The 45593-nt window shown below is 66.1% G+C and carries 44 protein-coding genes and 1 tRNA gene; 37 read left to right on the top strand and 8 right to left on the bottom strand.

The annotated features are described in order from the left end of the window. Positions 1–308: 308 nt before the first annotated feature. The 5 genes from WDA27_10965 (at position 309) to WDA27_10945 (ending at position 2730) form a co-directional block, all read left to right on the top strand. Positions 309–1115, top strand: coding sequence for a polyphenol oxidase family protein (locus WDA27_10965; GenBank protein ID MFA5891448.1), 807 nt, complete (start codon positions 309–311; stop codon positions 1113–1115). A gap of 108 nt (positions 1116–1223) precedes the next feature. Then, entirely contained in the window at positions 1224–1499 is a 276-nt protein-coding gene (locus WDA27_10960) for a nucleoside triphosphate pyrophosphohydrolase (protein ID MFA5891447.1), read from the top strand. A 24-nt stretch (positions 1500–1523) separates the two neighbouring features. Next, entirely contained in the window at positions 1524–1805 is a 282-nt protein-coding gene (locus WDA27_10955; protein ID MFA5891446.1) for a type II toxin-antitoxin system RelE/ParE family toxin, read from the top strand. An 8-nt stretch (positions 1806–1813) separates the two neighbouring features. Continuing rightward, a complete protein-coding gene (locus WDA27_10950) occupies positions 1814–2119 on the top strand; it encodes a HigA family addiction module antitoxin (GenBank protein MFA5891445.1) in 306 nt (101 codons plus the stop codon). A 62-nt stretch (positions 2120–2181) separates the two neighbouring features. Then, complete coding sequence (locus WDA27_10945; protein ID MFA5891444.1) at positions 2182–2730, top strand: GrpB family protein; 549 nt, start codon at positions 2182–2184, stop codon at positions 2728–2730. Between the two features lie 339 nt (positions 2731–3069). Here the strand turns inward: WDA27_10945 and WDA27_10940 are convergent, their stop codons facing one another. Beyond that, positions 3070–5346, bottom strand: coding sequence for a DEAD/DEAH box helicase (locus WDA27_10940; protein MFA5891443.1), 2277 nt, complete (start codon positions 5344–5346; stop codon positions 3070–3072). On the opposite strand from WDA27_10940, the gene WDA27_10935 reads away from it, so the two are divergent. Continuing rightward, positions 5345–6676, top strand: coding sequence for a sodium:calcium antiporter (locus WDA27_10935; protein MFA5891442.1), 1332 nt, complete (start codon positions 5345–5347; stop codon positions 6674–6676). The two genes, WDA27_10940 and WDA27_10935, sit on opposite strands and share 2 nt — an antisense overlap. Here WDA27_10935 and WDA27_10930 read toward each other — a convergent pair. Together WDA27_10930 and WDA27_10925 are read right to left on the bottom strand one after the other, a co-directional pair. Then, positions 6673–7557, bottom strand: a complete 885-nt coding sequence (locus WDA27_10930) for an LCP family protein (protein MFA5891441.1) — start codon at positions 7555–7557, stop codon at positions 6673–6675. The genes WDA27_10935 and WDA27_10930 overlap by 4 nt on opposite strands. Before the next feature lie 17 nt (positions 7558–7574). Beyond that, complete coding sequence (locus WDA27_10925; protein MFA5891440.1) at positions 7575–8234, bottom strand: hypothetical protein; 660 nt, start codon at positions 8232–8234, stop codon at positions 7575–7577. A gap of 247 nt (positions 8235–8481) precedes the next feature. Between WDA27_10925 and WDA27_10920 the strand changes: the two genes are divergently transcribed. Next, complete coding sequence (locus WDA27_10920) at positions 8482–10761, top strand: sodium-translocating pyrophosphatase (protein MFA5891439.1); 2280 nt, start codon at positions 8482–8484, stop codon at positions 10759–10761. Positions 10762–10808: 47 nt separating this feature from the next. Then, positions 10809–11174: an OB-fold nucleic acid binding domain-containing protein gene (locus WDA27_10915; GenBank protein MFA5891438.1), complete on the top strand. Its 366-nt coding sequence runs from the start codon at positions 10809–10811 to the stop codon at positions 11172–11174. A gap of 16 nt (positions 11175–11190) precedes the next feature. Here the strand turns inward: WDA27_10915 and WDA27_10910 are convergent, their stop codons facing one another. From WDA27_10910 to WDA27_10900, 3 genes are read right to left on the bottom strand one after another with little or no spacing between them, the layout of a single operon-like run. Further along, positions 11191–11862: a TrkA family potassium uptake protein gene (locus tag WDA27_10910; GenBank protein MFA5891437.1), complete on the bottom strand. Its 672-nt coding sequence runs from the start codon at positions 11860–11862 to the stop codon at positions 11191–11193. Next, the gene (locus WDA27_10905) at positions 11862–12515 is read right to left on the bottom strand and encodes a TrkA family potassium uptake protein (protein ID MFA5891436.1); all 654 of its coding nucleotides are present in this window, start codon (positions 12513–12515) and stop codon (positions 11862–11864) included. Before WDA27_10905 ends, WDA27_10910 begins: the two co-directional genes overlap by 1 nt. 45 nt (positions 12516–12560) lie before the next feature. Then, positions 12561–14822: an APC family permease gene (locus tag WDA27_10900; GenBank protein ID MFA5891435.1), complete on the bottom strand. Its 2262-nt coding sequence runs from the start codon at positions 14820–14822 to the stop codon at positions 12561–12563. A gap of 119 nt (positions 14823–14941) precedes the next feature. Here WDA27_10900 and WDA27_10895 point away from each other — a divergent pair, with 119 nt between their 5' ends. Together WDA27_10895 and WDA27_10890 are read left to right on the top strand one after the other, a co-directional pair. Then, on the top strand, positions 14942–15487 hold the full coding sequence (locus tag WDA27_10895) for an HD domain-containing protein (GenBank protein MFA5891434.1): 546 nt from the start codon (positions 14942–14944) through the stop codon (positions 15485–15487). A 51-nt stretch (positions 15488–15538) separates the two neighbouring features. Beyond that, entirely contained in the window at positions 15539–17296 is a 1758-nt protein-coding gene (locus WDA27_10890; protein MFA5891433.1) for a hypothetical protein, read from the top strand. Here the strand turns inward: WDA27_10890 and WDA27_10885 are convergent. After that, positions 17256–17849: a DedA family protein gene (locus WDA27_10885; GenBank protein ID MFA5891432.1), complete on the bottom strand. Its 594-nt coding sequence runs from the start codon at positions 17847–17849 to the stop codon at positions 17256–17258. The genes WDA27_10890 and WDA27_10885 overlap by 41 nt on opposite strands. Before the next feature lie 78 nt (positions 17850–17927). Between WDA27_10885 and tmk the strand changes: the two genes are divergently transcribed. From tmk to WDA27_10835, 10 genes are all read left to right on the top strand, one after another. Beyond that, the gene (tmk, locus tag WDA27_10880; GenBank protein ID MFA5891431.1) at positions 17928–19991 is read left to right on the top strand and encodes a dTMP kinase; all 2064 of its coding nucleotides are present in this window, start codon (positions 17928–17930) and stop codon (positions 19989–19991) included. A gap of 2 nt (positions 19992–19993) precedes the next feature. Further along, complete coding sequence (locus WDA27_10875; protein ID MFA5891430.1) at positions 19994–21142, top strand: DNA polymerase III subunit delta'; 1149 nt, start codon at positions 19994–19996, stop codon at positions 21140–21142. Between the two features lie 70 nt (positions 21143–21212). Then, complete coding sequence (gene bioB / locus WDA27_10870; protein ID MFA5891429.1) at positions 21213–22268, top strand: biotin synthase BioB; 1056 nt, start codon at positions 21213–21215, stop codon at positions 22266–22268. Further along, entirely contained in the window at positions 22265–23623 is a 1359-nt protein-coding gene (bioA, locus tag WDA27_10865; GenBank protein ID MFA5891428.1) for an adenosylmethionine--8-amino-7-oxononanoate transaminase, read from the top strand. The genes bioB and bioA overlap by 4 nt, the downstream gene beginning before the upstream one ends. After that, positions 23620–24789 (top strand): 8-amino-7-oxononanoate synthase, encoded by a 1170-nt coding sequence (gene bioF / locus WDA27_10860; GenBank protein MFA5891427.1) that lies wholly within the window; start codon positions 23620–23622, stop codon positions 24787–24789. The genes bioA and bioF overlap by 4 nt, the downstream gene beginning before the upstream one ends. Next, a complete protein-coding gene (gene bioD, locus WDA27_10855) occupies positions 24789–25382 on the top strand; it encodes a dethiobiotin synthase (protein ID MFA5891426.1) in 594 nt (197 codons plus the stop codon). The genes bioF and bioD overlap by 1 nt, the downstream gene beginning before the upstream one ends. 152 nt (positions 25383–25534) lie before the next feature. Continuing rightward, entirely contained in the window at positions 25535–27406 is a 1872-nt protein-coding gene (locus WDA27_10850) for an ABC transporter ATP-binding protein (protein ID MFA5891425.1), read from the top strand. After that, complete coding sequence (locus WDA27_10845) at positions 27403–29208, top strand: ABC transporter ATP-binding protein (protein MFA5891424.1); 1806 nt, start codon at positions 27403–27405, stop codon at positions 29206–29208. Before WDA27_10850 ends, WDA27_10845 begins: the two co-directional genes overlap by 4 nt. 344 nt (positions 29209–29552) lie before the next feature. Continuing rightward, positions 29553–30479, top strand: a complete 927-nt coding sequence (locus WDA27_10840) for a hypothetical protein (protein MFA5891423.1) — start codon at positions 29553–29555, stop codon at positions 30477–30479. Between the two features lie 91 nt (positions 30480–30570). Next, positions 30571–30642, top strand: a tRNA-Thr gene (locus tag WDA27_10835). Here the strand turns inward: WDA27_10835 and WDA27_10830 are convergent. Beyond that, the gene (locus tag WDA27_10830; GenBank protein MFA5891422.1) at positions 30643–30912 is read right to left on the bottom strand and encodes a WhiB family transcriptional regulator; all 270 of its coding nucleotides are present in this window, start codon (positions 30910–30912) and stop codon (positions 30643–30645) included. Positions 30913–31110: 198 nt separating this feature from the next. On the opposite strand from WDA27_10830, the gene WDA27_10825 reads away from it, so the two are divergent. The 17 genes from WDA27_10825 to WDA27_10745 all read left to right on the top strand — a co-directional run bounded on the left by WDA27_10825 (position 31111) and on the right by WDA27_10745 (position 45589). Further along, complete coding sequence (locus WDA27_10825) at positions 31111–31395, top strand: hypothetical protein (GenBank protein ID MFA5891421.1); 285 nt, start codon at positions 31111–31113, stop codon at positions 31393–31395. 21 nt (positions 31396–31416) lie between these two features. Then, positions 31417–32475: a zinc-dependent metalloprotease gene (locus tag WDA27_10820; GenBank protein MFA5891420.1), complete on the top strand. Its 1059-nt coding sequence runs from the start codon at positions 31417–31419 to the stop codon at positions 32473–32475. Beyond that, positions 32451–33869 carry a tRNA lysidine(34) synthetase TilS gene (gene tilS, locus WDA27_10815; GenBank protein ID MFA5891419.1) on the top strand — a complete coding sequence of 473 codons (1419 nt, stop codon included), beginning with the start codon at positions 32451–32453 and terminating at the stop codon, positions 33867–33869. Before WDA27_10820 ends, tilS begins: the two co-directional genes overlap by 25 nt. Positions 33870–33879: 10 nt before the next feature. After that, positions 33880–34419, top strand: a complete 540-nt coding sequence (gene hpt, locus WDA27_10810; GenBank protein ID MFA5891418.1) for a hypoxanthine phosphoribosyltransferase — start codon at positions 33880–33882, stop codon at positions 34417–34419. A 3-nt stretch (positions 34420–34422) separates the two neighbouring features. Then, entirely contained in the window at positions 34423–34689 is a 267-nt protein-coding gene (locus WDA27_10805; protein ID MFA5891417.1) for a hypothetical protein, read from the top strand. Positions 34690–34789: 100 nt separating this feature from the next. Beyond that, positions 34790–36754, top strand: a complete 1965-nt coding sequence (gene ftsH, locus WDA27_10800) for an ATP-dependent zinc metalloprotease FtsH (protein ID MFA5891416.1) — start codon at positions 34790–34792, stop codon at positions 36752–36754. A 26-nt stretch (positions 36755–36780) separates the two neighbouring features. After that, a complete protein-coding gene (gene folE, locus WDA27_10795; GenBank protein ID MFA5891415.1) occupies positions 36781–37416 on the top strand; it encodes a GTP cyclohydrolase I FolE in 636 nt (211 codons plus the stop codon). Positions 37417–37425: 9 nt separating this feature from the next. Continuing rightward, a complete protein-coding gene (gene folP / locus WDA27_10790) occupies positions 37426–38607 on the top strand; it encodes a dihydropteroate synthase (protein MFA5891414.1) in 1182 nt (393 codons plus the stop codon). Further along, on the top strand, positions 38607–38993 hold the full coding sequence (folB, locus tag WDA27_10785; protein MFA5891413.1) for a dihydroneopterin aldolase: 387 nt from the start codon (positions 38607–38609) through the stop codon (positions 38991–38993). Before folP ends, folB begins: the two co-directional genes overlap by 1 nt. After that, on the top strand, positions 38990–39478 hold the full coding sequence (folK, locus tag WDA27_10780; protein ID MFA5891412.1) for a 2-amino-4-hydroxy-6-hydroxymethyldihydropteridine diphosphokinase: 489 nt from the start codon (positions 38990–38992) through the stop codon (positions 39476–39478). Before folB ends, folK begins: the two co-directional genes overlap by 4 nt. Before the next feature lie 137 nt (positions 39479–39615). Then, positions 39616–39882, top strand: a complete 267-nt coding sequence (locus tag WDA27_10775; protein ID MFA5891411.1) for a hypothetical protein — start codon at positions 39616–39618, stop codon at positions 39880–39882. Next, positions 39873–41138, top strand: coding sequence for a PQQ-binding-like beta-propeller repeat protein (locus tag WDA27_10770; GenBank protein ID MFA5891410.1), 1266 nt, complete (start codon positions 39873–39875; stop codon positions 41136–41138). Before WDA27_10775 ends, WDA27_10770 begins: the two co-directional genes overlap by 10 nt. Before the next feature lie 104 nt (positions 41139–41242). Next, positions 41243–41509 carry a hypothetical protein gene (locus WDA27_10765; protein ID MFA5891409.1) on the top strand — a complete coding sequence of 89 codons (267 nt, stop codon included), beginning with the start codon at positions 41243–41245 and terminating at the stop codon, positions 41507–41509. Beyond that, complete coding sequence (locus WDA27_10760; protein MFA5891408.1) at positions 41500–42792, top strand: hypothetical protein; 1293 nt, start codon at positions 41500–41502, stop codon at positions 42790–42792. The genes WDA27_10765 and WDA27_10760 overlap by 10 nt, the downstream gene beginning before the upstream one ends. Positions 42793–42988: 196 nt before the next feature. After that, the gene (locus WDA27_10755; GenBank protein ID MFA5891407.1) at positions 42989–43315 is read left to right on the top strand and encodes a hypothetical protein; all 327 of its coding nucleotides are present in this window, start codon (positions 42989–42991) and stop codon (positions 43313–43315) included. Positions 43316–43517: 202 nt separating this feature from the next. Beyond that, on the top strand, positions 43518–44336 hold the full coding sequence (locus WDA27_10750) for a hypothetical protein (GenBank protein MFA5891406.1): 819 nt from the start codon (positions 43518–43520) through the stop codon (positions 44334–44336). Next, a complete protein-coding gene (locus tag WDA27_10745) occupies positions 44327–45589 on the top strand; it encodes a PQQ-binding-like beta-propeller repeat protein (GenBank protein MFA5891405.1) in 1263 nt (420 codons plus the stop codon). Before WDA27_10750 ends, WDA27_10745 begins: the two co-directional genes overlap by 10 nt. The last annotated feature ends 4 nt before the right edge of the window (positions 45590–45593 follow it).

The raw sequence follows: 45593 nt of genomic DNA, 5'->3' as shown, positions 1-45593 counted from the left end.
GGCGAGCCACGGCGATGACGTCGCGACGGAACTCCTCGGGGAACGCTTTGGGCATGGTGACCTTTCCTTCCGGTGAGGACCTAATCCTCACACATCAGGAGTCAACCGAACCTGGGGCAGTCCCGAGGGCTTCAAGCTTTGCCTGGCTTGTACGCTGAATGGGCACTGAGTCAGCTTGTTCGGGGCAAGTCGTGACGAGGAGAGTCAACGGGCCGCCGCTCAACGCGCGCGTGCAACGGACGCCGGACGCGCCTTCGGCGCACCACGGCGCTGCTGACGCGCCAGATCGTTGGCCGGATGGGCGATAGATGAACACTCCGACGCCGGTGCCGGTGGATCTCCCGTCTCCGGCGGAGGGCTTTGCATGGGAGCGACGCGGCTCTGCAGTTGCTCTTGTGCCCCAGACGACGCACGCCCGGGCGGTCTTTTCGACGCGGGCAGGCGGCTTCTGCACCGCGCCGTGGGACACGCTCAACGTGTCGTACGCTCAAGGGTACGGGGAAACGCCGGATTGGCCCGACCGGGTTACTGAGAACCGTCGCATCTGTTCCGCGTTCATCGATGGGAGCCCGCACTGGACGCGCGTCCTCCAGGTCCATGGCGTTGAGGTGCGGGAGGCTGCTCATCCGGCCGAGCGCAAGCCGCCCGACGGCGTGAATCGAGACAACCCTGAGGCCGACGGGCTGTGGACGAAGGATCCATCGCGCACGATCGCAGTCTCCAATGGTGATTGCGCTTCGATCCTGTGCGTGAGGGCGGGACGAGTTGCTGTGGCTCATGCCGGTTGGCGCGGGACTCTGGCGGGCGTCGTGCAGGCCGCAGCGTTGGCCATCTCTGCGGAGCAGGTGTTCATTGGACCCGGCATCGGGCCATGCTGCTTCAGTCACACGCCCGAGGTTGTCGCCTCATTCCGGAGGCGCTTCGGCGATGGGGTGGTCCGCGGCGGGGACCATATCGACCTGTGGGAGGCGAGCAGGCTGGCAGCAATCGAGGCGGGAGCCCTTGACGTGTACGTGGCTGGCCTATGCACCGCCTGCAACTCGAACCTCTTCTTTTCAGGTCGCCGTGACGATCGGCGGACGGGCAGGCAGGCGTTGATCGCGCGGGTTCCATGATGTGGACACCGGACGACTCACGGCTGAACCGACGCTCGCCTTCGGCTCGCGCGGTTCAGCCGCAGGACGTCGTTATCCCGGCCACAGAGTCGCTTGAAAGGTCCTGACTTGAGATTCGAGAAGTTGGTGCGCGACCTGATTCCTGACTTGATCTCGCGAGATGGTGAACGTCCGGTGACCCGAACCCTTGACGAGGAGGAGTTCGGACTCGAGCTGGCCCGGAAGTTGCGTGAGGAGGTTGACGAGTTCTGCGAAACCGGGGCGGTAGAGGAACCGGCCGACGCCCTTGAGGACATCCGCGCGCGCAAGTGCCTTGAGCGCGGCGGGTTCGAGCAGCGGATCTTCCTGGTCGAGACACATGCCTGTACCGGTCTTGACGGATAACGTTATGCGTTATAGTCTGCCCGCGTGGTTCGGAGTTTCGGAAACCGCGACACCGAGCGGCTCTTCAACCGTGAGCGCGTGCGGTCGGTGCCGCCCAATCTGCAACGGGTCGCATTGCGGAAGTTGAGGATGCTCCACCGTGCCAGGTCGTTGCCGGATCTCCGGGTCCCACCGGGGAATCGGCTGGAGGCCCTGCGCGGTGACCGCAAGGGACAGCACAGCATCCGCGTGAACGATCAGTCTCGGATCTGCTTCACGTGGCGGGCCGGAGATGCGTACGACGTGGAGATCGTCGACTACCACTAGGGGGAGCGATGGCCGCGAAGAAGATGGTCCCGGTTCATCCCGGCGAGGTACTCCAAGAGGAGTTCCTTACGGCGATGGGCCTGAGTCAGAATGCCCTCGCTCGCGCCCTTGGAGTGCCGCCGCGCCGGATCAACGAGATCGTCCACGGCACACGGCGTGTCACCGCGGACACTGCGCTGCGACTCGCACGGTTCTTCGGCGTCTCGCCCGACTTCTGGCTGGGACTCCAGATGGACTACGACCTCGATATCGAATCCGACCGGCTCGCGGATAGGCTGATCCGAGAGGTGCAGCCTTATGAGAAGGCCGGATAACGCGCGTTTTGAGCCGACGCTCGCTGTCGCCCGCGCGGCTGAAACGCAGAATCGTTAGATCGATGCTTGAGGTAATCGACTACGACGGCGCTTGGGCGGAGACGTTCCAGCATCTACGGGATCGACTCTGGCCGGCGGTTAAAGACCTCGCGGTTTCCATCGAGCACGTCGGGAGCACGTCAGTGCCAGGTCTCGCCGCCAAGCCCATAATCGACATAATCATCGTACTGTCGCCCGAAAGCACGCTCATCCAGATCGACGAGCGAATCGTCAAGCTTGGGTACATCTACGAGGGCCTCAGCGGTCAAGGCCGCTCCGCATATAGGCACCCGGCCGGCTTGGCCTCTCATCACCTCTTCGCTTGCGAGCCCGACAGCCCGGCACTGATCCATCCCATCGCCTTCCGGGACTACTTGAGGGAACACCCAAGCCAAGCCCTGAAGTACGGCGAACTCAAGAAGCGACTCGTTCGAGAGATACCCGGCGACGTTCGCGCCTATACGGAAGCCAAGACGGCGTTCATCCTCGACACCCTCCGCATGGCTGGGCTTGGTGACGATGATTTGGACTCCGTTCGTGAGACCAACAAGCACATCCATGAGAGGCTTTGACAGGCCGCCTGCCCGTCTTCTGGCGCGTGGATCTTGTCGTCACCTCCTCGCAGACCGCGAGCCAGAAGTCGTGCATGTTGCTGGGTAACCCGGGCGCGCGACGGACACTCGCCGGCGCGCGAGGGGGCGAGATACTGGTCGCTGGACCCGTCGCCGCTGCGCATCGCGGGTCGGCGCCCAAGTCATGCCGACTCGTCGGGGGTCGCACAGAAGGATGTCAATCGCCTGATGCCCCCGGGCGCGGACGCACCGGGGGTGGGTGTCTGGGTACTCGCGCCTGGCGCAAACCATTTGCGCTACGCGCGAGTACTCGGAAGCACACACCCCGGCAAGGGTTGGTTAGTTGCCGTCGAGGATGGCGGCGAGCAGGCGCGCGGCCGCTGCTTTGTCCAAAGGTTCATTGCCGTTGCCGCACTTGGGGGACTGCACGCACGATGGGCATCCCGTCTCGCAGCGGCAGCCGGTGATGGTCTCCAGCGTCGCGCGCATGTGCTCGGTTCCGGCTTCGAAGCTGCGCGCGGCGAAGCCGGCACCGCCCGGATAGCCGTCGTAGATGAACACCGTGCATGCGCCGGTGTCTTGATGGCCGGCGGTCGAGACGCCGCCGATGTCCCAGCGGTCGCACATGGCGAACAGCGGCATGATTCCGATCGCTGCATGTTCGGCGGCGTGCACTGCTCCCGATACCGCCGACGGCACGACCGACGCGCGCCGCAGCACGGACTCCGCAACGGTGTACCAAACGGCCTTGGTTTCCAGCGACTGCACCGGCATGTCCAGCGGCGTCTCGTCGATCACTTCGTTGGTGTACAAGCGTTTGCGCACGTAGCCGACAACTTGGTTTGAAACTTCGACGGTGCCGAAGAAGAGTTCGGCGGCCCCGGCCGGCTTGGAGTCTTCGACCGAGAGAACTCGGATGTCGGTGATGTCGCGAGCCTGGGTGTAGTGAGTCGCGTTGGTCGGCGCGACGAGTGCGACCAGGTTGTCGAGATCGAGCGCGTGCACTTCGAACTGCTCGCCCTGATGCAGATAGATTGCGCCGGCGTGCAACGCGTGTGGTGCGCGCGCCTCGTCGGCGGTTCCGAGCAAGCGGCCGGTTCCATCCTCGACGATGGACACGGTGCGTCCGGCGGAGCGAATGTCCACGTCCTGCGCCGGTGATCGCCGGCCTGCCCAGAAGAACTTGTCGCCGCGCTTACGCAGTGCGCCCGACTGCTCTAGACGCAAGAGCGCATCGGCGGTTCCCGGACCGAAGAATGCTTCGTCTGCGGCGGTCAGCGGAACTTCGAAGGCCGCACAACCCAGGTGCGCATCGAGGATGTTGGGGTTGGCGTGGTCGATTACGGCAGCTTCGTGCGCGCGCCCGAAGATCTCGTCGGGATGACTGATGACGTATTGGTCCAGCGGATCGTCGTTGGCGATCAACACGGCGAGCGAGCGCCCTTGGCGGCGCCCCGCGCGCCCGGCTTGTTGCCAAGTGGTCGCAACCGTTCCGGGGTAGCCGGCGAGGACGCAGGCGTCCAGCCCTCCGATGTCGATGCCGAGTTCGAGCGCGCTGGTCGCCGCGACCCCAAGCAACTGCCCGCTCACCAGATCGCGTTCCAGCGCGCGCCGCTCCTCGGGAAGGTATCCCGCGCGGTACGCGGCGATTCGTCCGGCGGCGTCGCCTCGGTCGTCGGCGAGTAAGTCGCGCGCATTGGTGGCGATCAACTCGGCGCCCTTGCGTGAGCGCGCGAAAGCGATCGTTCGTACGTCGGCGCGCGCCAGGCCGGCGAGCAATCCGGCCGCCTGCGAGTTGGCGCTGTAGCGCGCGCCTGCAGGGACTCCCGGGAGTTCGGGCATCGCCGGCGGGTTCCACAGCGCGAAGAGCTTCTCGCCCTGCGGCGATCCGTCCTCGGTGACTGCTTCGAACGGCAGGCCGGTAAGCCGTTCGCCGAGTTCCGCAGGATTGCCGATGGTCGCGCTGGCGCAGACGAAGACAGGATCGGCGCCGCAGTAGGTCGCGACGCGGCGCAGGCGGCGCACGACGTCGGCCACGTGCGATCCGAACACGCCGCGCAGCACATGCATCTCGTCCAACACGATCACCGCGAGGTTCTTCATGAACACTCGCCACTTCTCGTGCGAGGGCAGGATTCCCGCGTGGAGCATGTCGGGGTTGGTGATGAGCAGGTTGGCGTTGCGCCGGACCCAGGCCCGCTCGGCCGTCGGCGTGTCTCCGTCGTAGACGGCCGCGCGCACTTGCGGGAGCGCGAACTCGCGGATCTGGCGCAACTGGTCCTGCGCGAGTGCCTTGGTCGGGAACACGTAGATCGCCGTCGCGCGCGGGTCGGCAAGGAACCTCTCGAAGGTGGCGAGTTGGTAGACGAGCGACTTTCCGCTGGCGGTGCCGGTGGCTACGGCGACGTGGCGGCGCGCACGCGCCACTTGCAGTGCGCGCGCCTGGTGCGACCACAACCCCTCGATCCCCGCGCGCCGCAGACGCGCCGTGAGGTCGGGCACGAGGTCGACGTCGGCGACGACCGACGCCGCGCGCACCGGGAGGTGCTCGACGTGGACCACGCAGTCCTTGTGGTCTCCGACAGCCAAGGAGGCCAGCATCCGCTCGGGGTCCATGAAGCGGAGCGTAGCGCGCACCCCCGACTACGCGGTGCCCGCGGCCGCGATATTGTTGCACCTCGTGCGCGACGAATTGGTTCACGTAAAGAAGCAGTGGGGGTATATCGCCGCCGCCGTCGGGATCACTCTCCCGGCCCTGGCGGTGCGCGCGGGGCTTTTGGGCTCCGCCCACCCCCCCGGTCCGTGGGAGACGATTCTGTTCGGCGTGGCCATCCTCGGTGCCGCGTTCCTTCTTTCGTGGGGCGCCGAGGTGTTGCAGTTGGACGTGTCTCAAGGTCTGGCGATCGCTCTGCTGGCCTTCATCGCAGTGCTGCCCGAGTACGCCGTCGACCTGATCTTTGCTTGGAAGGCCGGACGCCAGGACATCGGTCAGGCCGTAAGTTGCGGCATTGAGCACTGTCGTTCTTTGTCGATCGCGAACATGACCGGCGCAAACCGCTTGTTGATCGGCCTCGGGTGGGCGGCCGTCGTGCTGATTTGGTGGAAGCGTAGCGGCCGGAGGGAAGTCGTTCTGCCGGGGTCGCGCCGCACCGACCTCGGGTTTCTGTTCGTGGCGACCGCGTGGGCGGGCACCATCGTGCTGCGCCGCCAAGTGAGCTTGATCGACCTGGTCGTCCTCGGAACGCTGTTCATTCTCTACCTGTGGCACACGATCAAGGAAGACGTCGAAGAGCCGGACTTGATCGGACCTCCTCTTGCGATCGCCGCACTGTCTCCCGGGCTGAGGCGCTTGGTTACCGTGGGGATGTTCTTGTTCGCGGCTGCCGTGATCCTGTCGAGCGCCGAACCGTTCGCTGAAGGCCTGGTGCACACCGGGGAGCAGTTCGGTCTGGACACGTTCTTGTTGGTCCAGTGGTTGGCGCCGCTTGCGTCCGAGGCCCCGGAGATGATCATCGCGATCTTGTTCGTCCTGCGGGCAAAACCCGAACTGGGTTTGGGGGCGCTGGTGTCATCGAAGGTCAACCAGTGGACGCTGTTGGTCGGCACGCTGCCGCTGGTCTACGCGATCGCCGCGAAGTCCGCTACGGCTCCGTTGCGCCTGGACACACGCCAGGTGGAAGAGGTCTTGCTGACCATGGCGCAGTCGCTGTTCGCTGTGGCGGTTCTGGCGAATCTGCGGATCTCAAAGGCAGAGGCGCTGGGGCTGTTGCTCCCCTTCCTTGCCCAGTTCGCCTTCCAGAACACCACGATCCGTTACGGATTCGCCGGCGCGTACATGCTGGGTTTCGTGGTGCTCTTGGCCAAGAACCCGGAGGCACGCCGAGGCTTGACCCAGGCGGTTAAGCACAGCATGAGCCGGCCGGGTGCCGGCGCGCGCGCCGACTAGTTGCCGAGCTGTCCGTCTGCGCAGACATCGCGCAACTGGTTCATGCCCGTCGGTGAAATGCGCACGATGCTCGCGCCGTTCTCGGTTGCGCTCGCCCCGTCCACGACGATGTGAGAAACGTCGGACGGCTTTACTTGCATCGCTATCAGGCCGAGGTGCAGCGCTTCGTCAAGGGGGATGTTCAAGGTCAGGTTGCGTCGAAGCACGCCCAGGTTGCGCAGTGCGGTTCCCGCGTCCTTGGCGTAGTCGGCGCGCGCTTCCTCAAGGGCGGCGATCATCAACTCGCCCTGGGCGAAGGAACGGTCGAAGTCCCCGCGGGGGCGGTTGTGGCGGTTGCGCGACCAGGCCAGCGCCTGTTTGCCGTCGAGGGTCTGGCGCCCGGCCTGAAGGTCGATGTTTGAGCCACCCTTTTCGTAGATCCGCTCCTTCACCGTGAACCCGATTCCACCGAACTGGTCCACCAGGATGCGGAAGTTCTCGAAAGACGTCAGCGTGTAGTAGTCGAACTTGCAGCCCGACAGCTTTTCAACCGTGCGGACCATGACTTCGGGTCCGGCGACTCCAACCGAGGTGATCTTGCTGAATCCGCGCCCGGGGGCTTCCACCCAGGCGTCACGTGGGATCCCGACGATGCTGGCCTTCTTGGCGATGGGGTCGAGCGCCACGATCTGGATCGCGTCCATCCGCGTCTTGGTGGGGTTTCCTTTCCGTGCGTCTCCGCCAAGCGCCAGCAGGTAGATGGTCTTGGTGGCCGAAGGCGCCAGGGCGCCGGAGTGGGCGCGCGCGATGATCACTGCGCGCTCCTTGCCCGAAGCGACGTTGATCGCTCCGAAGGATGTCCACACCAGGGCGGAAGCCGCGGCGATCGCGGGCAGGAGCATTAAGCGTCGTCGTGGGTTCATGAGGATGCGCTCGGGCTCGGGGGTGGCTGGATTGAATCCTGGGTTTCCCGGGCGTCGAACCAGGTCACGACCCAGCTCCCGGAGACCTTCTCGAGGTGGTAGGTGGCGCGCTGCACGATTCGCAGCGGGAGTGCATCGTCGTCCTTCATGCGGGCGCGCGCCTGGAAGGTCACCGTGGCCACCGCGAAACGCGCCTCTTTCCCCTTGGCGAAGAAGATGGTTAGGTTCGCGGTGGATTTCTCAGGGCGGACGAACTCGACCTCTTCGCGTGCATCCCCGATCGTCAGCGAGTCGATTTCTTTGGTGAACGACGCCTGAGACGCCTCGGCAAAGCGCGCCCGCACCTCAGGGAACGTTCCGTCGCCGTAGAGCGACGGGTCGACAAAGGCGCGCTGATACCAGTCGTTGAGCACTGCGTTGATCTCGGTGGCTTCCGCTCGCGTGGCCGCTGTGGCAGGCGCCGTCCCGTCCGACTGGCCTCGGGCAGATCCCGTGAACGCGACGTTGGGGGTCGGCTCCGGCGGCGGTTCGTCACCGCCCAACAGGTTGCCGACCAGGGAGGCCACCGCAATTAGAAGAACGATGGCGATGCCTGTTCGCAGAAGCCGCTGCTGCCGGCGGTGGCGACGGCCGCGAGAGAACGTGGGTTGGCGCATGGCGACGGCGAGCGTACCGAGGTCCCGGTGGCCATGCAACGAGGTTGCGCCCGTTGATAGGCGACTCGGCCCGTGGAGAGAGAACTCTCGGAGGGTCTTTTGCAGCGCACGAGGGCGCAAGATAGCATCGCGGGGCGCGACGAGACCCCTCACGCTGCTGTCGGGCTTTGCCTCGACTCCCGGCCCCCGGTGGTCTCGTTGTGACGTTCTGTTGATCTGACACATATCCGTGACCACAGGAGGTCCGATGATCGGCTTTCTCGCGGCCGAAGGCGGGCGCATTGATGCGGTATTCCGCCCGCTGGAGAACAACGCGCTCTGGGTGATCTCGGCGATCGCGCTTTTGGCGCTCGTTGTCGCCTACTTCCTCGTACGCCAGGTTCTCGCGGCGCCCGAGGGTACGCCCAAGATGATCGAGATCGCCAAGGCGATCCAGGAGGGAAGCGCCGCGTACCTGCGCCGTCAGTTCAAGACGGTCGGGGTCTTCGTGGCGTTGATCGGCGTCGTGCTGTTCTTCGCCCTTCCGGTGCACGCCAACGCCTCGCACAGCGACTTCGTGATTCGGTTCGGCCGGTCGCTGGCCTTCGTGCTCGGCGCCGGATTTAGCGCCATCACCGGGTTCGTCGGGATGTCGCTGGCGGTGCGCGGAAACGTGCGCGTGGCCAACGCGGCGCGCGAGTCGGGCCTGAAGCGCGCGCTCACCATCGCGTTCCGCACCGGCGGTGTAGCCGGGATGTTCACGGTCGGCCTCGGTCTGTTGGGCGCGGTAACGATTCTTCAGATCTTCAAGCAGGACGCCCCGGGCGTGCTGGTCGGCTTTGGGTTCGGTGGCGCGCTGCTCGCGATGTTCATGCGAGTCGGCGGCGGAATCTTCACCAAGGCCGCCGACGTCGGTGCCGACCTGGTGGGCAAGGTTGAGCAGAACATCCCCGAAGACGACCCGCGCAACGCTGCGACGATCGCCGACAACGTCGGTGACAACGTCGGCGACTGCGCAGGTATGGCCGCCGACCTGTTCGAGTCCTACGAGATCACCCTTGTCGCCGCGATCATCCTGGGTGCGGCGGCGTTCGCCGACAACAGTGCGGTGCCGGCCATCGTGGGCGTTATGTTCCCGCTGTTCGTCCGCGCGGTTGGGGTCATCACTTCGATCGTCGGCATCTTCTCGGTGTCTCCTCGAAGCGAGACCGAGCACGGAATGAAGGCCATCAACAGAGGGTTCTTCGTGTCGTCGGCCTTGTCGGCGATCATGGTTTTCGTTGTTGCCAAGGTGTACGTCGGGGATCTGCGGGTGTTCTGGGCCGTTGTGATCGGCCTCGTGCTGTCCGCAGTGATTCAGATTCTGACCCAGCACTACACCGACACGACTCGTCGTCCGGTGCAAGAAATCGCTCGTTCTTCCACGACCGGTCCGGCTACCACGATCCTTTCCGGCTTCTCGGTCGGGCTGGAGTCCACGGTGTGGGCCATGCTTGCCGTCGCAGGCTCGATCATCGGAGCGTTCCTGCTCGGCAACACGATCGACGAGCAGCTTTACTTCATCTCCTTGGCGGGAATGGGGATGCTCACCACCGTCGGCGTCATCGTTTCGATGGACACCTACGGACCGGTTTCCGACAACGCTCACGGCATTGCCGAGATGGCGGGCGGTTTGGGCGAGCGCGCCGACGAGATCATGGCCGGGTTGGACGCGGTTGGAAACACGACGAAGGCGATCACGAAGGGTATGGCCATCGCCACGGCGGTTATCGCCGCGACGTCGCTGTTCGGGTCTTTCCGTGAGGCGGTTATCGGCGAGCTTCAGAAGCTCGGAGGTGCGGCCCAGGGATTCAGCATCCGCATCGACAAGCCCGACGTTCTGGTCGGCTTGCTGATCGGCGGGGGTGTTGCCTTCCTGTTCTCCGCGCTCGCGATCCGCGCAGTTGGGCGTGCTGCCGGCCTGGTCGTGACCGAGGTCCGCAAGCAGTTCCGGATCCCCGGCATCATGGAAGGCACGGTCAAGCCCGACTACGCGGCCGTTGTGGACATCTGCACCAAGCGCTCGCTGCGCGAACTGACGACGCCGGGCCTGCTCGCCGTCATTACTCCCATCGTGGTCGGCTTCGGTCTCAAGGCCGAGGCGCTCGGCGCTTACCTCGCCGGCTCGATCCTGACCGGCCAGTTGCTCGCGGTCATGTTGTCGAACGCCGGTGGGGCATGGGACAACGCCAAGAAGTTGGTCGAGGAAGGCCACTACGGCGGCAAAGGATCGGAGTCCCACAAAGCAACGGTCATCGGTGACACGGTCGGCGACCCCTTCAAGGACACTGCCGGTCCGGCGCTGAACCCGCTGATCAAGGTCATGAACCTGGTGTCGCTGCTCATGGTGCCGCTCGTGGTGCGCTACGCGGACAACGTCGGCCTACGCGTGACAGTGGTTGTGGTCGGCGTGACGATTCTCGGGGTGGCGATCGGCCTGTCCAAGAAGGAACGCGAAGAGGACCTCATCGTGACCGACGTGGCGAAGGAGCCGGCGGGGACGCACTGAGGCCCGCTGCGGTCTCCGGCGCGCGACGGGTGAGGTGAGTCGGGACGATGTTCAAGAAGCTTTTCAAGCGCCTCGGGCGGGATGAGGCCGACCGACGCGCCGAAGCGATACGGGAGTGGGCCGAGCAGGTGCCCGGCACTACTCTTGTGGCCGGCGTCTCGTCGCGGTCGGTCGCGCGCATCGCCGGTGTTGTCGAGGGGATTCGGATGCGATCCCGTGAAGGCATGCCAGCCATCGAGGCGGTTATCACGGACGGCAGTGGTTCGGTGACGGCCGTCTGGCTCGGTCGCCGAACCATCCCGGGGTTGGCCCTGGGATGCAGGCTGATCCTGGAAGGGCGTTTCGGCGGAGAGCCGGGACGCCTGCAGGTAATGAACCCGACGTTCGAGTTCACTCAAGACCTGCGGCGCTAACTTCCGGCGGCCGGGGCTACCCCGGCAGGCAGGACATCCCCGTGCGGAAGGCGTCTTCCGCACCGGTGGTTGTGATCGCAAGCACTTCATCGCCCGCCGTGAGGACCACCTCGGGCTCGGGAATCACAACGTGTCCGTCGCGGATGATCGCGACGAGTGCGCAGTCGTGCGGCAGGCGCAGGTCGAACACGTGGGCGCCGACGATCGGCGAGTCGGCCGGCAGCGTCATCTCAACGAGTGAGACTCGACCGTGCTCCAGGCGGAACAGCTTGACGAGGTCGCCGGCAGCGACCGCTTCCTCTATGAGCGAAGCCAGAATGTGTGGCGGACTCATGGATACGTCGACACCCCAGGACTCGTCGAACATCCACTGGTTCTTGGGGTGATTGACGCGCGCGATCACGCGCGGGACCGCGAACTCCTGCTTCGCCAGCAGCGAGATGACCAGGTTGTCCTCGTCGTCGCCCGTGGCTGCGACCATGACGTCCGCGCGCGCCAACTCGGCACGCTCTAGAACCCAAAGTTCACAGGCGTCACCGTGGATGAAGGATGCACCCGGGATCGCGGCCTTGGCCTTTGCCGCCACCTCACCCTGCTGTTCGATGATGACAACTTGGTGGCGGCGGCTACTGAGGTCGGCCGCGAGGTAGGTCCCCACGTTCCCCGCCCCGGCGACGATGACTCTCATCAGTGGTGTCCCTCCAACTGCGCGCGCAGCGTCTCGATGTAGTCGCGAACGACCATGATGTGTGCAGTGTCGCCTTCCTGGAAGGTGGCGCCGCCCATGGGGATTGTCGGAGTCCCCATCCGGTCGATCGCAACGACCATGGACTTGCCGGGTTCGGTCATGGTCTCGACGCGTTGTCCCGCGAGCGGGGCACCGATCTCGATGCGCAGCAGCACGATCTCACCGTTGCCGATCGCCAACTCCGCGTGCTCGATCCCGTGGAACAGCAAGTCGTAGATTTCCGACGAAGCCCAGCGCACCGTGGCGACCGTCTTGATCCCGAGCCGCCGGTAGATCTCGGCGCGACGAGGGTCGTAGATGCGCGCGACCACTCGTTCGATGTTGTAGGCCTCCTTCGCGACCCGCGCGGAGACGATGTTGGAGTTATCGCCGTTGGTCACGGCAATAAAGGCGCCCGCGTCCTTGATGCCCGCTTCTTCCAGGGTCTCTCGGTCGAACGCCATCCCAACCAGGGTTTGGCCCTCGAATCCGGGAGGCAGCCGCTCGAAGGCGCGCGCCCGTTTGTCGATGATGGAGATCGTATGCCCGTGGCGGACCAGGTTGACCGTCAACTGACTGCCGACGCGTCCGCATCCTGCGATGACAACATGCATTTTCGTACCCTAGCGCGGTCGGCGGCGCGCGCAAGTCGGCGGCGGCTACTCGAGGTGGAACGGGACGCTGCTCACCGAGACTCCCGGCTCGAATAGCAGCGCGGCCTTGATCGCCAGGGCGCTCTGGTTGTGCAGGAATTGGTGCCACCACTTCGACACCACGAACTCGGGGATGATGATCGAGACCACGGCGTCCGGGTTAAAGGCGTGGATTTGGCGGATGTAGCGCAGGAGCGGCCGGACCACTTCTCGGTAGGGGGAATCCACGGCTTCAATGGGAACGTCGTCAACAAGCCGGGACCAGTCGGTGAGGATGCGTTGGGTTTCGGTCGGCTCGACGTTGAAGCTCACCACGCGCAGGTCGCTCGGTCGCAGCGCGCGCGCGTACTCGAGCGCGCGCAGTGAGGCGTTGTGCACAGCCGACACCAGCACGATAGCCACGGTACGCGTCGGCTGAATCGCGCCGCGTCCGCTCTCGCTGCCGGCCTGTGTGTGAACGGGGAAGTCGGTGACGACCACGCCGCGCTCCCACTGCAGGGCGGCGCGCAGCAGCAGGGTGTGGCGACGCTGGAGGTAGTGACCGAATCGCTTACCGGTGTACCGCTCCGGCAGCACGATGGTGACGTACTCGTTCTCGGCTGCGTGCAGCCCTCGGATATAGGCCCGGAGGGGTCCCGCCACGTCGCGCGAGCCGTTCGGGATGACGTCGAGCGGCACGGTGAGTCCCTGCTCGATCCACTCGCGGCGGATCCGGTCACCCGTCTCCTCGTTGCCCACGTGTACCGCGCGGACTTCCATCGGACGCAGTGCGCGCGCGTAGCCGACCGCGCGCCGCGTCGCTTCGTCAACGTGCGAGACCAGGACGACTACCCGCGTGCCTGCGGCGCGCGTGGGACGATCCTGCGGAAGGCGTAGTTGGCGGCTGACCGAGATGTAGTGCCGGTTAACCATCTTGAACGCCATCACGATGACCGGCACCGCCATGATGACCAAGTACGCGCCGTGGGTGAACTTGCTGACGGCTACGACGACGAGCACTACTCCGGTGACCGCCGACCCGATGCCGCTCATGACCGCTCGGCGCTGCCAGTGCTCGCCCCGCACGCGTCGCCATCTACGCAGCATCCCGTACTGGGACAGCGTGAAACTCGTGAAGACCCCGACGACGTACAACTGAATCAGCCTCGTTACCTGGGCCTCGTAGATGATGATGAGCACCGCTGCCGCCCCGGCCAATACCAAGATGCCGTTGGAGAAGACCAAGCGGTCGCCTCGGTTGATGAACTGCCTGGGCATGAAGCGGTCACGCGCCAAGATCGACGACAGTCTGGGGAAGTCCTGAAACGCGGTGTTTGCTGCCAGGATCAGGATCAGAGCGGTTGCGATCTGCACGAATGCAAAGCCGAACCCGCCGTTGAACGCCGCGTCGGCGATCTGCGCCACGATTGACTTCGCCTCTGACGGGCGCGCGTGCATCCGGTTGGCCAAGATCGTGATCCCGAGGAACATCGTGATCGCGATTACTCCGAGCACGCCGAGGGTGGTGGCGGCGTTGCGGGCCTGCTCGGAAGGCCGCCTGCCGCGGAACGCCGGAACGCCGTCGGCAATTGCCTCGACTCCGGTGAGGGCCGTCGCCCCCGATGAGAACGCTCGGAGCACAAGGAGGATCGTGAGCGGGGCCATCCCTTCGGGTATTGCTGAAGGGGTGGTGGCGGTTGGGCACGTCCCGAATGTGCAACGGCCGAGTCCCACGGCGATCATCGTGAGTATGGCGACGACGAAGGCGTACGTCGGGATCGCGAAAAGCGAGCCGGACTCCTTCGTTCCTCGCAGATTCAACATGGTGATGAAGGCGACAAACACCAACGCCACCGGAACCAGGTGTCCGAGCAGCGACGGAACGAGCGACGCGACGGCGAACGCGCCGGCCGCGATGCTCACGGCGACCGTTAGCACGTAGTCGGTCAGCAACGCGCCGGCCGCGATCAGTCCCGGGATTTCCCCCACGTTTTCGTGCGTGACGATGTAGGCGCCGCCTCCGCCGGGGTAGGCGTGGACGGTCTGGCGGTAGGAGGCGATAACGATCATCATCAGGATCGCAACCGCGGCGGCAAGCGGAAGTGACAGGTGAATAGCCGTCACGCTCGCCGTGACCAGGACGATGATGATCTCCTCCGTCGCGTAGGCGACTGAGGACAATGCGTCGGAGGCGAAAACCGGCAGCGCCAGGATCTTGGGCAGCAGTTGGTGTTCGGCGTCTTCGCTGGCGAGGGGGCGGCCGAGCAAGACCCGCTTGAAAGCCCCCATCAGTGGGTGTGTTCCTTGGTCACGGTGGCGTCCATCTTCCTCTGTGCGGTGGCTCTCCGCGAATCGGCAAGCCGCTATCATCGCTCCAATCCCGGCGGGAGGGAGGAATCATGGGGTCGATGTCGCGGGACGAGGCCGTCGCGCTGGTTCGTCGTTTGGTGGACAAGGACATTACCCTGCGCCACCTGGTGTCGGTCGAGGGGGTGATGCGCCGCTTGGCGGTGCGTTTCGACGGCGATGAGCACACATGGGCTCTGGTGGGGCTTTTCCACGATCTGGACCAGGACCACACCGCCGGTGACCCCGAGCGCCACGCTCGCCTTGCCGCGGAGTGGTTGCGCGAGGAACAGGTTGACGAGACCGTCGTGAACGCGGTGCTTGCCCACGCTCATCCTGAATTCCGGACCGATCTGGTCGCGCGCGCGATCGTGGCTGCCGACGCTTTGGCGGGACTTCTGGTTGCCGCCGCGCTGCCCCGGCCCGAGAAGGCCGTCGGGATGAAGGTCTCCAGCGTCAAGAAGAAGCTCAAGGAGAAGTCGTTTGCGCCGGGTGTCGACCGGGCCGAGATCCACGAATGCGCCGCCCTGGGACTCGAGTTGGATGAGTTCATCGCCCTGGGGATCGAGGGGCTGCAACTGGTCGCGCCGGAGATCGGCCTGGCGTAGCGAAGTCCGGGGCGCCGTGCCGGCGCGCGCCTGAACCCGTACAGTGCCCGCGTGCGTTGGAAAGTGGTCATCGTCGCCGCGACCGCGTTCGTCGTGTTGCCGTTGGGGTCCGTCCCGGCGCGCGCTGCCGCAGAACCGGACGTGCTTTTGGTCGCGATGCCGGCTGCGCAAGCCCGCGCGTTTCTTGAGGGTGCGGCGCTGGGACTGGGGGTATTCCCCGCTTCTCGCTCGGGAGAGGACTTCCTGGCCGAGATTGCCGCAGGCGCGCCGTGGCGCACCAGCGGCAGGGCCCTCGGCGGATACCCGGGCCGTGTGGGCGACGTTCTACGGGACCGGTGCGTGCGGGTCGAGACCCTTAGTGAGCCGGGCTCGCCGGGGGCCGCGTTGGTCGCAACCTTTGTGCGCCCGGGCACACCGTGTCCGTCGGAGATAGGACGACTGACGGTCGCCTCGGTAGCTTCGGCGGCGTCTGCGCGCGGCCTAGCGGCCGCGCGCACCTCGGTATTCGTCGTCGGCGTCGCACCCCGGACGCCGTTAACGGTGGGTGTGATCGGAATCCCCGGGGTGCTGTCGGGCGGGATCGCCGCGCGCGCGGGGGTGGCCACTCCTTACGATCTCGCCGCGAGTGTTCTTGCGTCGCTGGGAATCCGCGGCGCGCGCGGAGTGATCGGCGTGCCGCTGAAGGTCGCCGCCACCGCAGATGCTGCAGCGCGCATCGACGCTTTGTCCTTCCGGATGCTCCGGGACGCGTCGTACGGTCCGGGTCTGGCGTGGGCGACTGCCGTTGCCGGGGTGCTGGGGTGCGTTATCGCCTTCTTCGCCCTTCGCCGTCGCCGCAACAGGGTTGCGGCTGCGCTGGCGCGCGCAGCGTCGATCGTGCCGGCCGGGTACGTCGCAGCGCTGTTCGTTCCGAGCGCGCGGTGGGAGGTGCGCGCGGTCGTCGTGCTGGCGACGTTTGCGGCCGGGGGCGTGTGGCCTGCGCGCAATACGCGGCGGTTCTGCGGACGCGCGCTTGTCGGAACCGCCGCAGTGGTCGCGGTTCTTGCGGCGGTGGCGGCGATGCGCCCCGACGCCGAGCCTGCCCTGTCGTTGTGGGGCGATCCGTTGAACTCCTGGCGGTTCTTCGGCCTGCGCAATCATCTGGCTGCTTTCGTCGCCGGCGGCGCCGTCGCCGGCGCAGCCTTGTTGGGCGTGTCGGCCCGAGTTCTTGTCGTCGCGGGTCTGGCGGGGGCCGTCGTCGTTGGGGCGCCGCAATTGGGGGCCAACTTCGTGGCGGTGTTCACACTTGTGCTGGGCGCCGGAGTCGCCGTTGGGATCCGCTCATCCGGAAAGGTTCGCGTACCGCACCTTGCCGTCGCGGGAGTCGCTGCGGTCGCCGGGTTCGGCCTGGCACTGGTCGCCGACGCGCGCACGCCCGTCAGCCACGGGGGCCGCGCGCTCAACACGGTGCGGTCCGGTGGCGCGCGCGCGGCCTGGAGGTTCATCGCCGATCGCGCGGCGCTGGACTATCGGGAGGTTGCCTCCGGCGGCGTGGCGGGGTTCGCCGGGTTCGCGGGGGTGGCAGTGGTGTTGGTCGCGTTGTTCGTTTGGGCTGCGCGCACGCACGCGGCGCCGTCGCAGGTGCGCGCGGCGGTCGCCGGCGGAGCCGTGGCTGCTTTTGCGGCGTTGTTCGTGGAGGACTCCGGGTTCTTCACCGGAGCGATCCTTGCGCTGTACCCGGCGGTTGCGTGGCTTTCTTGGTCGGCCGGCGAGGATGCCGGCGTTGGTGTCAGCTCGGCACGCGCCCCGACGCGGACTTCCGCCGTCTGAGGTACCAGACCGCGGTCGCGACCAGCATCGTGAGTCCGACTGCGGCGGATGCGAGCGTGAAGTGACCGAGAACGCGTTCCCAATTCGCACCGAGCGCCCAGCCGAGCCCCATCAAACCGAAGGCCCACGGTAGCGAGCCCGTGAACGTGTAAACGGCGAATCGGGGAACGTTCATCTCGGCGATTCCCGCGGGGATCGAGATCAAGGTGCGCGCGAGCGGGATCATGCGGCACACAAAGACGGCCGCCGGTCCACGCTGCTCGAACCAGCGCTCGGAATGGTGCAAGTGCTCCTCGGTGATCAGGAACTTGCGTCCCCAACGCAAGATCGCCGCGCGCCCGTAGCGACGACTCACGCCGTAGGCGAGCAGCGAGCCGCCCAGGGCTCCGGCCGCCGAGACCAGCGCCGCCGGCGCGATATCGAGCCGCTGCTCCGAGATCAGGAACCCAGCGAATAGCAACGGAATCTCGCTCGGCAGGGGTAGCCCCATCGTGTCGATCCACATCAGCACGAATAGTGCAATGTAGCCGTGCTCGACGAGGCGTGTGACCATCTCTTCCACGAGGCGCACATCGTACCTGCCGGGCGTCGGAGGGCCACTCGGGTCGCGTGCTACGCTTGCCGCGCTCCGATGGGAAACCAATCAGCGCACGGTCGCGGCCCTTTCGGCGACCGGCCATCGACGATTCTCGGCCTGCTGCAGCGCCGGTATTTCCGACGTCTATGGGCGGTCACCACGGTCTCGAGCCTGGGGGACTGGCTCGGGGTCTTCGCGCTGACCATTTACGTCAAGAACATGTCCGGCCGGCCGGAGTTCGCCGTCGGAGGTGTGCTGCTGTTCCGCGTGGTTCCGGGGCTTTTCTTCGGGCCGTTTGCCGGGGTGCTGGCCGACCGGTTCGACCGCCGGCGATTGATGGTCACCGCGGACCTGTGTCGCGCGGCGCTCATCGCGACCATCCCGTTCACGCACAACTTGTGGCAGGTCTACGCAGTGTCGGCGGCCATGGAGATCCTCAGTCTGCTGTGGGCTCCCTCGAAGGACGCGACCGTGCCCAACCTGGTCGAGCGGAGTCAGTTGATGACGGCCAACCAGTTGTCGCTCATCACCACGTACGCCACTTTCCCCCTCGGCGGGGCGCTTGTGGCGGTGTTGGCGATCCCGGCGTCGCTGCTTGCTCGCTTCGACGCTTTCAGCGTGCTGCGAACCCAACCGGTGTCGCTGGCCTTCTTTGTGGATGCCGCCTCGTTCCTGTTCTCCTCGGCGATGATCGCGACGTTCCCTGCGCACCTGATGCGAACCAAGCGTGCCTACCAGTCCGTCGGCAGCTGGAACCCCTTCCGCGACTTGTTTGAAGGATTCCGGTTCATTCGCAAGGACCTTTTTGTGCGCACGCTGGTGGTGAGCGCCTGGGTTGCGTTCTCCGGTGGGAGTGCGATCATCTCGCTCGGTCCGATCTTCGCGGGCAAACTCGCCGGCGGGAGCGAGGCCGGCGCGCAGGCGGCCTGGGGGGCTCTGATCGTCGCCGTCGGGTTCGGGCTCGTCGGTGGGATGATCAGCGCCAGCGCGATCGCTCGACGGCGTCGTCGCGAGAGCATCTTTCCTGCGGGGCTGGTCTTGGGGGGTCTGGCGGCAATCGGAGTCGCAAGCATGACTTCGATTCGTCCGGCGCTCCCCATCACTTTTCTTGCGGGCTTCGGGGCCGGGATCGCCTGGGTGACTATCTTCACGTTGCTTCAGGAGCGAACCGACGATCGTCTGCGCGGGCGCACGTTCGCGACCTTGTATACAGGCATCCAGCTTTCGCTGTTCGTTGGTCTCGCGGGTTGGCCGCTGGCGGCCGGAGCGATCGGAGACCATGTGGTGCGAACGGAAAACTACATCTTTGATCTCGCCGGATCGCGGATTGTCCTGTGGGCCGGCGGGCTGTTCCTTGTTGCCTCGGGCATACAGGCGGTTCGTCTGCTGCGTAAGGCCGCCGGCCGTCCGGGGACCGCGCGATTGACGGGGCTGCGATTCACCGGGCTGCGATTCACCGGGCTGCGATTCACCGGGCGCGCGCTCGTTGCCGGCGGCGCGCGCGCCGGATTGTTCGTGGTGTTCGAGGGCGTCGAGGGGGCGGGGAAGTCAACACAGATGTCGCTGCTCTCCGAGTGGCTCCGCGAACGCGGACGCCATGTCGTGGTCACACGCGAGCCGGGCGGCACTGCGATCTCGGAGCAGGTGCGGCACATCTTGCTGGACCCTGGGTCCGAGGGCATGGACGCCAAGACCGAGGCGCTGCTGTTTGCGGCGGCGCGCGCCCAGCACGTTGCCGCCGTCATCCGACCGGCGCTCGATGCGAACTCGGTTGTCGTGAGCGACCGCTACATCGATTCGTCAATTGCATACCAGGGTGTGGTGCGCGGCCTCGGCGAGGAGGACGTGTTGCGCCTGAACGCCTGGGCGACCGATGAGCTGTTGCCCGATCTGGTCATCTTGTTGCACCTGGATTCCGACGTCGGTCTGAACCGATCGGCCGGAGGAGATCGGATGGAGAACGAAGGCGCGGCATTCCACCGAAAGGTCGGGGAGGCGTATCTGCACCTGGCCCGTGAATACCCGAGCCGGTTCTCGGTCGTGGATGCGTCGGGAACCGTCGAGCAGGTCCAAGGGCAGATTCGTGCCGCATTGCTGCCGTTCCTAGGTGCGGAGTGAGCATGGCGCAGCTCGGCGGATTGGATATGTGGGAGCGGCTGGTGGGCCAGGAGGCGGCGGTTCGCCAACTCCGCGAGTCGATCGCTTCGGACAGCGTCGGTCATGCCTACCTATTTGCCGGTCCCCAAGGGGTCGGGCGCGAACTAGCGGCGATCGCACTCGCCGCTTCGCTCAACTGTGCCGCCGGCGGATGCGGATCGTGCGACGCGTGCGCGCGCATTCTGCGCCGTACGCATCCGGATCTACACATGATCGTTCCGCACGGTGCGCAGATTCTGGTCGAACAAGTGCGAGAAGTTCGTCAGGACGCCTTTCGCTCGCCGTACGAAGGTCGAGTCAAGGTGTTCTTGATCGAAGACGCGCACCGGCTGAATCCCGCGGCAGCGAACGCGCTGTTGAAGGTTCTGGAGGAGCCGCCGGGCGACGTGGTGTTCGTGCTTGTCACCGCGTCGCCTGAGGATCTGCCCGAGACCATCGTCTCGCGCTGTCGTCGTGTGGACTTCTTCCCGCTGGGCCCCCGCGAGATTCGTCGGGTGCTGGTCGAGCATCACGGCGCCGACCCGTCCGACGCGGAGTGGGCGGCGCGCACCGGCGGTGACTTGTCCACCGCGTTGCGATTCGTGAAGGACCCCGAAGCACCGGAGCGTCGCCGAGGGCACCTGGAGTTCCCCGGACGCTTGGTGCGCGGCGGTCCGGCCGAGGCGGTGCGCGCGGCGGCCGAGTTGAAGTCCGAAGCCGACGCCGCGGCAGCCGCGCTGTCCAAGGCGCACAAAGAGGAACTCGCGCGCACGCTGGATGCGTTCGGAGAAGGCCGGGGGAGCGGCGCAGCGCGCAAGCGCATCGAGGACCGCCACAAGCGTGAGGCGCGCCGCCGCCGTACCGAGGCCTACGACTCCGCATTGCGCGACATGCACTCGTTCTATCGGGACGTTCTGCTTTCGGGCACCGGCGCTTCGACCGACGTGCTCGTTAACGCCGAGATGGGCGAGCGACTGGCGCGCGCCTCGAAGGTCACCGATCCGGCGTGGTTGGTCTGGGCGCTCGGCCGCGTCGATGCCACGCGGCGCGCGCTCGCCCGCAACGTGGATGCAACCCTGGCCGTCGAGGCGCTGTTCATGGACCTTTCAACTCCGCGCGCGCGCCCGGCCTGAACCGGCCGATGTCGTTGTTTCCTGCGATGTTCGGTACCCTGCCCGGGATCCCCGGACCCGGAGGAACTGAATGCCGCTTGCACGCGCCGACCATGCCCTTCTCACCGAACGCCGTCGCCTCACCCGGCGCGAAGTCCTCGACGTTGCGCTTTTGCCGTCCGAGGCGCTGCCCGAACTGATCGACCTGGCACATCGGGTGCGCTTGGCCTACAAGGGGCCGCAGGTCGAACTGGAGTCGCTGGTCAACGCCAAGTCCGGTAACTGCACCGAGGAGTGCGGGTTCTGCTCGCAGTCGGTGTTCTCTAAGACGCAAGTGGAGCGTTACCCGATGCTCGACCCGGACAAGGTGCTCGAGGTCGCGCGCGAGACCAAGAAAGTCGGCGCGACTCAGTTCTGCATCGTCGTGGCGGTCAAGGGGCCCGACGATGGGATGCTCGAGCGCGTGATGGAGATCATCGAGGCTGTGCGCATCGACACCGGCTTGGATGTCGCTGCGTCTCTTGGAATCCTGAAGCCCGGGCAGGCCGAGCGCCTCAAGGCTGCCGGACTCAAGCGCTACAACCACAACCTCGAAACCTGCCGCGCGATGTTCCCCACGATCTGCACTACCCATTCGTGGCAAGATCGATTCGATACCAATCTCATGGCGCGCGCGGCAGGCCTGGAGATCTGCTGCGGCGGAATCATCGGTCTCGGCGAAACAATCGAGCAGCGCGTGGACTTCATGTTCGAGATCGCAGAACTCGAACCCGAAGAAGTTCCGGTTAACTTGCTCGATCCGCAGCCCGGCACCGCTTTCGAGGGGTACCCGCTGATGGCTGCGCGCGAGGCACTACACGCCATCGCGCTGTTCCGCTTGGTGTTCCCATCGACGTGGCTGCGACTGGCCGGCGGGCGCGAACGCGTCCTCGGCGAGTTGCAGGGTATGGGAATGCTCGCGGGAGCGAACGCGCTCATCGTCGGAAACTACCTGACCACGATCGGGCGCGCGCCCGAGGACGACCTCGCGATGCTCGATGCGCTCGGCATGCCGATCGCCGACGGTCCCGGGGAAGGGCGGCTCATCGTTGACGGCGAGGGGTCGCAGACGCTTCCGCCGACGCCGGTTCCCACGCTCGCGCCGTGAACGGATCGCTCGATCGGACGCGCGCGCTGCGTGCCGTCGATCGCGCGCACGTCTGGCACCCGTTCACGCCGATGTCGGCATGGCTGGACGACGACGCTCCGATCATTGAGCGGGGCGAGGGATGTTGGCTGATCGACACCGACGGCAATCGATACATTGACGGAGTGTCATCGCTGTGGGTGAACGTGCACGGTCATCGTCATCCGGTGCTCGACGCCGCTTTGGTTGAGCAAGCCGGCAAACTTGCGCACTCGACGTTCCTCGGGCTTTCTCATCCGGCGGCGATCGAACTCGCCGGGCGTCTGGTCGCGATCGCCCCCGGCGCGCTCACGCGGGTGTTCTTCTCCGAGAACGGCGCCGCTGCCGTCGAAGTCGCGCTGAAGATGGCGTACTCGTACTGGCGAAACCGAGGTGAGGCGCGCGACCGTTTCGTGCGCCTGGAGAACGCCTACCACGGCGACACCGTCGGCGCGGTCTCGGTCGGCGGCATCGATCGCTTCCACGAGACCTATCGCGCGCTGCTGTTCTCGACCGCGTCCATTCCCTCTCCGTATTGCTACCGGTGCTCGCTCGGCAAGACGTATCCGTCGTGCGGGGTTGCGTGCGCCGAGGCATTGGAGCGCGTGCTGGATTCAGAGGGTGATCGTGTCGCCGCGTTGATCATCGAGCCGCTGGTACAAGGCGCTGCCGGCATCGTCACCGCGCCCGACGGACACTTGCGCCGCGTCACCGAGATCGCGCGCGCGCGCGGAATCCTGGTGATCGTCGATGAAGTCGCCACCGGGTTCGGCCGCACCGGAACCATGTTTGCCTGCGAGCAGGAAAGCGTCGAGCCCGATTTGATGTGCGTCGGCAAGGGAATCACCGGTGGGTACCTTCCGCTTTCGGCGACGCTTGCGACCGAGGAGATCTTCTCCGCGTTTCTGGGCGCGCCCGAGGAACACAAGACGCTGTATCACGGACATTCGTACTCGGGGAACCCACTCGCCGCCGCGGTCGCGCTCGCCAACCTCGATGTGTTCGAACGCGAGCGAACTCTGGAGCACGTTGCCGAGATCGAGGTCTTGCTCGGCGAATTGCTCGCGCCGCTTGCGGAGCATCCTCATGTCGGAGAGATCCGTCGCCGCGGCATGATGGTCGGGATCGAACTCGTCGCCGATCGTGCGACCAAAGAGCCGTTCGACGAAGCGCTGCAGATGGGCGCCGCGGTGGCGCGCGCGGCGCGCGCGCGCGGCGCAATCATCCGGCCCCTTGGCGACGTCGTTGTGTTGATGCCGCCGCTCGCGATCTCAAGAGAAGAACTCACTCGGTTGGTTTCAATCACTGCAGAGTCGATCGACGCGGTGACCGCGTGAGCGGTTCGCTCGATTTCGTCTCCGGCGAACTCGCCGGGTTGGAGTCCGCTTCTTTGTTGCGTTCGGTGCGCGCGGTGGACGGCCCACCCGACACCGAGGTGATCCAGAACGGGCGCAGCCTGCTGCTGCTCGCGTCCAACAACTATCTGGGTCTCGCGACCCATCCGCGGGTTGTGGACGCCGCGGCGGAAGCGGCGAGCCGCTGGGGGGCAGGGTCCGGCGCAGCGCGCCTGGTGACCGGCGGAACTCGGCTACACGACGATCTGGAGGCGATGCTCGCGGACTTCAAGCAGACCGAGGCGGCGCTGCTGTTCAGCTCCGGGTACATGGCGAACCTCGGGGTGCTTGCTGCGCTCGCGGGACGCGAAGACATGATCTTCTCGGACGAGTTGAATCACGCCTCGATCATCGACGGCGTTCGATTGTCGCGCGCGGCGGTGCGGGTCTACCGGCACTGCGATGTTGAGCACCTCGCGGAGTTGCTGGCCGAAAACCGAGGCGCGCGCCGACGCATCGTGGTCACCGACACCGTGTTCTCGATGGACGGCGACCTTGCTCCCCTGGCTCGGATGGCCGAGGTGTGCGAGGCGGAAGGTGCGATCCTGATCGCCGACGAGGCTCACGCGACCGGAGTCGTCGGCCCCTGCGGACGCGGCGCAGTCGCGCACTTCGGGTGCGAAGCCGGCGTGCACGCGATCGTCGGAACCTTGTCGAAAGCGCTCGGCGCCGCAGGCGGGTTCGTCGCCGGAAGCGCCGACTTGATCTCGTTCTTGCGCAACCGCGCGCGCCCTTTCGTGTTCGATACGGCCCTGCCTGCTTCGCCGGTCGCCGCTGCCCAAGCGGCCTTGGAAGTGCTGGTGGCCGAGCCCGGCCTGGCAGACCGCGCGCGCGCCAACGCTTCGACGTTCGCGGCCGGATTGCGCGCGCGCGGCTTCGACGTCCTCGACCCGGCCGCCGCGATCGTGCCGGTGTTGGTCGGCGAAGCCTCGGCCGCGATAGCGATGGCCGAACGTTTGCGCGCCGCAGGAGTGCTGGTTCCGGCGATCCGGCCGCCGAGCGTTCCGGAGGGAACCGCGCGGCTGCGAGCCACCACCATGGCGACGCACACCGACTCCCAGATCGAGTTCGCGCTGGATGCGTTCGCGCGCGCGGCAAAGGACGCGTGATGATCCGTTTTGTCACCGGGACCGACACCGGGGTCGGCAAGACCATCGCATGCACGCGGATGGCGCGCGCCGAGCAGGCGCGCGGGCGCAAGGTCCGCTACGTCAAGCCCATCCAGACCGGCCTGATGCCGGGCGAGGCCGGTTCCGACGCCGATGTGGTGCGCGCCGCAGGGATCGAGGTGCACGAGTTGCTGCGCTTCGCCGAACCCCTCGCTCCCGAGGTCGCCGCCGCGCTGGAGGGCGCGACGATCGACACCGACCGCCTGGTTGCCGATGTGCGCGCGTTGGAGGAGGGCTGCGATCTGCTGATCGTCGAAGGCGCGGGTGGCTTGCTGGTTCCTATTGCGCCGAAATACGACACAGCCGACTTCGCCGCTGCACTCGGCGGCGAAGTTGTGATCGTTGCGCGCCCGGCACTTGGAACCCTGAACCACACGGCGCTCACGCTGGAGGTTGCGCGCGCGCGCGGCCTGACGGTCGCCGGGATCGTCGTGTCGGACTGGCCGGTCGTCGCCGGAATCACCGAAACCACCAACCTCGAGCGCTTGCGCGCGATGGCCGCGGTGCTCGAAGTGATCCCGCACGACCAATAGGAAGGGCGAGTTGGGGCTCGGCCATCCACGCAACGTCCGCTCATTGCCCACGGCCGCGGTTCGAGACACCAGTCGCGCGGCATGATCCGGCTCGATCGTCGCGACACAGCCGTGCTTTGACCGGGCCGAGTGATGCGAGTTGAATGCCTTTGATGCGGGGAATTCGGGCGTTCCTGCGGCAACCGCCGGCGAGTTGGGCGACTCTGCGGCTCCTGCCAGGCGTGAGCCGTCCCTTGACCGCCGCCTGGGCGGTGCGCGCGCTTCTTGGCGGTCTTCTCACACCCGCGTTCTTCATCGTGACCGGCCGTCTCGTGGAGACAGTTCCCCAAGTCGCGCGCGACGGATTCGCGTCGGCTCCCGGCCGGCGCATGATCATGCTGCTCGTGCTCGCCGCCGCGCTCTTTGTCGCAAGTCAGGTGATCGAGCAGGCCGGAACTCTCCTCGGACTTGTCCTCGGTCGCCGGCTCGACATCCATTTGCGAGAGCGCGTGATGCGCGCGCTCCTGCGCCCCACCGGCATCTCGCATCTTGAGGATCCGGCGCTCTTGGACGAGGTGTCGCTCGCGCGCGGCGTCGGCCCCGGCGACTTCACTCCGGGCGGAGCAGTCTCCGGATTCGGCGAGATCATTGCGCGTTACGTGACGGGCGGGGCCAGCGCGATCCTGGTCGCGCGTTCTTGGTGGTGGCTCGCGGTCTTGCTCGTCGCCGGTCACGTGATCACACGGCGTCGCCTCCGCGCCGACATCTCGAAGATCGTGGACGTCGCCATCGGGCGCACCGACTCGCTTCGGCGCGCATCCTATTTCCGGGATCTCGCGCTCGGACCCGGCGCCGCAAAGGAACTGCGCATCTTCGGGCTGCGCGCGTGGGTCGGCGACCGATTCCGGCAGCACTGGCTGAGCGCGATGGGCGAAGTTTGGAGGGAGCGATCCGGGGGTTACGCCGCGTACGCGTGGTGCATGGCGTTGATGGGGCTGCTTCACACGATCGCCTTCGGCGTGATCGCGCACGCGGCGATCCAAGGCGACATCGGCATCGGGACGATCGCGGTGCTTTCGCAGGCGATCATGGGGATGTTCGTCCTCGGAAACCCCTCCAATGCCGACCTCGACGTCGCGATCGGGGTCGCCGCGGTGCCGCATGCGCTTGCACTCGAATCGCGCCTCGCCGGCGAGGCGACCACGTGCCGCGACGCGGAAGCCGCGTGCGCGACGGGTGAAATGCCGCTCCGCGACATCACGTTCGCCGGCATCGGGTTCCGCTACCCCGGGCAGAATGCCGACGTGTACCGGGAACTGGATCTTGTTGTTCCTGCCGGGAAGTCCCTCGCGATCGTCGGACCGAACGGTGCCGGAAAGACGACGCTCGTAAAGCTCCTCGCGCGCCTGTACGAGCCGTCGGCCGGGCGCATCTCGATAGACGGCGTCGACCTGCGCGATCTCGACGCGCGCGAGTGGCGCCGGCGGATCGCCGTGATCTTCCAGGACTTCGTCCAGTACGCGCTGAGCGCGCGCGACAACGTCGGGTGGGGCGCGATCGAGCGCGCCGACGATCTCGAACTGGTGCGCGCGGCCGCGAGACGCGTGGGGATCGCCGAGGCGATCGAGGCTCTGCCGAAGGGTTGGGACACGGTCTTGTCGCGACAGTTCACCGACGGGGCGGACCTGTCGGGCGGTCAGTGGCAACGCGTGGCGCTCGCTCGCGCGCTCTTCGCCGTCTCCGGCGGTGCGAGTGTGCTCGTTCTCGACGAACCCACAGCGAACCTCGACGTGCGCGCCGAGGCCGAGCTGTTCGACCAGTTCCTCGACCTCACGCGCGGCCTGACGACGATCCTGGTCTCGCACCGCTTCTCCACCGTGCGGCGCGCCGATCGGATCGCCGTGCTCGAGCACGGTCGCGTAACCGAACAAGGGACGCACGACGAGTTGATAGCGCGCGACGGCGCCTACGCGCGCATGTTTCGCCTACAGGCCGGGCGATTCAGCGACACGCCGGCCGCGGAGCCGTCGGAGGCCGGGGCATGAGCGCGTTCACACCGAAGGTGCGATGGACGCGCAGCGCGCGCGTCGTTCTCTCCGCCGCGTTTCGCGCGGCGCCGGGGCGCACGATCGCCGTGCTGGTCTTGTCGATCCCCGGTCCGATCGGGAACGCGGTCTTCGCTTGGTGGACCAAGGTTCTCATCGACGCCGCGCTCGGAAAGGACCTCGGCCGCGCGCTCTGGGTCGCCGTCGCGATCGGCGTCACGCTTGCGATCACCTACACGTGTTCGTTGTCGAGTTTCCTCCTGAGCACGGGTCTCCAGGAACGAACCGATCTGTGGATCGACGCCCACCTGATCGAGCTGTCGGCTGCGGTTCCCGGCATCGAACACCACGAGCGCCCCGAGTACCTCGACCAGATCTCCATGCTGCGCGGCGCGCGCGCGGTGCTCACCCAGGCGATCAACTCCATCGTGCAGAGCATCGGGGCGGTCATGCAAGTCATTGCGACCGTCGGGCTGCTTGCCTCACTGCATCCGGCCCTTGCGCTCGTTCCGCTGTTCGCTCTCCCTTCGGTGTGGACGACCGCGCGTGCCCAGCGCATCCTCATGGCCGAAGAGGAGCGGTTCGCCGAGCCCCGGCGCGGGATCGCGCATATGTTCTCCCTGGCGACGACCGCGCCGCCCGCCAAGGAGATGCGCATCTTCGGCATCGGTGACGAGGTCGTGCGTCGTTACTCCACGCTTGCCGCGGACAGCAACCGGGTCGAAACGCGCGCACGCGTGCGCGCCTCCGGGCTGGAGGCGCTCGGATGGTCGATCTTCGGGCTCGGGTACGCGGGGGCGATTGCCTTCGTCGTCTCGCTCGCCGTCCACCACGACCCGCGCATCACCATCGGAGGCATCGTGCTCGCGATCCAGCTCGCCGGACAGGTCAACGGCGAGGTTACCGGAGTGGTCCACATGACGGGATTCCTCATGTACACAATGCGAGCGGCGGCGCGCTACGTGTGGCTCATCGATTACGCGAAGGAGCACCGTCCCAGCGCGCACGCGCCGGTTCCCATTCGCATCGCCCGCGGCATCGACCTCGAAAACCTCTCGTTCCGATACCCCGGGACCGATATCGACATCCTGCGCGACGTCGATCTGCACATCCCGTTGGGAGCAACACTGGCGATCGTCGGAGAGAACGGCGCCGGGAAGACGACGCTGGTGAAGCTCCTCTGCCGCTTCTACGAGCCCACGTCGGGCCGGATCACGCTCGACGGAACCGACATCGGTGAGTTCGACGTCGAACAGTGGCGCGCGCGCATGTCGAGCGCCTTCCAGGACTTTGCGCGCTTCGAGCTGGTCGCGCGCGAAGTCGTCGGCGTTGGAGATCTTGCGCGCGTCGAGGACACCGGTGCCGTCGAGACTGCTCTCACGCGCGCCTCGGCGTGCGACGTCGTCGCATCTCTCCCCAAGGGTCTGGAGTCACAACTCGGCAAGTCGTTCGACGATGGAGTTGATCTTTCCGGCGGCCAGTGGCAGAAGCTCGCACTCGGCCGCGCGATGATGCGCGAGGACCCTTTGGTGCTCGTGCTTGACGAGCCGACCGCCGCACTTGACGCCGACACCGAGCACGCGTTGTTCGAGCGCTACGCCGCGGCGGCCCGCCGCGCCGCGAGTGACACCGGCGCGATCACGGTTCTCGTCTCGCACCGGTTCTCGACCGTGCGCATGGCCGACCTCATCGTTGTCGTCGAGAACGGCCGCATCAGCCAAGCAGGATCGCACGAGGATCTGGTCGCGCGCGGCGGGACCTACGCCGAGTTGTACGAGATCCAGGCGCGCGCGTACCGCTGAACTACTTCCCCGCCGGACCAGCCAGCTCGCGCGCGCCCACCGCAAAGTACGCGAACCTAGCGTGGTCGCCCCACTTGAGGGCTCGGAGGAATGGCCTGCCGCGCGCGCACTCGCGAAGACGAGTGCGCTCACGGCGAGGCATTGGAGGGGTCGAGGCGCGCGCGCGGTGGGAGCGCACCGCGTTCGGCACCGGCGCACAATAGCTCGCCGGCCTCGTGCGCAAGAACATCGCATAAACCCTCGGCGACTCGATCGTTACCGAGTGTTCACCGCCCGTAAACAAGTCGTTACTGCGACGACACATGAGATCGCTAGCGTGAGCGTCATCCAACGAAGGAGTCCGGATGGCGAGCATCGACGCAACGACCCAACCGCTGTGGCGGCAGAAGACCGACCTCGAGCGCGTAAAGCGCGAAGGTCTCGACGCGGACCTGGAGAGGCTCGAACGTGAGGGCTATGAGTCGCTGACGGCCGAGGAGTTCTACCGTCTCAAGCTGTCCGGCGTGTGCAGCCAGCGCACCGCGGGCCTCCACATGATCCGCATCCGCGTCCCCGGAGGCAGGCTGACGGCGCCGCAACTTCGCGGAATGCGCCGGATTTCCCACGAGTTCGCCGACGGCGAGGCGCACATCACCACGCGCCAGAGCCTCGAGCTGCACTCGGTGCCGAGCCGCCTCGTGCGCGGCGCGCTCGGCGAGATCTCCGGTCTCGGATTATCCACGCGCTCCACTTGCGGGCACACGGTCCGCAACATCGTGGCATGCACGCACTCCGGCGTCGCCGCAGACGCGGTCTTCGACACGTGGCCGACGGTGCTCGCCCTCGACGACTTCTTCCTCGCGCGCGCCGGGCGCAACAACGCGCGTCTGCCGCGCCGTGTGAACATCTCGGTCGCCGGCTGCCACACGTGTATGCCGCACGCGCAGACGAGCGACATCGGGTTCACGGCGGTACGGCTGGGCTCCGAGGACGGATTCCAGCTCTGGTGCGCCGGCTCTCATCGGCCTGCTGCGGTCCTTCGTCGAGGGACGCGAACCCCACGAGGACTTCGCCGACTTCCTCGCGCGCCGGGAGGACGTTGCGCGCGCGGCGGCCCTCGAACCCGCGGCCCCGTAGCGGTCGCGCGCCATGTTGCCGCTCAACCACGGCGGAGTTCGTCGTGTCTGGATTGCTCGCGCGGCAAGCGTGCAGGGCACATCCTGGGATGCTCCGACCGCCTGTCCCGGACGGCCGGTCAAGGACGTCTTTGCCCGCGCGGTCGAAGAAAATGAAAGACCCCCGGGGATTCCCGGGGATCGTGGTGCGTTGTGTGCTGCGTTGCGAATTCCTGGCTTCCGCTTGCTTGCTAGAATCGGCGCCGCTGCCGGAGTAGCTCAGGGGTAGAGCATTCGATTCGTAATCGAATGGCCGGGGGTTCGAATCCCCCCTCCGGCTCTAACCTGCTTCGGTCAGTGCTTCCGCGACGACCCGCTGCGCAGCCCCGCGACGGAACATGTCGAGCCGCTCCTTCTCCGTGATGCCGCCCCAAACGCCGTAGCGCTCGCGGTTCGACAGGGAGTAGACGAGGCAAGACTCCTGGACGCCGCAGATGGTGCAAATCTCTTTGGCTCTCCACGCGTCCTCTTCCGAAACCGGGAAGAAGACTTCCGGTTCAACCCCACGGCATAAACCGTCCTTTTGCCACTCAAAGCGAACATCATCCACTTGTGAACTCCTTCTCGAATGCTCGCAGAAGTTTAACAGGTCACTTGCTGGAGTTAAACGACCGGGCGAGGATTCTTTTCGCTATGGACCTTTGTGATTGGGGCATTTCGGAAGTCGGTTCTGCGGTGCGCGCCCCCGTTTCGATATCCGACCTTTGTCGGCGGAACCTCGGGGGGCCTGTGTTACGATTCCGCGGCCATGATCCGTCTCGGCCGCTTGGTTCGCGCAATGATCGTTGCCGGTGGACTGACGCTGCTGGTCGCGGTGCCGTCGTATGCGGCCAATCCGATCGCACCCAAACCCGCTCCTAAAGGCGGGCTCTGTGCTCCGTGGCATGTTTGTGTGGCGGAAGCCTCGATTGCGGTTCTGGGGCTGTACTTGCTGTTCACGGCAGGGATGTACTTGTTCCAGCGGCGAGGATTCGACACGGTGGAGCACAGACAAGGTCATCCGGAAGGTGTTCCGGTTAAGCGTGAGGGCTGAGCCCCGGCAGGGCGGTTTCTATTGACTCGTTCATCGGATCTAATCGACTGGGACTTGGCCGCGCGCGTCGGCGGCAGGGTAGGCGGCAGCGGGCCGTCGACGACGGCAGGGTTCAGGCGGCAGGCCCGGGAGGACTTCATCGAGTTCACTCGTCTATCGGATCGACTCGTTCGCGACTTCACCGGTCTGAGTCCTGCAGTTGAGTCGATCGACCCGATCGTGCTGAGCCGCGGCGCGTGGATCCGCGCAAACCTGGACGGATTCAGCGAGTTGCTTGCTCCGGTCACCGAACGCCTTGCCGCCGCTGCAGGGCCATCGGCCGTCACCCGCCGCCTGACGCGCGCCGCGGTCGGCCTGCAGATCGGACTCCTTCTGGGGTATCTGTCGCAAAAGGTCCTCGGGCAGTACGACCTTGTCCTGACGACCGAGGGCGCCGGGAAGGTCTACTACGTCGGTCCCAACATCGTCGAGGCCGAACAGCGCCTTGCGCTGGCGCCGCGGGACTTTCGACTGTGGATCGCGCTTCACGAAGTGACCCATCGCACGCAGTTCACCGCGGTGCCGTGGCTGCGCGCGCGCGTCAAGGGCCTCGTCGAGCGCTCATTTGCCGCGATGGATCTCGACAGCGCGCGCATGCGACGACTGGTCGAGCGCGGCAAGGAATTGCTTCTCTCCGGCCCGCAAGGGTGGCGCGCGGCGAACGTGATGAACCTGCTGCTCTCCGATGAGCAGCGCGGCGTGCTGGCCGAGATGCAGGCGTTGATGTGCATCGTCGAAGGGCACGGAACGTTCGTGATGAATCGCTTGGGTGAATCCCAGATCCCGAGTTACGCGCACATGAAGGGCGCGCTCGAAGCGCGTCGCCGCAGTACCTCGAGTCCTGAGAGGGTCTTCCAGCGCGCGATCGGACTAGACATGAAGTACGAGCAGTACGTCCTTGGAGAGAAGTTCTGCAATGAGGTTGCGGATCGCGCGGGAACGAGCGCGGTGAATCGCGTTTGGGAAGCAGACGGTGACAACATGCCGAGCCTTGAGGAGATGCGCGATCCCGAGGCGTGGCTCGTGAGAACCGGCGCGTAGAGGATCTCGTGGCGGAGGCGCGCACGGTGGGTGAGTTCGTGGCCCGCGTGCGCCGCACCATCGACGACCGGGAGTTGCTCTCCGGAGGCGAGCGAGTCTTGGTTGCGGTTTCCGGGGGCCCTGATTCGCTTTCTCTTCTACACGCGCTGATCCGTCTCGCGCCGGTGTACCGGCTGGAACTGCATGTCGCGCACTTCGACCACCGGCTTCGCGAAGGCTCCTCAGCCGACGCGCGCTTCGTGGTTCGTCACGCGCGCCGCTTGGGGCTCCCGGTGACCGCCGGCGTGGCCGACTCGACGGAGCGGTTGCGCGGGCGCTCCCCGGAGGAGGCCTCCCGCATTCGCCGCAGTAGCTTTTTGCACGAGGTAGCGCGCGAAATCGGAGCGACGCGGATCGCCACCGGCCACACGCTCGACGATCAGGCCGAGACCGTCGTGATGAATGCGTTTGCCGGCGCCGGTCGGCGCGGCTTGTCGGGAATCCCGCCGCGCCGTTGGTGGTACGTGCGTCCGCTTATCGACGTGCGACGCGACGACGTCGAGGCCTTCTGTCGGGCGCTGCGCTTGCGGCCGCGAATGGATCCCACGAACGACACCGACGATTTCCTTCGAAACGTGGTCCGGCACCGCGTGCTGCCGATGCTTTCTGGAACTTTGGACGCCCGCGTGGCCGAGTCGCTGGCGCGCGCCGCCGACGTGCTGCGGGATGAGGATCGGTACCTCGACGGCGCCGCGGCCGCTGCCGCCGGGGTCGAACCCGGACCCGACGGAGGTCGGGTACGGATCGAGCGGCTTCGCGAGATTCCCCCCGCGCTGCAACGGCGGGCGGTTCGCTTGCTGGCGCGCGCCGGGAACGCAACCCTGACGGCCGAGCAGACCGAGGCTGTGCGCGCGCTCGCGCTCGACGGCCGGACCGGCGCGCGCCTGGATCTGCCCGGCCGGTTGAGTGCGCTCGTCGAGTATGGTGTCCTGGTCGTCGGCCCGTCCCCCTCTCCGTCCTCGCCGCGCGCCGCAGCCGGCTTAGAGGTCCCGGGTCGCACGGATCTGACGGCTTGGGGGCTGCACGCCCGGGCCGTGCTCGGCGAAGATCGTCCGGAGCGGTGGCCGGACGGACTGGTGGCATGCGTGTTCGACGCGGACCGAGTTACCTTCCCTCTGCGCGTGAGGCGATGGCGTTCCGGCGACCGGTTCCGGCCGATCGGGATGACGAGCGCGAAGAAGGTCGGAGACTTCTTCACAGATGAAAAGGTGCCGGGGGGTCGGCGCGCGGAAGTTCCATTGGTCGTCGATGATCAAGGCGTGATCTTGTGGGTCGTCGGGCACCGGATGGACGATCGCGCGAAGGTGACCGAACAAACGCGACGGTTCTTGTGGCTGTCGGTCGAGGAGGACTGAAGTGACCGAGGTGAATCCGGACGTCGAGTCCGTGGTGCTGACCGAGGACGAGATCCAAGTCAAGGTCGCCGAGTTGGGCAAGCGGATTTCAGAGGACTACCGTGACGCCGACCTGTTGCTGGTCGGCGTGCTCAAGGGCGCCTTCGTGCTCATGGCTGATCTGTCTCGTGCCATCACGGTTCCCGCGGAGTTCGACTTCATGGCCGTGTCCAGTTACGGATCCTCCACTCGGACCAGCGGCGTCGTTCGGATCCTCAAGGACCTCGATCTGGACATCGGCGGGCGCAACGTCGTAATCGTCGAAGACATCGTGGATTCCGGGCTCACACTGTCCTATTTGCTCAGCAACCTGCGCGGTCGTGGCCCGAGGTCTTTGGAGATCTGTGCGCTCATGACCAAGCCGGATGTTCAGGAAGTCGCACTCGATATCCGTTACCACGGGTTCGCAATGCCCCCGCAGTTCGTGGTTGGCTATGGGCTCGACTATCTGCAGCGCTACCGAAATCTGCCATACGTCGGTACACTCAAGCCGCACGCCTACGAGGAGTGATCGGTGGCCAGAACGTTTCGGGCAATGCTCACAATGGCGACTCAAGCCAATACGACCTACGGGAGGATCGCTCTCGATGAGCAGGTCGTGGCGGATCTCGGGCTTCGCCCGGGGGAATCGGTGCGCGCCAGCTTGCGCGGGACCGACTTCACCGGGAAGGTTCACGGGTCGCTCAAGGCACCTGCGCTCCTGGTTCCTCTCGACGTGATCAAGGGGCTCGGGCTGCGGGACGGACAGGGCGTTCGCCTTACGGTTCTCGGACGTCCGTAGCGGGTCTGCGACGGCTCTTGGACACCCCGGGCATGTTCGCGGTTTCCGGCGCGTTGACCCGTCCGGACAAGTAAAGTTTCACGGAGAGAGATAAGAACTAATGCCATCCTTCGGAACCGGACGCAAGCCGTCGAGCAAGTCGCCGCTGTCGCGCTGGCTTCGCGGCCCGGGCGTCTACGTCGTCGTACTGCTCCTTTTGTTGATCGTGGTCATGAACAGTTTTTCCGGAAAGACGACCACGGTTGATCTGACCTTCAGCGAGTTCCTGCAGCGGGTCAAGGCCGGGGACGTGCGCAACGCGGAGTTCTTCGCTCGCGACGATCGCGTCCAAGGCAAGCTTGCCGACGGTCGTAGCTACCGCGCGACGTTCCTGGCGGACTACGGCGACGAACTCGTCGACGAGCTGCGCGACGCGAACGTTTCCATCAAGGTGGACGCGCAAGGCGGGAACGCGCTGCTGACGACGCTGTTCAACTTCCTGCCTTTCCTGTTGATCGTGGGCTTCTTCTTCTGGATCATGAACAGCTCGCAGGCCGGTGGGAACCGGGTCATGAGCTTCGGCAAGACTCGCGCGAAGCAGGTTTCCAAGGAAGCCCCGAAGGTGACCTTCAAAGACGTCGCCGGCGTGGATGAGGCCGTCGAGGAACTGGTGGAGATCAAGGAGTTCCTCCAGAGCCCGGCGAAGTTCCAGGCGGTCGGCGCGAAGATCCCCAAGGGTGTCCTGCTGTACGGACCGCCCGGGTCGGGCAAGACTTTGCTGGCGCGCGCCGTCGCGGGCGAAGCCGGCGTGCCGTTCTTCTCCATCTCGGGGTCGGACTTCGTCGAGATGTTCGTCGGAGTCGGGGCTGCGCGAGTGCGCGACTTGTTCGAGCAGGCCAAGCAGGCGGCGCCGGCGATCGTGTTCGTGGACGAGATCGATGCCGTCGGCCGCCAGCGTGGTGCCGGACTCGGCGGCGGCCACGACGAGCGCGAGCAGACTCTAAACCAACTTCTCGTTGAGATGGACGGCTTCGATGTTCGTACCGGGGTCATCCTGATCGCGGCGACCAACCGACCCGACATCCTGGACCCCGCGCTCCTGCGCCCGGGGCGCTTTGACCGTCAGATCGTGATCGACCGACCCGATCTCCGAGGGCGCACGGCGATCCTGAACGTCCACGCGCGCGGCAAGCCCCTTGCCGAGGGGATCGAACTGGAGATCCTTGCGCGCCGGACACCGGGATTCACCGGAGCCGATCTGGCAAATGTCGTGAACGAAGCGGCTCTTTTGACGGCCCGGCGCGGCAACAAGGAGATCACGATGGCCGAGCTGGAGGAGGCTATCGATCGCGTCGTTGCCGGACCGGAGCGTCGCAGTCGCGTCATCAGCGATAAAGAGAAGCGGGTTATCGCCTACCACGAGGGAGGCCACGCGCTCGTAGGCCACGCGCTCCCGAACGCCGATCCCGTCCACAAGATCTCGATCATTCCTCGCGGTCGCGCGCTCGGCTACACCCTGTCGCTGCCGACCGAGGACCGTTTCTTGATTACCCGCAGCGAGCTGATCGACGAGTTGGCGATGTTCCTCGGCGGTCGCGTTGCTGAGGAGTTGGTCTTTGAGGACCCGACGACCGGGGCTCAGGACGACATCAACCGTGCGACAAAGGTCGCGCGCCAGATGGTGACCGAGTACGGCATGAGTACGCGGCTTGGTCCGATGGCGCTGGGGCAGGCGCAGGAGCAGGTGTTTCTTGGGCGCGACTTCGCGGCGCACCCGGACTACTCGGACGCCGTCGCCTTTGAGATCGACAAGGAGATCCGCCGCTTGCTCGACGAGGCCTACGCCGAGGCTCGCGAGATCCTCGTGCAGTACCGGGATGTGCTCGACAACATCGTCGAGGGGCTGCTCGAACACGAAACCGTCGAGAAGGACGAACTGACTCGCCTCCTTGAGGGAGTTCAGAAGCGGCCGCCGCGCGATGCCGACGGCAATCGCGGCCGCGTGTCCGGAAGCCGGCCTCAGGCCCCGGCGGCTCCGATTCACCGCACGCAGGCGGACCCGGGTTCGTCCGGCGGGACCAAGTAGCACCCCACGGACGTAGACTTGCGGCAATGACTTTCGAACCCCGCCTTGTCGTTTCGGCTTCCGAAGCGCACGCGGAAGCACGCGGCGCGGCGACGGTCGATGCCGACAAGATCGCGCGCGGCGTACGACTGATTCTTGAGGGAATCGGCGAGAACCCCGAACGCGCCGGGCTCGCCGACACGCCCGGCCGTGTTGCCGAGTCCTACGGTGAGTTGTTCTCCGGTTACGCGGTTGATCCCGTGTCGCTGTTGCAGCCGCTGGCCTCCGAGACCGCGCGCGGATTGGTGATGGTTCACTCGATTCCTCTTGTGTCTATTTGCGAGCACCACTTGTTGCCGTTCACCGGAACCGCCGCGGTCGCGTACCTGCCCGGCCCCGATGGACGCATCACCGGGTTGTCCAAGATCGCGCGCCTGATGGAAGTTCTGTCGCGGCGCCTGCAAGTTCAAGAGCGATTGGTGCGCGAGGCTGCCGACGCTCTGGAAGCGGCGCTCACGCCGGCCGGCGTCTTCGTTTTGGTCGAAGCAGAGCACTTGTGCATGACCATCCGCGGCGCGCGCGCGCCCGGATCGGTCACCGTCACCACCGAAGCCCGCGGCGTCTTCGAGCACGACACCGGCGCGCGCGCCGAGTTGGCCGCGCTGGCGCGCGCCGGGCGGTAAGCCGTGCCCGTGCGCGCGCGAGTCCTCGCTTCCTTCGAGCCGCTTCGCGTCCTCTCCGGAGTCGGTTCGTTCCTGCCTCGGGATCTGCAGGGAATCAGGCAGGCCGTCGACCGACTGGGCGTGACCGAGTGGGCGGTGATGGTTGAGAATCTCGCGCTTCCCACCGAGGCCGAATCCGAGCTGACGGCGGCCGGCGTGCGCTGTGTGCGTATCGGCGACGCACTCGTGGTGCTCGCGACCAACCTCGACGATCCCCCATGGACGCCGCGCGTTCCGGATGTCTACACAGCGCTCAAGAAAGCACTGAGCGCACACAACGCCCCTGCCCTCAACCTAGTTTGGGGTGGACGAGTTCTTCCGCTGTCGCAGCGCGCGCACATCATGGGGATCGTCAACGTCACGCCGGACTCGTTCAGTGACGGCGGGAGGTTCTTCGATGCCGCCGCCGCCGTCGAGCACGGGCTCGCGCTCGTCGAAGAGGGCGCCGATTTGCTCGACGTGGGGGGCGAATCCACCCGACCTGGTGCCGACCCAGTGGACGCGCGCGACGAGGCGGCCAGGGTGGTTCCGGTCATCGAGGCGCTCGCGGCCAAGACCGGCGTCCCGATCAGCGTGGACACCACCAAAGCGTCGGTCGCCGCCGCCGCCTTGGATGCAGGCGCCTCGATCGTGAACGACGTCTCGGCCGGGCGCGCCGATCCCGAGATGTTTTCGCTCGTTGCCGATCGCCGCGTGCCGATCGTGCTGATGCACATGCTGGGAGATCCGCGAACGATGCAGCGAGATCCCACCTACCGCGACGTCGTCGGCGAGGTGTACGGGTTCCTCGCCGACCGCGCCGACGCGGCGGTTGCCGCCGGAGTCGATCCCGCGCGAATCCTGATCGATCCGGGCTTCGGGTTCGGAAAGACGCGCGAGCACAACCTGGTGCTTTTGCGGCGCCTGCGTGAGTTCCGGTGTCTGGGGTATCCGGTCCTTGCCGGGACTTCGCGGAAGTCATTCATCGGGCAGACCTTGGACGTCGGAGTGGATGAGCGGACTGAGGGAACCGCGGCGACTGTAGCCATGGCCGTGGTGGCCGGCGCCGCGGTGATTCGCGTCCACGATGTCCTGCCGATGCGCCGCGTGGCAGGTATGGTGGAAGCGATCCTGAGAGCGAGTGCCGGCGAAGCCGGCCGACGGGAGACGTGATGGACGGGTCCGACCTGATCGAGGTACGCGGCCTGAAGCTGCGAGGGCACATCGGCGTCACGCCGGAAGAGCGCGCGCAGGAACAGCCGTTGGTTGTGAGCATCGCCGCCCGCATGGACACGCGCGCGGCGGCGGCAACCGATGATCTGCGTGCGACCCTGGACTACGAGGAACTCGTTCGCCGGATCGCCAAGATCGTCTCCAGCGAGGAGTACTCGCTCGTCGAGACGCTCGCGGATCGCATCGCGCGCACTGTCCTGGAACACGTCTTTGTCGAAGACGTGTGGGTGCGCGTCGCCAAGCCGCAGGCGCCTCTGGCCGAGGAAGTCGACGAGGTAGCCGTGGAGATCACGCGGTCGCGTGAGGACCTCGGTCCGATCCGTTGACCGTCGCCTACCTTGGGCTCGGAGCCAACCTCGGTGACCGTCGTGCCACGCTGAACGCGGCCGTCGAAGCGCTCGACTGGGGAAAGGTTCGCGTCATCGCGCGCTCGGCCGTGTACCAGACCGATCCCGTCGGCGGCCCGGAAGGCCAGCCCGCGTTTCTCAACCAAGTCGTCGCGGTGGAGTCGAGCCTGAGCGCGCGCGAGTTGTGGGAGCGCTGCGTCGGGATCGAAACCGCCCTGGGGCGAGTACGGGCCGGTGAGGAACGATGGGGCCCGCGCGCCATCGACATCGACTTGTTGTTGGTCGGCGAGGAGGTTGTTGCCGACGAAGACCTGATCATTCCCCACCCGCGAATGCACGGGCGCGCGTTCGTGCTCGTGCCGTTGGTGGAGATCGCACCCCACGCCGTAATCCCCGGCCACGGCAGCGCGCGCGCGCTGCTGCAGGGAATCTCGACGACAGGTGTGCGCCGGCTCGACGGGTAGGTCCGCTGTTGATGGACGAAAGAGACACTTGAAGTTACCGTCGCGCCCGAGGTTCAGACATCGTCCTCGGGTTCGCCATCCGGCGCCCCTCGCGGCCGCGAGCCTCGTGTCTTTGGGCATGTGGCGGGGGGATAGACATGAGGCTCAAGCGAGCACTGCGACGGAACTCGACCCGAACCGCAGCGATTCGAAGCAAGACGCGTCGGCTCGGCGAGAAGACTCTCGGAGTCATCGAGGGTGCTCCCGAATCCGATTACGAGTGGAGAGTGAACGCTGACCACGGCAACTTCTGGGGTGCCGGCAAGCAGCCGCCGCCGGGCGTCGTTACCGAGGAGGCGGCATTCAACATCTGCTATGAGAGACGGGAACATCAGCCCTCGAACAAGTCGGGATCATGCGGATAGCGAAAGGCAGGAGGGGCCTCGCGGTCGCCCTTGGCTTCGCGCTGGTTGCCTCGGGCTGCCAGGCCAACACCAGGCTCCCCACGATCGACCTCACTCAACAGCGTTTCACCCGCGAAGACAGCAGGGTCAATCAACTCGACTGGGCCGAGGGACCTCAACCACCCTTGACCAAGGTGTGGTCATACGACGCCAACGAGAGCCTGGGGCAACCCTTCGCCGCTTCGGGGCGCGTAGTCGCGTCTTCGATGCACCAGACGTATGCCTTCGACAACGCCGGGCGGCTTGCATGGGCGTTTCGTCCTCCCCGTGACCACAACCACGACGGCGTGCGGCCGTCTGTGCCCTACGTTTTTGGTGGTCAGGTCATGGTTGCGTATGTGCGTGACGAGGAGGTCACGATACGTGCGATGGGTCTGCAGGATGGGAAGCTTCGGTGGACCTTCACGCGACCCGCGCCGCAGGGACTTGCAACATTTCTTTGGGCCTGCGCAGGAGAGTCGCTCATCCTGAGCGTCGGGTTCCCGTCGCTGTCGGACCGAGGTGGGCGACTTCCCAATGTGTGGCGCGTTGGTCTGGATGGGTCGGAGATCTGGGGCAAGCATTTCAACGGGACGCACCTCAACTTTGTCAGCCGGGGCGATCTGCTCGCGGTGGGTTCCGACGCAGGCGTCGACATGATCGGCGTCAAGGATGGGGCACTGCGCTGGCGCCACAAGGGGCCCCAAATCGATACGTCGGACTTCGACGCCTTCGCGTTTGCTGGAGAGGGTCTAGTAGTTGGGGAGAACCAGGACACCGGGGAGTTGGTTCTGCTCGTGTTCGATCCGAAGACGGGTCGGGTCCTCGCGCGGCGCGCGGTAAACCCCGGCGCCTCCGACGAAGGCAATCTCTATGCCTACGCCCCGGGGAGGCTCTACACGTACGATCCCGTTGAAGGTCGCTTTCGTCGTTGGACCACGGCGGGGTTGCAGAAGGGCCGGATGTCGCAGGCGGTCCCGTTCACCCACTTTCTCTTGATCGACCCGACGGACGACGACCCGGTCCGCGGCTACTACAGCGACGACGAGAAGGAGCTGGTGTTTCTTTCGAAGTCGCGCGTGATTTGGAAAGCCCCGCTACCCCCGACGGGCTTCCTCGACGATCTCTTCAACGACTACCCGGCGGGCGGGATTGCCGCCACAGGCAGCGGTGTCTTCGTCACGACGACCTCCGGCTGGATCTTCGCTTTCGCGCCGACCTCGTTGATTCGGCGCTGACGGGGTTCTCTACCAGATGGGAGCGAGGTACTACGACGCGTCGATCGGGCGCTTCGTTTCACGCGACCCGGCGGACGCCGATGCGTCGGAGAGTTCCTATGTGTATGCGCGCGCTCATAGCGTGCCCGCGTTCCTTGAGGGTGCTCGGTTATCGTGCGGGCAGTCTCGTGCAGGTGAACCCGTCGAGCCCGTTGTATTTCATCGGAGTGAACACCACTGATTTCGCGAAGGGGCAGAAGCGCGCGATCTTCAACGGCGCCGGCGGGACCGCCTTCAAGTGCTACTACTTCGACCAGAAGGCGATCCTTTCCACACCGAAAGACGTCGTGCTGTCCGGCACGCCGACCGGGTCGACGCTGACGTGTCCGTAAAGAACGCAGCGCTGGTCGCGGTGCTCGCGCTGAGCGCCGCGACGACGGGCGCGCGCGCCGGGGGCGTCAGCCCCGGCTCGACGGCGCTCGTGTCGGTCGCGTGGGATGGAACGCAAGCCCGCGGCTGGGCCGACGAGGTGTCGATCTCGGCCGACGGCCGCTTCGTCGCGTTCAGCTCCGACGGCGACGACATCGCGAGCGGTGACTCGAACGAAACGTCCGACGTGTTCGTACGCGACACCGCGACGAACATGACACGGCTGGTGTCGGTCGCGCCGTTCGGGCGCGCCGGGGACGGCCAGAGCTGGATGCCGTGGATCTCGGCGAACGGCCGGTACGTCGCGTTCGTCTCCGTCGCATCCGACCTCGTCGCGTCACAGCCGCCGGACGGGATCAACGTGTTCGTGCGCGATCTCGAAACCCGCGTGACCACGCTGGAATCGCATGCGGTGGGCGTGAGCCTGCGGCCCGCGTTGTCCGCGGACGGGCGCTTCCTTTCGTACGAGTCGAACGGCGGCCGCATCTACGTGCGCGACCGGAAGCTGGGAACGACGGAAGTCGTGTCCGGCGCCCCGGCGGGCGGCGCGGCCAACGACGCCGCGATCGGTCCGGCGCCGCTGTCGTCGGACGGGCGGTACGTCGCATTCGGGTCCGCCGCGTCCAATCTCGTCAGCGGAGACACGAACGACGCCTATGACGTCTTCGTGCGCGATCGGAAGTTCGGCGTGACGTCGCGCGTCTCGGTCGGCTCGGGCGGCGCGCAGGGGAATTCGCACAGCCTGGAGCCGAGCATGTCGTCGTTGGGCGACCGCATCGCGTTTTCGTCGGACGCGTCGAACCTCGTCGCCGGCGACGCGAACGGCACGTCGGACGTCTTCGTCCGCGACGTTCCATCCGGACGCACGACGCTCGTATCCGCCAACGTCGCCGGGCTGCAGGGCGACTGGATCAGCGGGCGCCCGTCGATCGATCCGACGGGCGCGTCGGTGGCGTTTCGCTCGAAGGCAGGCAATCTGACGCTGCGGCCGGGAAACGGTTGGTCTCAGATCTTCGTTCGCGATCTCGCGGCCGGGACGATCGAGATGATCTCGGTCGACGACTTCGGCAACCCGGGTGACGCGAATAGCGGCATGTCCGCGACCTCGACGGGCGGTCGCTTCGTGGCGTTCGATTCGCTCGCCGGTAACCTCGTCGCTGGGGGAGAAGGTGAGACGTCGAATGCGTTCGTACGCGACAGGGCGGGTCCGTGTCAGGTTCCGGTCTGCCCCATTCCGAATCTGTAGCTCAGCACTCGCCCTTGCGTGCGTTGCTTGCGCGGGCGCGAGCCCGACGTTGCAACCGACGCCCCCCGCGCACGCGCCGAGCAGTGCAACGGCGGCCCCGGCGCGCCGCTCTCCTCTGGGCGCGATCTCTCCCCGCGCGACTCGCCCTCGAACCGGCCTCGTCCTGGGTTCCGTCACCGCGCAAATGGGCAACTGCATGCCGGCTCCCGACGACACCCCGACCTCGTGTAGGGACGAGCGCGTCGTCCGCCGGGTGCTCGCGTACGCGCCGCCGCTGCGATCCAGCGACTTCGACGGAGTCCGCTACGAAGGCACGCGCCGTCCCGCGCGAACGACGACGTCGCGTTCCGACGGCACGTACAAACTGGTGCTTACCGCCGGCCTCTACACGATTCTCGTCGAGGAAGAAGGCACTCCTACGCTCGGTGCGCAATGCGAGAAGGGCACCTTCTGCGTTCACGCACGCGTCAGGGCCGGCGCCACAACGCGTGTCGACCTTGGGGTCGACGAGGCCGCGTACTAAGTCGTCGCGCCGGTCCTCGCGCAGCGGCGCCCCGCCAAACCGGCTCGTCCGGTTCCTCGGCTCTCCTCGGGCGCGGATGTTGGCTTCGAGCCGGGTACGATCATTACGCCGTCTGAGGACAAACTCTGGTTTGTTACCTCCGATGGAGGCGACTTGATGGTGCCTACTCTCGTTGGTGTGTGTTGGAGGAAGGCGCTGCAACATGTGGGCCTCCGACGGCCTCGGACGTTTCATTTCGCGCGACCCGGCGGACGCCGATGCGTCGGAGAGTTCCTATGTGTATGCGGGGGACAACCCGACAACCTACGGGGACCCGACTGGCGCCTACAAGACGACGGTCTTGATGCACGGCATGGGCGTAAGCCTCGAGCAGGCACCGAGCTACTACATGCCTTTCGAGAAGGCAGTGAAGCGCGAGATCGTAGGGTCATACCGAGGCAGGCCGGAGGAGTTCCACGAGTACGACACGCGTGTGCCATCATGGCCCCGTCTCGTGAAGGACTTCGGGCGACGAAGCACATGGGAGTGGTGGAAGGCCGATGCGTCGGGCCTTCGAAACGGCTGTCGCACCCTTCATGGCAAGCGTCCCTGGCAGGCGTGCAACGTCGTGGGCCATTCGTACGGCGGCCTAGATGCGGCCTTCGCCGCGAACTCCGGGGCGGCGATCGATTATCTGCACACGATGGCCTCGCCGACCGTGGGACTGGTTTACGGCGGTACCTGGTTCCGCAACGGCGCGCCCAGACCCCGGTTCGACTGGTGGGAGAACTTCAGAGAGTACGGGAAGACCCCCACCGAAGGGTGGGGGCCAATCCTCCGTCGGCTCGGTGAGAAGACGCTCGGAGCCATCGAGGGTGCTCCCGAATCCAATTCCGAGTGGAGAGTGAACGCTAACCACGGGGAATTCTGGGGTGCCAACAAGCAGCCGCCGCTGGGCATCGTTACCGAGGAGGCGGCATTCAACATCTGCTATGAGAGATGGGTACATCAGCCCTCGAACAAGTCGGGATCATGCGGATAGCGAAAGGCAGGAGGGGCCTCGCGGTCGCCCTTGGCTTCGCGCTGGTTGCCTCGGGCTGCCAGGCCAACACCAAGCCCCCCGCGATCGATCTCACTCCAGAGCGCTTCACATACGAGGACGGCACCATCGGTGAGCTCGACTGGGCCGAGGGACCTCAACCACCCTTGACCCAGGTGTGGTCATACGACGCCAACGACGCCCTGGGGCAACCCGTGGCCGCTTCGGGGCGCGTGCTCGTGTCTTCCCTGCACCAGACGTACGCGTTCGATAACGCTGGGCGGCTCGTGTGGGAGTACAGACCGCCTCGTGACCACAACCACGATGGCGTCGCACCGTCCGTGCCGTACATCATCGGCGATCTAGTCCTGATCTCGTACGTGCGTGACGGAGAAGTCACCATGCGCGCAATGGGTGTTCAGGACGGCGTGCTGCGTTGGGCATTTGTCCGACCTGCGGCTGACGCACTGGCTGCGTACGTCCGCGCAGTTGGGGACTCGGTCATCCTAAGCCTTTCGTTCTCATCCCTCTCGAATCGCGGTGGCCCCCTGCCCAACACCTGGCGGGTTGGCCTCGACGGGTCGGCGATCTGGAGCAAGCATGTCAGTGGAGAGAACCTCAACTTCGTGCGGCTGGGGCAACGACTCGCCGTGAGTTCGGACGCTGGCGTAGACATGGTCAGTGTGGAAGACGGATCCCTGCTGTGGCGACACAGAGGGAGCGAGAAGGATGTCTCGGGTGGGTTCAGTGCGATCCGGTTCACGCAGAGAGCTCTGGTGGTAGGCGAGGATCAGACGGATGGCACCTTCGTGCTGCACGTACTAGATCCGGAATCGGGCCGCGACATGTCGAGACGAGTCGTCAATCCGGGATTCAGTGACGAAGCCGCCAGCACGTTTGCGGCGGGGAGGCTCTACACGTTCGATTCCATGCACGGGCGCTTCCGCCGATGGACTATTGATGGGCTGAAGAAGGGAACGCTTTCGCAGGCGGTCCCGTTCACCCACTATCTCTTGATCGACCCGACGGACGACGACCCGGTCCGCGGCTACTACAGCGACGACGAGAAGGAGCTGGTGTTTCTTTCGAAGTCGCGCGTGATTTGGAAAGCCCCGCTACCCCCGACGGGCTTTCTCGACGATCTCTTCAACGACTACCCGGCGGGCGGGATTGCCGCCACAGGCAGCGGTGTCTTCGTCACGACGACCTCCGGCTGGATCTTCGCTTTCGCGCCGACCTCGTTGATTCGGCGCTGACGGG

The sequence above is a fragment of the Actinomycetota bacterium genome (assembly GCA_041658565.1).
In the GTDB taxonomy this organism is placed as follows: Bacteria; Actinomycetota; AC-67; order AC-67; family AC-67; genus JBAZZY01.
This window is presented reverse-complemented; position numbering and strand designations above follow the sequence as displayed.

Bases quoted from the DNA above. Each gene is read 5' to 3' on its own strand.
- WDA27_10965 (MFA5891448.1), top strand. From the start codon at position 309: ATGAACACTCCGACGCCGGTGCCGGTGGATCTCCCGTCTCCGGCGGAG.
- WDA27_10950 (MFA5891445.1), top strand. From the start codon at position 1,814: ATGGCCGCGAAGAAGATGGTCCCGGTTCATCCCGGCGAGGTACTCCAA.
- WDA27_10945 (MFA5891444.1), top strand. From the start codon at position 2,182: ATGCTTGAGGTAATCGACTACGACGGCGCTTGGGCGGAGACGTTCCAG.
- WDA27_10935 (MFA5891442.1), top strand. From the start codon at position 5,345: ATGAAGCGGAGCGTAGCGCGCACCCCCGACTACGCGGTGCCCGCGGCC.
- WDA27_10940 (MFA5891443.1), bottom strand. From the start codon at position 5,346: ATGGACCCCGAGCGGATGCTGGCCTCCTTGGCTGTCGGAGACCACAAG.
- WDA27_10930 (MFA5891441.1), bottom strand. From the start codon at position 7,557: ATGCTCCTGCCCGCGATCGCCGCGGCTTCCGCCCTGGTGTGGACATCC.
- WDA27_10925 (MFA5891440.1), bottom strand. From the start codon at position 8,234: ATGCGCCAACCCACGTTCTCTCGCGGCCGTCGCCACCGCCGGCAGCAG.
- WDA27_10920 (MFA5891439.1), top strand. From the start codon at position 8,482: ATGATCGGCTTTCTCGCGGCCGAAGGCGGGCGCATTGATGCGGTATTC.
- WDA27_10915 (MFA5891438.1), top strand. From the start codon at position 10,809: ATGTTCAAGAAGCTTTTCAAGCGCCTCGGGCGGGATGAGGCCGACCGA.
- WDA27_10910 (MFA5891437.1), bottom strand. From the start codon at position 11,862: ATGAGAGTCATCGTCGCCGGGGCGGGGAACGTGGGGACCTACCTCGCG.
- WDA27_10905 (MFA5891436.1), bottom strand. From the start codon at position 12,515: ATGCATGTTGTCATCGCAGGATGCGGACGCGTCGGCAGTCAGTTGACG.
- WDA27_10900 (MFA5891435.1), bottom strand. From the start codon at position 14,822: ATGGGGGCTTTCAAGCGGGTCTTGCTCGGCCGCCCCCTCGCCAGCGAA.
- WDA27_10895 (MFA5891434.1), top strand. From the start codon at position 14,942: ATGTCGCGGGACGAGGCCGTCGCGCTGGTTCGTCGTTTGGTGGACAAG.
- WDA27_10885 (MFA5891432.1), bottom strand. From the start codon at position 17,849: ATGGTCACACGCCTCGTCGAGCACGGCTACATTGCACTATTCGTGCTG.
- tmk (MFA5891431.1), top strand. From the start codon at position 17,928: ATGGGAAACCAATCAGCGCACGGTCGCGGCCCTTTCGGCGACCGGCCA.
- WDA27_10875 (MFA5891430.1), top strand. From the start codon at position 19,994: ATGGCGCAGCTCGGCGGATTGGATATGTGGGAGCGGCTGGTGGGCCAG.
- bioB (MFA5891429.1), top strand. From the start codon at position 21,213: ATGCCGCTTGCACGCGCCGACCATGCCCTTCTCACCGAACGCCGTCGC.
- bioD (MFA5891426.1), top strand. From the start codon at position 24,789: ATGATCCGTTTTGTCACCGGGACCGACACCGGGGTCGGCAAGACCATC.
- WDA27_10850 (MFA5891425.1), top strand. From the start codon at position 25,535: ATGCGGGGAATTCGGGCGTTCCTGCGGCAACCGCCGGCGAGTTGGGCG.
- WDA27_10845 (MFA5891424.1), top strand. From the start codon at position 27,403: ATGAGCGCGTTCACACCGAAGGTGCGATGGACGCGCAGCGCGCGCGTC.
- WDA27_10840 (MFA5891423.1), top strand. From the start codon at position 29,553: ATGGCGAGCATCGACGCAACGACCCAACCGCTGTGGCGGCAGAAGACC.
- WDA27_10825 (MFA5891421.1), top strand. From the start codon at position 31,111: ATGATCCGTCTCGGCCGCTTGGTTCGCGCAATGATCGTTGCCGGTGGA.
- ftsH (MFA5891416.1), top strand. From the start codon at position 34,790: ATGCCATCCTTCGGAACCGGACGCAAGCCGTCGAGCAAGTCGCCGCTG.
- folE (MFA5891415.1), top strand. From the start codon at position 36,781: ATGACTTTCGAACCCCGCCTTGTCGTTTCGGCTTCCGAAGCGCACGCG.
- folB (MFA5891413.1), top strand. From the start codon at position 38,607: ATGGACGGGTCCGACCTGATCGAGGTACGCGGCCTGAAGCTGCGAGGG.
- WDA27_10775 (MFA5891411.1), top strand. From the start codon at position 39,616: ATGAGGCTCAAGCGAGCACTGCGACGGAACTCGACCCGAACCGCAGCG.
- WDA27_10770 (MFA5891410.1), top strand. From the start codon at position 39,873: ATGCGGATAGCGAAAGGCAGGAGGGGCCTCGCGGTCGCCCTTGGCTTC.
- WDA27_10765 (MFA5891409.1), top strand. From the start codon at position 41,243: ATGCGCGCGCTCATAGCGTGCCCGCGTTCCTTGAGGGTGCTCGGTTAT.
- WDA27_10755 (MFA5891407.1), top strand. From the start codon at position 42,989: ATGCCGGCTCCCGACGACACCCCGACCTCGTGTAGGGACGAGCGCGTC.
- WDA27_10750 (MFA5891406.1), top strand. From the start codon at position 43,518: ATGTGGGCCTCCGACGGCCTCGGACGTTTCATTTCGCGCGACCCGGCG.
- WDA27_10745 (MFA5891405.1), top strand. From the start codon at position 44,327: ATGCGGATAGCGAAAGGCAGGAGGGGCCTCGCGGTCGCCCTTGGCTTC.